At 54.2% G+C, this 57,536-nt stretch carries 55 protein-coding genes and 3 tRNA genes (1 of these 58 running past the window's edge); 29 read left to right on the top strand and 29 right to left on the bottom strand.

Annotated elements, in window-relative coordinates:
- The 7 genes from rpsF to hflX all read left to right on the top strand — a co-directional run.
- Positions 1-426: the 3' portion of a 30S ribosomal protein S6 gene (rpsF, locus tag WHS46_13070; GenBank protein ID MEJ5349606.1), read on the top strand. 9 nt of this gene lie to the left of the window's left edge; the window shows 426 of its 435 coding nt (coding positions 10-435); the start codon falls outside the window, past its left edge; it ends in the stop codon at positions 424-426.
- A gap of 57 nt (positions 427-483) precedes the next feature.
- Positions 484-735: a 30S ribosomal protein S18 gene (gene rpsR / locus WHS46_13065; protein MEJ5349605.1), complete on the top strand. Its 252-nt coding sequence runs from the start codon at positions 484-486 to the stop codon at positions 733-735.
- Positions 736-775: 40 nt separating this feature from the next.
- Positions 776-1,768, top strand: a complete 993-nt coding sequence (locus WHS46_13060) for a DUF2232 domain-containing protein (protein ID MEJ5349604.1) — start codon at positions 776-778, stop codon at positions 1,766-1,768.
- Positions 1,769-1,828: 60 nt separating this feature from the next.
- Entirely contained in the window at positions 1,829-2,275 is a 447-nt protein-coding gene (rplI, locus tag WHS46_13055) for a 50S ribosomal protein L9 (GenBank protein ID MEJ5349603.1), read from the top strand.
- Between the two features lie 3 nt (positions 2,276-2,278).
- On the top strand, positions 2,279-3,628 hold the full coding sequence (gene dnaB / locus WHS46_13050) for a replicative DNA helicase (GenBank protein MEJ5349602.1): 1,350 nt from the start codon (positions 2,279-2,281) through the stop codon (positions 3,626-3,628).
- 57 nt (positions 3,629-3,685) lie between these two features.
- Entirely contained in the window at positions 3,686-5,047 is a 1,362-nt protein-coding gene (locus WHS46_13045) for a phenylacetate--CoA ligase (GenBank protein ID MEJ5349601.1), read from the top strand.
- A gap of 90 nt (positions 5,048-5,137) precedes the next feature.
- Positions 5,138-6,964 (top strand): GTPase HflX, encoded by a 1,827-nt coding sequence (hflX, locus tag WHS46_13040; protein ID MEJ5349600.1) that lies wholly within the window; start codon positions 5,138-5,140, stop codon positions 6,962-6,964.
- Positions 6,965-7,199: 235 nt separating this feature from the next.
- On the opposite strand, the gene WHS46_13035 is transcribed toward hflX, so the two are convergent.
- Positions 7,200-8,180 carry a bifunctional riboflavin kinase/FAD synthetase gene (locus tag WHS46_13035; GenBank protein ID MEJ5349599.1) on the bottom strand — a complete coding sequence of 327 codons (981 nt, stop codon included), beginning with the start codon at positions 8,178-8,180 and terminating at the stop codon, positions 7,200-7,202.
- Positions 8,181-8,260: 80 nt separating this feature from the next.
- Here WHS46_13035 and WHS46_13030 point away from each other — a divergent pair.
- Positions 8,261-8,348, top strand: a tRNA-Leu gene (locus WHS46_13030).
- Between the two features lie 73 nt (positions 8,349-8,421).
- Here WHS46_13030 and WHS46_13025 read toward each other — a convergent pair.
- From WHS46_13025 to gabT, 3 genes are all read right to left on the bottom strand, one after another.
- A complete protein-coding gene (locus WHS46_13025) occupies positions 8,422-8,838 on the bottom strand; it encodes a universal stress protein (protein ID MEJ5349598.1) in 417 nt (138 codons plus the stop codon).
- 149 nt (positions 8,839-8,987) lie between these two features.
- Positions 8,988-10,742, bottom strand: a complete 1,755-nt coding sequence (locus WHS46_13020) for an aldehyde ferredoxin oxidoreductase family protein (protein MEJ5349597.1) — start codon at positions 10,740-10,742, stop codon at positions 8,988-8,990.
- A gap of 55 nt (positions 10,743-10,797) precedes the next feature.
- Positions 10,798-12,102: a 4-aminobutyrate--2-oxoglutarate transaminase gene (gene gabT / locus WHS46_13015; GenBank protein ID MEJ5349596.1), complete on the bottom strand. Its 1,305-nt coding sequence runs from the start codon at positions 12,100-12,102 to the stop codon at positions 10,798-10,800.
- Positions 12,103-12,655: 553 nt separating this feature from the next.
- On the opposite strand from gabT, the gene WHS46_13010 reads away from it, so the two are divergent.
- The 6 genes from WHS46_13010 (at position 12,656) to WHS46_12985 (ending at position 19,581) form a co-directional block, all read left to right on the top strand.
- The gene (locus WHS46_13010) at positions 12,656-14,518 is read left to right on the top strand and encodes a sigma 54-interacting transcriptional regulator (protein ID MEJ5349595.1); all 1,863 of its coding nucleotides are present in this window, start codon (positions 12,656-12,658) and stop codon (positions 14,516-14,518) included.
- 121 nt (positions 14,519-14,639) lie between these two features.
- Positions 14,640-15,878 (top strand): amino acid ABC transporter substrate-binding protein, encoded by a 1,239-nt coding sequence (locus WHS46_13005; GenBank protein MEJ5349594.1) that lies wholly within the window; start codon positions 14,640-14,642, stop codon positions 15,876-15,878.
- A 400-nt stretch (positions 15,879-16,278) separates the two neighbouring features.
- Positions 16,279-17,163 carry a branched-chain amino acid ABC transporter permease gene (locus tag WHS46_13000; GenBank protein MEJ5349593.1) on the top strand — a complete coding sequence of 295 codons (885 nt, stop codon included), beginning with the start codon at positions 16,279-16,281 and terminating at the stop codon, positions 17,161-17,163.
- Positions 17,164-17,166: 3 nt separating this feature from the next.
- Complete coding sequence (locus WHS46_12995) at positions 17,167-18,156, top strand: branched-chain amino acid ABC transporter permease (protein MEJ5349592.1); 990 nt, start codon at positions 17,167-17,169, stop codon at positions 18,154-18,156.
- Entirely contained in the window at positions 18,149-18,874 is a 726-nt protein-coding gene (locus tag WHS46_12990) for an ABC transporter ATP-binding protein (protein MEJ5349591.1), read from the top strand. Before WHS46_12995 ends, WHS46_12990 begins: the two co-directional genes overlap by 8 nt.
- Complete coding sequence (locus WHS46_12985) at positions 18,871-19,581, top strand: ABC transporter ATP-binding protein (protein ID MEJ5349590.1); 711 nt, start codon at positions 18,871-18,873, stop codon at positions 19,579-19,581. Before WHS46_12990 ends, WHS46_12985 begins: the two co-directional genes overlap by 4 nt.
- A 205-nt stretch (positions 19,582-19,786) precedes the next feature.
- Here WHS46_12985 and WHS46_12980 read toward each other — a convergent pair whose 3' ends face one another.
- The 24 genes from WHS46_12980 to WHS46_12865 all read right to left on the bottom strand — a co-directional run bounded on the left by WHS46_12980 (position 19,787) and on the right by WHS46_12865 (position 44,452).
- Positions 19,787-20,335: a hypothetical protein gene (locus tag WHS46_12980; protein MEJ5349589.1), complete on the bottom strand. Its 549-nt coding sequence runs from the start codon at positions 20,333-20,335 to the stop codon at positions 19,787-19,789.
- Entirely contained in the window at positions 20,336-20,560 is a 225-nt protein-coding gene (locus WHS46_12975; protein MEJ5349588.1) for a transcriptional coactivator p15/PC4 family protein, read from the bottom strand.
- Between the two features lie 101 nt (positions 20,561-20,661).
- The gene (locus WHS46_12970; protein ID MEJ5349587.1) at positions 20,662-21,666 is read right to left on the bottom strand and encodes an RluA family pseudouridine synthase; all 1,005 of its coding nucleotides are present in this window, start codon (positions 21,664-21,666) and stop codon (positions 20,662-20,664) included.
- Positions 21,667-21,673: 7 nt separating this feature from the next.
- Positions 21,674-22,702 carry a PIN domain-containing protein gene (locus WHS46_12965; GenBank protein ID MEJ5349586.1) on the bottom strand — a complete coding sequence of 343 codons (1,029 nt, stop codon included), beginning with the start codon at positions 22,700-22,702 and terminating at the stop codon, positions 21,674-21,676.
- Positions 22,703-22,877: 175 nt separating this feature from the next.
- Positions 22,878-23,357 carry a CarD family transcriptional regulator gene (locus WHS46_12960; GenBank protein MEJ5349585.1) on the bottom strand — a complete coding sequence of 160 codons (480 nt, stop codon included), beginning with the start codon at positions 23,355-23,357 and terminating at the stop codon, positions 22,878-22,880.
- 241 nt (positions 23,358-23,598) lie between these two features.
- Positions 23,599-25,593: a sodium-translocating pyrophosphatase gene (locus WHS46_12955; protein ID MEJ5349584.1), complete on the bottom strand. Its 1,995-nt coding sequence runs from the start codon at positions 25,591-25,593 to the stop codon at positions 23,599-23,601.
- Positions 25,594-25,646: 53 nt separating this feature from the next.
- On the bottom strand, positions 25,647-26,261 hold the full coding sequence (gene pth / locus WHS46_12950) for an aminoacyl-tRNA hydrolase (protein ID MEJ5349583.1): 615 nt from the start codon (positions 26,259-26,261) through the stop codon (positions 25,647-25,649).
- Between the two features lie 51 nt (positions 26,262-26,312).
- Complete coding sequence (locus tag WHS46_12945; protein ID MEJ5349582.1) at positions 26,313-26,942, bottom strand: 50S ribosomal protein L25/general stress protein Ctc; 630 nt, start codon at positions 26,940-26,942, stop codon at positions 26,313-26,315.
- A gap of 40 nt (positions 26,943-26,982) precedes the next feature.
- Positions 26,983-27,918 (bottom strand): ribose-phosphate pyrophosphokinase, encoded by a 936-nt coding sequence (locus WHS46_12940; GenBank protein MEJ5349581.1) that lies wholly within the window; start codon positions 27,916-27,918, stop codon positions 26,983-26,985.
- Positions 27,919-28,021: 103 nt separating this feature from the next.
- Positions 28,022-28,096, bottom strand: a tRNA-Gln gene (locus WHS46_12935).
- Positions 28,097-28,120: 24 nt separating this feature from the next.
- Complete coding sequence (gene ispE / locus WHS46_12930; GenBank protein MEJ5349580.1) at positions 28,121-28,975, bottom strand: 4-(cytidine 5'-diphospho)-2-C-methyl-D-erythritol kinase; 855 nt, start codon at positions 28,973-28,975, stop codon at positions 28,121-28,123.
- A gap of 207 nt (positions 28,976-29,182) precedes the next feature.
- The gene (locus WHS46_12925; GenBank protein ID MEJ5349579.1) at positions 29,183-29,635 is read right to left on the bottom strand and encodes a DUF1844 domain-containing protein; all 453 of its coding nucleotides are present in this window, start codon (positions 29,633-29,635) and stop codon (positions 29,183-29,185) included.
- Positions 29,636-29,653: 18 nt separating this feature from the next.
- Entirely contained in the window at positions 29,654-31,237 is a 1,584-nt protein-coding gene (gene serA / locus WHS46_12920; protein MEJ5349578.1) for a phosphoglycerate dehydrogenase, read from the bottom strand.
- Positions 31,238-31,872: 635 nt separating this feature from the next.
- On the bottom strand, positions 31,873-33,282 hold the full coding sequence (locus WHS46_12915; protein ID MEJ5349577.1) for a M48 family metalloprotease: 1,410 nt from the start codon (positions 33,280-33,282) through the stop codon (positions 31,873-31,875).
- Entirely contained in the window at positions 33,279-33,695 is a 417-nt protein-coding gene (gene rsfS / locus WHS46_12910; protein MEJ5349576.1) for a ribosome silencing factor, read from the bottom strand. Before rsfS ends, WHS46_12915 begins: the two co-directional genes overlap by 4 nt.
- 31 nt (positions 33,696-33,726) lie before the next feature.
- Positions 33,727-34,416, bottom strand: a complete 690-nt coding sequence (gene nadD / locus WHS46_12905; protein MEJ5349575.1) for a nicotinate-nucleotide adenylyltransferase — start codon at positions 34,414-34,416, stop codon at positions 33,727-33,729.
- Positions 34,417-34,518: 102 nt separating this feature from the next.
- On the bottom strand, positions 34,519-35,775 hold the full coding sequence (locus tag WHS46_12900; GenBank protein MEJ5349574.1) for a glutamate-5-semialdehyde dehydrogenase: 1,257 nt from the start codon (positions 35,773-35,775) through the stop codon (positions 34,519-34,521).
- A 35-nt stretch (positions 35,776-35,810) separates the two neighbouring features.
- Entirely contained in the window at positions 35,811-37,013 is a 1,203-nt protein-coding gene (gene proB, locus WHS46_12895; GenBank protein MEJ5349573.1) for a glutamate 5-kinase, read from the bottom strand.
- Positions 37,014-37,280: 267 nt separating this feature from the next.
- Positions 37,281-38,690 carry a YihY/virulence factor BrkB family protein gene (locus WHS46_12890; GenBank protein MEJ5349572.1) on the bottom strand — a complete coding sequence of 470 codons (1,410 nt, stop codon included), beginning with the start codon at positions 38,688-38,690 and terminating at the stop codon, positions 37,281-37,283.
- A 22-nt stretch (positions 38,691-38,712) separates the two neighbouring features.
- The gene (locus tag WHS46_12885) at positions 38,713-40,059 is read right to left on the bottom strand and encodes a protein kinase (protein ID MEJ5349571.1); all 1,347 of its coding nucleotides are present in this window, start codon (positions 40,057-40,059) and stop codon (positions 38,713-38,715) included.
- 35 nt (positions 40,060-40,094) lie between these two features.
- Entirely contained in the window at positions 40,095-40,820 is a 726-nt protein-coding gene (locus WHS46_12880; protein ID MEJ5349570.1) for a metallophosphoesterase family protein, read from the bottom strand.
- A 40-nt stretch (positions 40,821-40,860) separates the two neighbouring features.
- Positions 40,861-41,979 (bottom strand): glycosyltransferase family 4 protein, encoded by a 1,119-nt coding sequence (locus tag WHS46_12875; GenBank protein ID MEJ5349569.1) that lies wholly within the window; start codon positions 41,977-41,979, stop codon positions 40,861-40,863.
- Positions 41,976-43,265, bottom strand: a complete 1,290-nt coding sequence (locus tag WHS46_12870; protein MEJ5349568.1) for a glycosyltransferase — start codon at positions 43,263-43,265, stop codon at positions 41,976-41,978. Before WHS46_12870 ends, WHS46_12875 begins: the two co-directional genes overlap by 4 nt.
- A complete protein-coding gene (locus WHS46_12865; protein MEJ5349567.1) occupies positions 43,256-44,452 on the bottom strand; it encodes a glycosyltransferase in 1,197 nt (398 codons plus the stop codon). Before WHS46_12865 ends, WHS46_12870 begins: the two co-directional genes overlap by 10 nt.
- Before the next feature lie 255 nt (positions 44,453-44,707).
- Here WHS46_12865 and WHS46_12860 point away from each other — a divergent pair, with 255 nt between their 5' ends.
- The 14 genes from WHS46_12860 (at position 44,708) to WHS46_12795 (ending at position 56,063) form a co-directional block, all read left to right on the top strand.
- Positions 44,708-45,091 carry a RidA family protein gene (locus tag WHS46_12860; protein ID MEJ5349566.1) on the top strand — a complete coding sequence of 128 codons (384 nt, stop codon included), beginning with the start codon at positions 44,708-44,710 and terminating at the stop codon, positions 45,089-45,091.
- A 357-nt stretch (positions 45,092-45,448) separates the two neighbouring features.
- Positions 45,449-45,523 (top strand) — tRNA-Thr (locus WHS46_12855).
- 419 nt (positions 45,524-45,942) lie between these two features.
- Positions 45,943-46,455 (top strand): GNAT family N-acetyltransferase, encoded by a 513-nt coding sequence (locus tag WHS46_12850; GenBank protein ID MEJ5349565.1) that lies wholly within the window; start codon positions 45,943-45,945, stop codon positions 46,453-46,455.
- On the top strand, positions 46,452-47,708 hold the full coding sequence (locus tag WHS46_12845) for an alpha-D-ribose 1-methylphosphonate 5-triphosphate diphosphatase (protein MEJ5349564.1): 1,257 nt from the start codon (positions 46,452-46,454) through the stop codon (positions 47,706-47,708). Before WHS46_12850 ends, WHS46_12845 begins: the two co-directional genes overlap by 4 nt.
- Positions 47,684-48,514: a phosphonate ABC transporter ATP-binding protein gene (phnC, locus tag WHS46_12840; protein ID MEJ5349563.1), complete on the top strand. Its 831-nt coding sequence runs from the start codon at positions 47,684-47,686 to the stop codon at positions 48,512-48,514. The genes WHS46_12845 and phnC overlap by 25 nt, the downstream gene beginning before the upstream one ends.
- A gap of 40 nt (positions 48,515-48,554) precedes the next feature.
- A complete protein-coding gene (gene phnD / locus WHS46_12835) occupies positions 48,555-49,445 on the top strand; it encodes a phosphonate ABC transporter substrate-binding protein (protein ID MEJ5349562.1) in 891 nt (296 codons plus the stop codon).
- Between the two features lie 362 nt (positions 49,446-49,807).
- A complete protein-coding gene (gene phnE / locus WHS46_12830) occupies positions 49,808-50,779 on the top strand; it encodes a phosphonate ABC transporter, permease protein PhnE (protein MEJ5349561.1) in 972 nt (323 codons plus the stop codon).
- 11 nt (positions 50,780-50,790) lie between these two features.
- A complete protein-coding gene (phnG, locus tag WHS46_12825) occupies positions 50,791-51,261 on the top strand; it encodes a phosphonate C-P lyase system protein PhnG (protein ID MEJ5349560.1) in 471 nt (156 codons plus the stop codon).
- Positions 51,258-51,920 carry a phosphonate C-P lyase system protein PhnH gene (gene phnH, locus WHS46_12820; protein ID MEJ5349559.1) on the top strand — a complete coding sequence of 221 codons (663 nt, stop codon included), beginning with the start codon at positions 51,258-51,260 and terminating at the stop codon, positions 51,918-51,920. Before phnG ends, phnH begins: the two co-directional genes overlap by 4 nt.
- Complete coding sequence (locus WHS46_12815) at positions 51,905-53,026, top strand: carbon-phosphorus lyase complex subunit PhnI (GenBank protein ID MEJ5349558.1); 1,122 nt, start codon at positions 51,905-51,907, stop codon at positions 53,024-53,026. Before phnH ends, WHS46_12815 begins: the two co-directional genes overlap by 16 nt.
- Before the next feature lie 10 nt (positions 53,027-53,036).
- Positions 53,037-53,951 carry an alpha-D-ribose 1-methylphosphonate 5-phosphate C-P-lyase PhnJ gene (locus tag WHS46_12810; protein ID MEJ5349557.1) on the top strand — a complete coding sequence of 305 codons (915 nt, stop codon included), beginning with the start codon at positions 53,037-53,039 and terminating at the stop codon, positions 53,949-53,951.
- Positions 53,952-53,969: 18 nt separating this feature from the next.
- Positions 53,970-54,845 (top strand): phosphonate C-P lyase system protein PhnK, encoded by an 876-nt coding sequence (gene phnK, locus WHS46_12805; GenBank protein MEJ5349556.1) that lies wholly within the window; start codon positions 53,970-53,972, stop codon positions 54,843-54,845.
- Between the two features lie 17 nt (positions 54,846-54,862).
- Positions 54,863-55,618: a phosphonate C-P lyase system protein PhnL gene (gene phnL / locus WHS46_12800; protein ID MEJ5349555.1), complete on the top strand. Its 756-nt coding sequence runs from the start codon at positions 54,863-54,865 to the stop codon at positions 55,616-55,618.
- The gene (locus WHS46_12795; protein MEJ5349554.1) at positions 55,590-56,063 is read left to right on the top strand and encodes a TraR/DksA family transcriptional regulator; all 474 of its coding nucleotides are present in this window, start codon (positions 55,590-55,592) and stop codon (positions 56,061-56,063) included. Before phnL ends, WHS46_12795 begins: the two co-directional genes overlap by 29 nt.
- Before the next feature lie 122 nt (positions 56,064-56,185).
- Here the strand turns inward: WHS46_12795 and WHS46_12790 are convergent, their stop codons facing one another.
- Positions 56,186-56,578 carry a hypothetical protein gene (locus WHS46_12790; GenBank protein ID MEJ5349553.1) on the bottom strand — a complete coding sequence of 131 codons (393 nt, stop codon included), beginning with the start codon at positions 56,576-56,578 and terminating at the stop codon, positions 56,186-56,188.
- A gap of 120 nt (positions 56,579-56,698) precedes the next feature.
- Here WHS46_12790 and WHS46_12785 point away from each other — a divergent pair.
- Positions 56,699-57,536: IS1380 family transposase (locus tag WHS46_12785; GenBank protein ID MEJ5349552.1), on the top strand; the 838-nt coding region annotated here is incomplete at its 3' end.

Raw genomic sequence — 57,536 nt, 5'->3', positions numbered from 1 at the left:
CGCAAGTACGAGTCGTTTTTCATTGTGGACCCCGATCTTCCCGAAGACGCCTACCAAAGCGTGTCCCAAAAGTTTCGCGGGGTCGTGGAATCGGGAGGTGGCACCGTGCTCACCTACACGCCTTGGGGCAAAAAGAAGCTGGCCTATCCGGTCAAAAAGAAAACCTACGGCTATTACGTGCTCATGGAATTCGCCTCAGGGCCGGACCTGATCGCCGAGTTGGAACGCACCATGCGCATTGATGAACGGGTGCTCAAGTTCATCACGGTGAAGCTGGACGATGCGTTTGATCCTGAAAAGGAAAAGGATCGCCAGCGCCCTGTGCGGATGCCTCCGGCCGACGATGAAGATGAAACAGCGCCTCGGTTTGCCGCCTCGAGTGAGGAAGAAGAGGAAGACGAAGAAGAAGGCGAGGACGAAGACTAAGGATTGGTCTTGGGATCGTTTCGGATAATGAAGGTTTGGTGAAAAAAGGAGTACAAAGTGGTCGTTAAGAGAAAACGAAGGAGAAGGGTTTTTCGACGCCGTCGTGTGTGCCGGTTCTGCGCGGACGCCAGCCTGCATATCGATTACAAAGACGCGAAAATGCTTCGCTATTTTCTTACCGAGCGGGGCAAGATTATTCCACGGCGTATTTCGGACAACTGTGCTAAACATCAGCGAGAATTGACCCTGGCCATCAAGCGCGCTCGCCAGATGGCCCTTCTGCCGTACACGGTGGATCATTCCATCTAAAAGGCGGCGCTGACTCGTAGGACGGCGGAGGCCGCCGGACATGACGATGGACATGGAGCGGTCCCAGGGAACAGGGCACGGTGCCCTCACGACGGTCATGAGGGAACTCGCCGTCGGGATTGGTGTGAGCGTGGGGATGTTTGTGGTTTTGGTTCTGATCCCCATCAGCGGCATTGCGGCGACGATGATCGTTCCGGTGCCTTCCTTGATCGGTGTCTACCGGTGGGGAATCCCTCTAGGGTACTTGGTGCCCGGGGGATCCGCCCTGGTAGGAGGAACCTTGTCCCTGCTTCTCAAGGCGCCTCAAGCGTTCGTATATTTCCTGGAACTGCTTCTGCTGGGCACCTTTTTGGGACACGGTATGCGCAAAGGATGGTCCATGACGCGCACTGTGGCCGATGCCGTTATAAAGGTTTGTGCCTTTGGAGCTTTCATGTTCTGGTGGACGCACGGTCAGGCCGAAGGCGGTCTCTGGGAACATCTGGAAACCCAGCTGCGTACCCTTATGCTCTCGGTCTGGACGGAAACGGCTCCCGAAGGGTTAGAAGGCTCGGATTTACCTGTGGAATGGAACGTCTGGGTGACCGTTCTGGCCCGTCTCTTTCCGGGTGTGGCCGTGGCTACGACCATCATCTGCGCTTGGCTGATTCTGTCTGTGACACGTCGCATACTTTACCTTCGAGGTGTGCCGATGCCGCCTTGGCCTGCCTGGTTTGTATGGAGTGCTCCTGAACCCTTGGTCTGGGCGGTCATCGCCGCAGGGTTCCTCATGTTGGCCCCCCCATGGAATGCCAAGGTGGTGGGAGCGAATGTGGTCATCGCTGTGGGAGCGGTGTACTTTTTACAAGGTGTGGCCATCACCGCTTATTATTTCAGCCGATGGAAGGTGCCCAGCTTTTTACAGGCCTTCGGTTATGCCTTGATTTTTTTCCAGCAGTTTGTCGGCTTGGCTGTGGCTTTTATGGGGTTTTTTGACACCTGGTTTGATTTTCGGCGATTGAAAAAGAAAGCCGATGTTCTTTCACCGTCGTGACATGGGTTCGAACCTTTGCGGACTTGAGGATCGGCGGATCAGGGTATCAAGGAGTGGACAATGAAAGTGATTCTTACGGAAAACATTCCGAATTTGGGACAAATCGGAGACGTCGTCAAGGTGGCTCCGGGCTACGGTCGTAATTACCTGTTGCCTAAGGGCTTGGCCCTTGAAGCTTCCAGCTCGAAAATTCGCGAACTGGAACACCACAAACGCGTTTTGGCACAAAAGAAAGAAAAAGTTCGACGTCAGATGCTTTCTCTGGCGGAAAAACTCAATGAGACAACCCTTACTTTTGCGCGGAAAGTCATCGAAGAAGATAAGCTCTACGGATCCGTCAGCATCACGGACATTCAAAAAGCCTTGCAACAGAAAGGTATCGACCTGGACAAGCGCTTTATTCTTTTGGATCAGCCCATTAAACAGTTGGGCGAGTGTACCGTGCCCATCAAGGTGGACGCGGACATTACGGCGAACATCACGGTTGTGGTGACCAAGGAAGAATAATGCATGGAAGGGCTCTCCGACGAGCTCAAGAGAATCCCTCCTCATCAAATCGAAGCCGAACAGTCTTTGATAGGTGGGCTTCTGGTGGACAACAGCGGCGTACCGGCCGCTTTGGAAATTCTTCGTGGGGATGAGTTCTATCGGGACGCTCATCGGGTGATCTTTCAAGCCATTCAAGAACTGTTTGAGCGCAACGAACCCATCGATCTGGTTACCGTCGCCGATTTTCTTGAACAGAAAGACAAACTGGACGCCGTCGGTGGAGCCGCCTATCTGGCCTCCCTGACGGCCTTGGTCCCCTCAGCGGCCAATGTGGCCGCCTATGCCAAGATTGTTAGTGAAAAGGCCATTCTCCGGCGTCTTATTCAGGTCTCTGGGGAAATCATGTCCTGGTGCTACGGCGCGGGCAAAAATGCGGACGAAATCCTGGACCGTGCCGAAGCCGCCATCTTTGCCATCACGGAACGGCGTATTCGCAGCTCCTACGCCCTCATCAAAGACGTGGTCAAGCAAAGCATCGGAACCATCGAGGCGCTTCAGGAACGCCGGGACATGGTGACGGGAGTGCCCACGCACTTTACAGACCTCGACAAGATCACCTCAGGATTGCAACCATCGGATCTCATCATCATCGCGGCTCGACCCAGCATGGGAAAGACCGCTTTTGCGCTGAACATCGTCCGGAACGCCGCCATGAAAAGCGGTGTGCCGTGTGCGTTCTTTTCTTTAGAAATGAGCAAGGAACAGCTGGCGATGAGGTTGCTGTGCGCGGAGGCCCGTGTGGATTCGCAAAAGGTGCGCACGGGCTTTCTCAGCCAAAACGACATCGTCAAGCTGCTTTCCGCCGCCGGCTCCTTTATGGACGCTCCGATTTACGTCGACGACACACCGGCCATCTCCACTCTGGAACTTCGCGCTAAAGCTCGACGCCTCAAGACGGAACACAACATCGGCCTGGTGGTTGTGGATTACTTACAGTTGATGCGCAGTCGTGAACAGGCGGAGCGGCGTGAACTGGAAATTTCCGATATTTCTCGATCGCTTAAGGCTCTGGCCAAAGAATTGAACATTCCTGTTGTGGCTTTGTCCCAGCTGAACCGCAAGGTGGAAGAACGCCACGACAAGAGGCCGCAGTTGGCGGATTTGAGGGAATCCGGAGCCATAGAACAAGACGCCGACGTCATTGTCTTCATTTATCGGGACGAAGTCTACAATCCGGAAAGCAAGGACAAGGGCACGGCGGAAATTCACGTGAGCAAACAACGAAACGGTCCCACAGGCCGAGTCAGATTGGCCTTTATTAACAGTTACACTCGCTTTGAAGATTTGGCCGTTCAAGATATGCCCGTGTAGGAAGACCTCCAAAGAGAAAACCGAAATCTTTCCCTAGGCATCGAGATGGAAACGAACATGACCACGAAAGCAGAATCTTTATCAAAAGGGACAACCCATGGGGACGCCCCTTTTACGGATTGCTGGAACCCCAAAATGGAAACCCTTTCTCGAAAGGCTTTGGAAGAACTTCAGCTCAAACGCTTGAAAGAAACCCTGCGACGAGCCGTCAAAGCGCCTTTCTATGCCGAAGTGCTGGGCTCGGCGCCATGGCGCCGAGTGCGTTCGCTGGCCGACGTACGGCATCTGCCCATGACCACGAAGGACGATCTTCGCCGAGCCTATCCCTACGGTTTCTTGTGTGTTCCCAAGGATCGACTGGTGCGCTTGCACGTCTCTTCCGGGACCACAGGACAGGCCACGGCCGTTTTTTACACGCAGAAGGATGTGGACACTTGGGCTGAACTTATGGCCCGATGTCTTTTCATGACGGGAGCCCGCCCGGGTGACGTTTTTCAAAACCTTTCCGGGTACGGGCTTTTTACCGGTGGACTTGGTTTTCATTACGGGGCGGAGCGCCTGGGTCTTCTGACCATTCCTTCCGGTGCGGGTAACAGCAAACGCCAGATTCAGCTCATGCGCGATTTTTCCACCACCGTCATGCACATCATTCCCAGCTATGCCATGCGCCTCATGGACGTCATGACGGAAATGGGCGTGGATCCCAAAAGGGATCTCCAGCTTCGGATCGCCTATCTTGGAGCGGAACCTTATTCCCAAGAAGTGCGTCGCCGTGTCGAAGAATTTTATGGTGTGAAGGTTTTCAACAGCTACGGGCTGTCGGAAATGAACGGTCCCGGCGTCGCCTTTGAGTGTGTCTATCAAAACGGATTGCATATTTGGGAAGACGCTTACCTGGTGGAAGTCTTGGATCCCAAAACCCTGGATCCCGTTCCGGAGGGCCAATTGGGTGAGCTGGTCCTCACCACCCTTACCCGAGAAGGTATGCCCCTGATTCGATATCGTACCAAAGACCTGAGCCGTATCCTTCCGGAAGACTGTCCCTGCGGCCGAGTCCACAGGCGTTTGGACCGGATTCAGGGACGTTCGGACGACATGTTCATCCTCAAAGGGGTCAATATTTTCCCCGTGCAGGTGGAACAAGTACTCATGGGCATTCCTGAAGTGGGCAACAACTACCGCATCCTTCTGGATCGTCAGAACAATGTGGATGTCATGACCGTGGAAGTGGAAGTGACGGACAAAATCTTTGTGGAAGACATGCGACACCTGCAAAGGATTCAAAAGAAAATCACCAAGGAGCTTAAGAGCGAACTGCTGGTCACTCCCGAAGTGCGTCTGGTGGAACCCCACGGCCTGCCTCAGACTGACGGAAAAGCCGTGCGCTTGCTGGATCGCCGGAATCCGTACCAAGCCTGAGATGTCTCCGATCCACCCGTGCCGTCTCGCTCCCAAAATGTTTTTTCTTTTTCGCAGTCGGTTTATAATTTTTGTGGTTTAAAATCCCTCATGTTCACAGATTGGCTTCAAGAAATGAATCCTCGGCGGTTTCGGCCGCCGAGGGGGCACTCTTTCTATGGAGGTCTTGCCATCTCAAAGGTTTACGGAGATATCACAGGTCTGAAGAAACAGGTGCGCAAGCGCCTGGAAAATCTCACTCGCCGAAGATCCCTACCCCGAGACGTGGTTTCTCCCGACTTGGCTCGGGATTTGGCACGCCTTTCTTTTGAAAGCGGCCGTCAAATCGGTGTCATGCTCGGCCGAGACGGCGCCGTGGAAATGGTCCTAGTGGGAGGGTCTCGATCCCTTTTCATTCCTGACCTTCCCAAGTCTCGAGCCGGTCGATGGAGGCTTCGAGGGCTTCGATTCGTCCATACTCATTTGAAGGAAGAACCCCTCACCCAAGACGATCTCATGGACCTTATCTTTTTGCGCTTGGACTGCATCGGGGTCATTCGCGTGGACGTGCACGGGGGCGCCAAGGATTTGGAAATAGCCCATATTTTGCCCAATTCCAGCCGGATTCAAGGGGCATGGCGTGTCCTGCCGCCCGTTCCATGCTCGGAACCGGCTTTGGACTTTCTGGAATTCGTCCAGTCCCTGGAAGAGGAACTGGATCGGGGACGCCGGTCCCTAGCAGCGGAAGATGCCAAGGATCGGGCGATTCTCGTAAGTGTCACCACCGAAGAAAGGGAAGCCGCCGAAGCGTCTCTGGCGGAACTAAAGGAATTGGCACGCAGTGCCGGTATCAGTGTGGCCGACACGATCATTCAGCGGCAACGCCAAGCCAACCCCAAGTATCTTATCGGTAAGGGTAAACTCAGTGAGATCATCGTTCGTGCCTTGCAATGTGGTGTGGACCTGTTGATTTTCGATCAGGATCTCAACCCATCCCAGATTCGATCCATTACGGACACGACCGAGCTCCGTGTCATCGACCGAACCCAATTGATTCTGGATATCTTCGCACAGCGTGCTCAGAGCCGAGAAGGAAAGCTTCAGGTGGAAATCGCTCAACTGAAGTACCTGTTGCCTCGGTTAGGCGTGAAAGACGACGCCTTGTCGCGCCTCAGGGGCGGTATCGGCGTGCGAGGTCCCGGAGAAACGAAACTGGAAATCAACCGCCGTCGTATCAAGGACCGTATCGCCCATCTGGAACGGCAACTGCAACAAGTGCGTCAGGATCGGTCCCAACGCAGAGCCAAGCGGTTGCGGCAAACCCTTCCCATTCTCTCGATCGTGGGCTACACCAATGCGGGAAAATCCACCCTTCTCAACACTCTGACCCACAGCCGTGTCTGGGCTGAAGATCAACTGTTTGCCACCCTGGATCCGACGACTCGACGCCTTCGCTTTCCTCGGGACATGGAAGTTATCGTGACTGATACTGTGGGATTCATTCGCAACTTGCCCCAAAACCTTTTGGATGCCTTCGCCGCTACTTTGGAAGAACTCAACGACGCCGATCTTCTGCTGCACGTGGTGGATCTCAGCAATCCGCACTACGAAGAACAGATGGCATCCGTCGCCGTGATCTTGGAAAAACTGGGACTGGATCGCAAACCCACGGTACTGGTCTTTAACAAGATAGACAAAGTGGATTCCGAAACTGTGGCCAGGGCCCTGCGCCGTTATGATGCCGTCGCGGTTTCCGCCATCGACCGCAACACGCTCATGCCCCTGCTGGAAGTTCTTCAGGACAAGGTGGAAAACTTTTTCCTTCCCGAGAAGGCTGAAGCGCTCCAAGAGAGCTCTCTGGCTGAAACCGCTTTGGAAAAGACATCACCGGAGGATGTAAACGAGGACCTTCTCGGTACCCGCCTTGTCGTGTCTTGAGGCTCTGCAGGCTCACGTTTCCTTGCAAGACGGGCAGCAGCCCGCTCGTGACCGATTCTTTGCAGGGGCGGACCTGTGTGACCGCCCCAATGGATTGTCGTGCCTGAACGACCTAGGGGCGGACATATGGAGCCGCCCCGGCGGATCTCTGAACATGGTTGGTCTCGAAGGAAGGACAGATCCGGCTGCACGCGAGGGACAAAACACCGGGGTTTCCCACGGCGGAACAGCCTTCCTAGCATGAGGCGGCCAGGGCCATAGGTTTTTTGGAGGTAAGAATGCTGCGTACGGTTTCCACGTCCCTCTGAATCTGTGCGACGAGGGCTTCAGGACCGGGAAAACGCCTCTCGTCTCGAATCCTTTCCACAAAACGCACGGCAATATCTTTACCGTACAGATTTCCTTCAAAATCAAGGACATGAACTTCAAGAGAGGGTGTCGGATCACCAAAGGTGGGGTTCCAGCCGAAGTTAGCGGCACCTCCGTAAGTCTCCCCCTCGATTTCCACTTCCACGGCATACACCCCGGGCTTGGGTGCTACCTGCTTTTGTATATCCACGTTGGCTGTGGGAAATCCCAAAAGCCGCCCTCGTTCTCGACCTTTGACGACGCGCCCGACAATTTCATAGGGCCGCCCCAAAAGCCTTTCCGCTTCTTCCATCTGCCCATCTCGAATGAGCTGACGGATGGCGGTGCTGCTGACCAGAGTGCCCTCAAGTTCGATGCCGGATACCATCTCTACCTGAAATCCGTAACGATTCCCCAACTCCCGCAACAGGCGAATGTCGCCCTCTCGATTCCTGCCAAACCGATAATCGTAGCCGACCACAATGCCGCGGACGCCGATACGATCCACCAACAGGTCTTTGACGAAATCATGGGCGGAAATTTGGGCGAAGTCCTTGCTGAAGGGAACCACGATGGTCACATCGATTCCTTCAGCTTCAATAAGCTGGAGCTTCTTGCCGGGAGATGTGATGAAATCGGGCCCTCCTGACGGCGCCAACACCTGCAGAGGATGGGGGTCAAAGGTCATGACCACCGATTGGCCTCCAAGTTTCTTCGCCCAGTCCACCACCCGGTGAAACAAGACCTTATGACCGCGATGCACTCCATCGAAATTGCCGATGGTCATCACGGGATTCTGAAGGGGTTTTTGAATGTCTTCCAACCGACGAATCACCCTCATTGCGACTCTGAGAACCTCCGCTTTCATCACAAATTACCCTTGACACCTGAAGGCTTTTACCATAGTTTATCGCCGCTTCCAAGGCAATGCCTTTTTTGTTAAATAATGCCGAAGTGGCGGAATTGGTAGACGCGCTAGATTCAGGATCTAGTGGGCAATAGGCCTGTCGGGGTTCGAGTCCCCGCTTCGGCACCAGGAAAAACGTAACGGCCGCAGATCCCTTTGGGATTGCGGCTTTTCTTTTGAAGGCGTCTTCACGACGGGACGCTTATTTCACACTGACCACGGGGCAGGGGGCGTTCAAGATAACATATCGTGCCGTGGACCCGAAAAGGAGCTTCCCCACATGGGAACGACGCCGCACGCCCACGATCACCTCCTGCACGCCCTGTTCCTCGGAAAACCGAACCAGATCTTCGCCGGCAGAAAGCCCACGTATGAGCAAATGAGTTTGGCAGGGAATCTGCGCTTCCCGAAAAACATTTTCCGCGTGCTGCAGTCCGTCGCGAGCGGCATCGATCTCTTGCGCCGATGTGGACGTCCCACCCTCGAGAGACCAGACCACATGGACTTCCGCCTGAAAATACCGAGCGTGAAACAAGGCCACGTGCAAAGCTTCCTTGGCCGTGCGCGTGCCGTCATAACCCACAACGATTTTGAAACTTTTGCCGTCTTGTTCAGGCATGCTCGATTCCTCGCCGGTTTGACTCCTTAACATCAAGGTCTCTCAGCCATCCAACCCTTTAAGGGACCATGAGCCAACGTGACAACCTCCCGTTGTTTCCCGATCTACGTCAAGCTGGAAATCAACCGAAATGAAGCTTTGACACTCTGTCAAACTGCCGGTGGAACCCCCTCCGGGCTCCAACCTCTCAAACGATAGTAGTCCTGGACCATATGGCGCATTTCTTCTTCGGTCAGACAGCGTCCGTCTTCCAAGGGTTCCTTGAGAAGCCTTTGAGGGAGCCGGTCGTCTGCCGCCGTGAGCCCTTCTCGAAGGTTGAAACGCCGCGTGCTGTCCACCACCATTGACGCAATCTTTTGCAGGTTTTCCTTGTCCCATTCTTCTCCCGTCGTCAGAGCGATGATCTTGGAAAGCTCTTCCCACGGGTAAAAATCCCTGTAAAACCGACAGAGAATAAGGCAGTCAAAGAGGGTGCAGCGATCTTCAAAATCCAAAAACAGCTGAGCTTTGCCCTCGATCTGCTTGGGATCGATCAAACCGGCCAACTCGGCCTTGTAAAAGGTGGCCCGCAAATGGCACGCTCCACGGTCGCTCACCGCATAAGCCAACCCCATGCCTTTAAGCGCTCGCGGGTCATAGCCCGCGGGTTCAAGACCCTTGACGTGCACGGCCAGATCTTCCAAACCCAATTGGGCTGCCGCCGGTCGAATCCCCTGGGCCAAAAGATCACCCAATCCCTTTCGTGTGGCAATGCTTACGAGAAGTTCCGCTATGGCATCCACCTCACCATAATCAAGCCGCTCCTGAATCTTTCCACGCCGGGAGGCCTCAATGGCAAAAGCCGCCATATTTCCCGCCGTGATGGTATCCAGGCCCAATCGGTCACAGAGATCGTTTAGGTGAGCGATTTCATCCAAGGCATCGATTTCACACAGGCCGCCAAAAGCGTAGATGGTTTCGTATTCTGGACCTTCCAACTTTAGACCCTTATGGCGGCCTTCCTGAATCTCCATGTATTTTCCACATCCCATAAAGCAGGTTCGGCACGCTTTAGGCCTTGCCCCGAAGCGGTCCACAAGGATTTCGGCGCTGATTTTCTTCCACGCTTCAAATGTTCCCTTAGCCCAATACCGCGTGGGAAAACCGCCGACGGTGTTCAACAGAGCCACCATCATGGGAGTGCCATGGGTACGGTAGGCGTGTACGGCTTTGTGATCTTTGAGTTCCTTGACGATTCGGCGGGCATAGGCCTTTATGCCATCTTTATCGGCCACCGGCCTTGCGAGGGATCCATGAAAAACCACGGCCTTGATCTTCTTGGACCCTAGAACGGCACCCATGCCACAACGGCCGGCGGAACGCCAATAATCGTTTTCCACCACGGCGTAGCGCACCAGGTTTTCCCCCGCAGGCCCGATGACCACGGCCGCGGCGTCATCCACGCCGCATTGCTTGAGCACGGCATCTTCCGTTTCAAAAGTGTCTTTGCCCCAGAGATCCGCCGCCTCATGGAACTGCACTTGAGAATCGGAAATTTCAAGCCACACGGGCGTCGGCGATGCCCCTGTGATGACGATGGCATCATAGCCCGTGCGGCTCATGGGAATAGCCGCGCGTCCTCCCGAATAAGATTCTCCGTAAAATCCCGTCAAAGGAGATTTTGAAAAGATACCGTGTCGGCAGGATCCGTAAATCGCCGTATCACTGACAGGGCCTAGAGCAAAAATGAGATGGTTTTCCGCAGAGAGAGGATCCACACCCGCAGGGTTTTTTTCCAAAAGCAGCTGCGTAGCCAATCCCTTTCCTCCCAAAGTGCGGCGAAGTCGCTCCCGCTCAAGAGGCACCGCCTCCCAGCGACGAGCTCCCACGTCGACCATCAAGTATCGCCCGAAAAAGCCCTGCATACGTTCTCCTTTTTATCTTTGTGAAATAAAGGTTTTCAACCGCCGTCGCCTTCGGCTACCGCGTCAACTCCCTCAAGGACTCCTCCAGAATGTCCATGCCTCGCTCAAGTTGCTCATCGGTTATGACCAAAGGCATCAGGGTACGAATCACATTACCGAAATTACCGCATGAAAGCAAAACCAGTCCCTTCTGGTAGCAGAGACTGACCAACTTCTTGGCCTCGTCGGTGGCCGGTTCTTTGGTTTCTCGGTCCCGCACCAGTTCAATGGCCAGCATGGGGCCTTTGCCGCGCACCTCCCCGATGATTTCATAAGAATCCTGAAGACGCCTCAAGGCCTCGTGAACCTTTTTTCCGAGGACTTCCGCAGTGTTGAGCAAACCGTCTTCCAGAAGAATCTCTAAAACAGCCAAACCCGCTCGACACCCCAAGGGATTGCCGCCGTAGGTGCCCCCTAAGCCTCCCACATGGGGTTTGTTCATAAGCTCGGCCCGCCCCACCACAGCACTCAAGGGCATTCCTGCCGCCAGACTCTTGGCAAGCGTTATCACATCAGGGCTGATCCCCCAATGCTCAATGGCAAAAAGTTTTCCGGTTCGACCCATGGCCGATTGCACTTCATCAATAATAAGCACGATCCCGTATTTTTGACAGATAGCTTGAAGTTTCTTGAAATACTCCGGTGGCGGCGTGACAAAGCCTCCTTCCCCTTGAATGGGTTCAGCGATGACCGCCGCCGTGCTTTCCGCCGCCACATGGGAAATGAAAAATTCTTCAAGGTAATCGGCACAGGCCACATCACAGCTAGGATACTTTAAATGAAACGGGCACCTGTAACAGTACGCGAACGGCATGCGATAAACTTCAGGAGCAAAAGGGCCAAAGCCCAATTTGTAAGGCTTTATTTTGCTGGTGAGTGTCATGGTCAGAAGGGTTCGGCCATGAAAACCGTTTTCAAAACAGATGATGGCCGGCCTTTGCGTGGCATATCGGGCGATCTTAACCGCGTTTTCAACGGCTTCCGCACCACTGTTGGCAAAGAGCGTCATCTTAGGAAAATCGCCTGGAGCTAAAGCGTTCAATTTTTCGGCCAAGGCCACGTACGGCTCGTACATGGCCACGTGAAAACAGGTGTGGGTAAATTTTTCCGCCTGGTCTTGCAAAGCGGCCACCACTTTGGGGTGGGAGTGGCCCACATTCATCACCCCGATACCCCCTGCAAAATCAATAAGCTCCCTGCCGTCCACATCGATCAACACGGCTCCTCGAGCTTCTTTGATAAAGGCCGACGTCACGTGAAAGGGCCCTTGAGGCACATTTCGATTTCTTCGCTCCAACAAACCACTACTCGAGACTGTCATTTGCAAACTCCTTTCTTCGTGAAGGATCGGACCAAGGTCACGCGCACCGGACTTGTGTAATAACAAGGAACATACCAAACCAGATCAATAACTCATTCCCACTGTTGTCAATGAAGCACTAGGAGCGGGTGCGAAAACTTAGAATGAGCCATTGCAGGCAAAGACGTAAGGGCACGGCGCGCCGTGCCCTTACGCCTCAAACCCTTTGTTTTCCTGGGACAACGGGCCTTTGGCCGCCATCTGTGTGAGCGGGACGCCCTCGCTCCCAAGGACAAATGCTTTCTCGGACAGGCTCCTGGAAAGGAAGATTCTCACACAAGCCACTTTGCGGCCTTTTTGCCAATAAGGGTTGGTCACCTCCTGAAGGCACAAAGCAGGAGGTCTGATAACGAGCCGTCTGCTGGGTTCCCGGTTTTTCCGCATGAACGACTGAGACAAGCCCATTTTTGGAAAGGAGCGCTCTTGACCATGCGCCATGGCATAAGCTATGCGTTACCGCATACGCGAGGAGGATTCCAAAGGGCACATTCTATCTTGAACGATGGAGGCCGACGTGAAACATACATCGAGGAAAACCCAAACCCCAGATTCTTTGCCTGAAAAGGATGGGATACTTATCCAAAAAGATCCGGCACCTTGGCTTCTGGATATCATGCAACCACTCTTTCTCATGCAACCTACAGGCATTATCACCTTCGTCAACCGAGCCGGCCGTAAACTTTTGAACCTTATGCCAGGAGATGATCTCAAAAAGGCTTTTCCTCATCTGTGGAGTCAAGTTTTTTTGGCTATCAAGGATGGTTCCGTACGGTACGGTTTCTTTCAAGAAAACCTGACCCGTCGTTACTTGGTGCATCTGCAATACTTCACAGAAAGTCCTCTAGGACCCGTTGTGCTCTGTCAGTTCAAAGACGACGTCGAATTGGACGAAATCACTCGATCTCTTCTGGCATTTCCAACGCTTTCGCGGGAACTGGACGCCATCATCGACTCCTCCGCCGACGGCCTATGGATCTCGGACGCTCAAGGCACCGTGCTTCGCATCAACCGTGCCTCAGAACGCCTCAACGGCCTTAAGGCGCAGGATGTGGTGGGTCGAAATATGCGCGAACTCGTGGAAGAGGGGTTGGTGGACTGTTCCGCCACATTGGAAGTCATCCGCACGGGCCAAATCGTCAACCTTTTGCAAAATACTCGAAGCGGCCGAAAGCTGATGCTCACGGGAAACCCGGTCTTAGATCCTCAAGGCCGCTTGTCCCTTATCGTGGTCAACGAACGAGACATCACCGAAATTGACGCCCTCTATCAATCCCTCGAACGGGAAAAGGCTCTCAAAGACCAGTACAAAAACCAAATTCTGGACATGCAGCTGGAACATCTTCAAGACCAACAAATCATCGCCCGCAGTCCCTCCATGGTGAATGTCTTGCATCAAGCCTTTAAGGTCAGCGCCGTGGATTCTACGGTCCTTCTTCACGGGGAATCGGGTGTGGGCAAAGGCTTGATCGCCGAACTGATTCACAAGTTTTCTCCACGATCCCAGCATCCCATGATCCGCATCAATTGCGGCGCCATTCCGGAAACCCTCATTGAAGCGGAATTGTTCGGCTATGAACGGGGCGCCTTTACCGGCGCTCGGCACAGTGGAAAGCCAGGTTATTTTGAAGCGGCGGACGGCGGGACCTTACTACTCGATGAAGTCTCGGAATTACCCTTGAATTCTCAAGTTAAACTTTTGCGGTTCTTGGAAGACGGCCGCATCACGCGTATTGGAGGAACCACAAGCCGCAAATTGGATGTGCGCATTCTGGCCGCAACAAACCGAGATTTGGCCACCATGGTACAACGCGGTGAATTCCGGAAGGATCTTTATTACCGACTCAACGTCATCCCCCTATGGATCCCCCCTCTGAGGGATCGTAAGGAATGCATCTTTCCCATGCTTCAGCATTACCTGGAACGTTTTTGTACCAAGCTGCAAAAACCGACCTTGCGCTTAAGCCGAACGGCGGCCGATGCGCTCATCTCTTACGATTTTCCGGGAAACGTTCGGGAATTGGTTAACCTGTGCGAGCGCTTGGCCGTGATGTGCGATCATAACCCCATTCGTCTGGAAGACTTACCCAGAAACGTTACGGCCCATTCCGACCCCAAACAGGTCACCCCCATGGTCCCCTTGGAGGGAGCCACTCTATCTGAGCTGATGGCCTCCGCAGAGCGGTGCATTCTCAGGCAAGCTCTCGAAAGCTACGGAAGCCAGTGGGCCGTGGCGCGAAAATTGGGCGTCAATCAGTCCACCGTCTCTCGAAAAATCAAAAAGTACGGTCTTCACACAGACCCGGTTCTCTCCATGAACAATTCTATGCATAAACGCATCGACTCTCAACCTGCCAAAGAAAGGGCGGCAAACCCGTGAAGAGAAAAAATGCTTGAAGCACCGGTCCTTCAAACACCGGTACGAATGTTGCATAATCTGTCGAGGTTTCCCGTGGTGGCATGGCAGAAAAGGTATAACGTTCAAGGCTTGGGAGGCACACATGAAAAGATTTTTGTTACTGTGTTTGGTCGTGGTTTCGGTATGGGTCGGCTTGGCGGGTGCCGAGGAAGCCCGTGATCATTACAAAGTAGGCGTTATCACTTCCCTTTCGGGAGACCTCGCCACTGGCGGTAATGTGACCAAAAGGGGCTATGATCTTTGGGCTCAAGCCGTCAATGAGCAAGGCGGTATTGAAATCGGCGGAAAGAAATACGCCGTAAAGCTCTTTTATGCTGATGATCAGTCGGAACCCTCTGTAGGTGCCTCTGCAGCAGAACGCTTGGCGACCCAGGAAAAAGTGGACTTTGTGCTCGGTCCGTACGCTTCCGGCGTCACTTTGGCCTGTGCCCCGGTATTGGAAAAGTACCGTATTCCCATGATCACCGGCTCTGCGGAATCGCCGCTCATTTGGCGTCAGAAATTCCGCTACACTTTTGGGACCATTCCCCCCGTTAATTACACGGGTTCCATGCCCATCGAAACACTTATGGCTTTAAACCCAGCGCCGAAAACGGCCTTCATCTTGGGATCTAACGACGCCTTTTCCAAAGCAACGGCGGAAGCCTTCAAGGCAGCGGCGGAAGCATACGGCATGAAGGTTTTAAAATTCGATATCGTCCCGGCAGGGCAGGACCTCACGCCTTACATGTCTGTAGCTAAAGCCACACGTCCGGACCTTATCGCTTTTGGCGGCCATGACGAGGAGCTTATCAACTTGGTCAAAGCTCTGCGCCAAATCAACTACACGCCAAAGGCGCTTCTGATGCATTACGGAGTCACAGAACCAGCCTTTGTAGAGGCGTTGGGAAAGGACGCGGAAGGAGTTTTCGGTGGCTCGGTCTGGACAGGAAGCCTCAAGACCCATGGGTCTTTGCTATGGCCTGATGCCCCCACCTATGCTCAGGCAGCCTTGAAAGCGTTCAATGTGCCCGCCGACTACACGCAGGCAGGCTGCTCTGCAGCAGGCATAGCGTTTCAGGCGGCACTTCAAAAGATTCAGGCGGCTCCGCCGCTTTCTGAAGAAAAACGTGAAGCTCTGGTCAAGGCCTTGGAGGAGCTCGATATCGATACCTTCTACGGCAAGATCAATTTTGCTGAGGAGGGGGAATTCTACCACGCCAACATCGGACTCTCGCCTCTTACCGTGCAAATTCAGCAAGGGCATGCGAGGATCGTGGGACCTAAGCAACACATGGAAACCCCGGCCATATACCCTCTAAAGCCCTGGAAAGAACGCTAGCACGTTCGCCGAACCGAGGTGTGGGACGCACGGAGACATAGGCTAGACTTTGTGCGTCCCCAACGCCCTCAAAGAGGCATGCCTTTTGACACTGAAAAGCATGCTACGCCTTCGGCCCTGCCATGCACTTTCAGTCAACTTTTTCGTGCCAAAGCATGGCATATCCGACGGCCCTGTTTGCTCACACGGGCGAAGGTCCTGCACGCCGGTGAAGATAGTTTTTCTTAATGGATCATCTCGATGGTCCGAGCTCATCGGCACCAGGGAACGGAAATGTGTCGGTTTTTTTGAAGTTAGTTAAGCCAACAAAAATTAGTTCTCCATGGCTCTCGTTGGCTGAAAATTTTTGAGCAACTGAAGCTGAGGCAGCTCAAAACTATTGACTCGGAGTGAACACTTTATGCTGCTTTTACCCCAAGCCATTGTGGATGGCCTTCTCATCGGGGGCATCTACATCACCATCGCCATCGGCTTTTCCCTTGCCTACGGGGTTATGCACATCATCGATTTTGCGGTGGGGGAATGGATCATGCTGGGAGCCTTTCTGGGTTATTACTTGAACCAGTGGTTCGGATGGGAGCCCTTTCTGGCCTTGCCGTTGATTTTTCTGGTCTTCTACGGCATCGGCTTCTGGCTGCAGCCGCTGATTCACCGCGTGCTTAGTGGACGCCGCGGGAACCCGGTCCTGATGGGCCTTGTGTTCACCTTCGGCCTGGCGCTCATGTTTCGCGGGCTGGCGCTGACCACTTTCGGCTTCTTCTCTCGATCCATTACGTCCGCTCTTGCCGAAGGTTCCTTCTTTCTTCAGCATGGTGACTTTTTTGTAACTATTCCGGTTATTCGGCTGGCCGGATTGTGTTACGCCTTGGCCATCACCCTCGGTCTCCATTACCTGTTGAATAAGACGGATTTTGGGCTGGCCGTTCAAGCGTTGGCCCAGCACAAGGAATCGGCGGGACTCATGGGAATCAACGCCAAGAAGGTCAGCTCCCATGTGTACGGCTTGTACGTGGCCATTAGTGCGATGACGGGAACCATCATCGGATGCATTTTTTCCATCAGTGCGCAAATGGGCCCGGATTTAACGGTCTTCGCTTTTTTCGTTGTGGTCTTGGCCGGCATGGGCTACCTGGCCGGGGTGCCGTGGGCCGCTTTTCTTTTGGGTTTCGTTCAATCCTTTTTCCTTATTTATCTCAGTCCCGCTTACACCCTGTTGGCCGTTTTTGCCATCCTTTACATTATCCTACTCATCTCGCCCAAAGGGCTATTTAGAAAGGGGGTTTGACCCATGCCCCGCAAGCCCGTCTTTTGGGCCTTCGGGCTCACCCTTTGTCTCACGGCAGTTCCTTCGGTGGTGCGTGACACGTTTTACCTGCGTATCTTGACCGAAGCCGTCATGTGGATCGGACTGGCCATCACGTGGGATGTGCTGGCCGGGTATACGGGCTATTTGAATTTCGGACATGGAGCCTTTTTCGGTCTCGGCGCTTACACGACCGCCATTCTCATGATGAAAGCAGGATGGCCTTTCGCTGCCGCAGTAGCAGCCGGAGGAGTGCTGGCCGCCTTCGCCGCTTTGTTGGCAGGAATTCCTACGCTGCGCCTCAAGGGAGCTTACTTTGCCATCGCCACCTGGGCTTTGGCTCGAGCCGTCCAGCAAATCGCCTTGATTTTGGACATCACTGGAGGGCCCGACGGCATGAGGCTTCCACCTTTTCTTCACCCACAGTTTTTCTATTACGTCATGCTAGGGATCACGGCCGGGGTTTTCTTTATTCTGTGGTTCCTTCTGGAATCGGCGCCCTTTGGACTCAAGGTGAAAGCTATTCGAGAAAACGAGGAAGGTGCCATGGCCTCAGGCCTCAACCCTACCCGCATCAAGATTCAGGCTTTCATTTTGTCGGCCTGTCCTGCGGGAATCCTTGGCGGAGTCTACGCCTACTGGATTACCTACATCGACCCAGCGTCCACGTTGGGAGACCTCGTCACGGACCAGGCTGTGGTCATGGCTGTCTTTGGAGGCTTGGGCACGTTGATCGGACCCGCCTTGGGAGCCGTTGTCCTTTTCTCCTTCAAGACCTATTTCTGGGCCTATCTCTCAGACTACCAGGTGCTATACCTCATCATTTTAGGAGCTCTTATCGCTTTCAGTGTGGTCTTTCTTCCTGACGGTCTTTGGGGATCGATCCTGAGTCTTACGTCCGCAAGGTCTGCTTCACTGCTGAAATGGCCCAAGAGGGGAAGTGAACCAAAGAGCCAGGAGAACACCCATGCCTGAGACGATTCTTCATGTGGATTCGGTTTCCAAGGTCTTTGGGGGGCTGCATGCCGTCAATGGTGTCAGTTTCCACATCGCCCGTCAAGAAATCGTAGGGCTCATCGGACCAAACGGGGCCGGAAAGACGACCCTTTTCAATATCATTAGTGGTTATTACCGGCCAACTCGAGGACGCGTAGAGTTCGCCGGTAGAGACGTTACTGGAATGGCACCTTACGAGCTTGCAAAACTGGGGATCGGGCGAACTTTTCAAATCGTCAGACCTTTTGCCGGCTTGTCGGTCCTCGACAATGTGGTGGTCGCTTCTTTGTTAAAACATCCACGACGAAAAGACGCGGAAAGTCACGCCTGGAAGATCTTGGAATTGACGGGACTGGCCGACAGGGGGCACCATCCTGCATCCAGTCTCACGCTTCCGGGCAGAAAGCGATTAGAAATCAGTAAAGCCTTAGCTCTGGAGCCAACCTTGCTTTTGCTGGACGAAGTCATCGCCGGTCTCAATCCCACGGAGGCGGACAGGACCGTGCAGTTGATTCTCCGGCTCAGGGAACGAGGCCTGACCATTTTGATTGTCGAACATATCATGAGGGTCATCATGAACCTCAGTGATCGTGTGGTGGTGTTGAATTACGGACAAAAGATCGCCGAAGGCAGCCCCAAAGAAGTGGCTGAAAATCCCGCGGTGATCGAAGCCTATCTTGGAGAGTCGGTCGCATGAACGCCCTTCACGTCCACGCCGTTTCCGCCCATTACGGGGATGTTCAGGCCCTTTGGGAGATCAGCTTCAATGTCCAAGAACGCCAGATTGTGGCGCTTATCGGAGCCAACGGGGCCGGAAAGACCACGACCCTCAAGACCCTTTGCGGCCTTGTGGCCGTCAGCAGAGGGGAAATTCGCTACGAGAATCGGCGTATCGATGGGTTGCCGGTTCATGAAGTGGTAGCTCAGGGGATCACCCTTATTCCAGAGGGTCGACAGCTGTTTCCCAAGATGACAGTAGAAGAAAATCTGATTTTGGGAGCATATTTAAAACGGGCTAAAGAAAAACGCACTCGAAACCTGAAGCGGGTTTACGAGCTGTTTCCAAGACTTGCCGAACGACGAAATCAAATCGCGGAAACCCTCTCGGGTGGGGAACAGCAGATGCTGGCCATCGGCCGCGGTCTCATGCAAGACCCCACTCTCATTATGCTCGACGAACCAAGCCTTGGATTGGCACCCATTCTTGTGCATGAAATCTTTCGGGTGGTAAAGGAACTGAACCACATGGGATTGACCATCCTCATCGTGGAACAAAACGTCCATCAGACCCTTCGTCTCGCCCATTACTGTTACGTTCTCGAAGGGGGGCGCATCGTCCAACATGGATCCAGCCAAGATTTGGAGAAAGATCCGAAGGTGCGCGAAGCCTATTTGGGGTTTTGAACCCTCTCAGGGCACGTGGTCGGTTATGGACGCACACGGAGCTCCGCCCCTACAGTCCCTCAATGGCAGGGGCACTGTTGGCCCCGTCAAGGATCTTGTCCGAGAACTCGAGATAAGCTGTTCCAAGCGATGCCTTTTCAAGAAGGATAAGTGTCACGCGCACGGGCGCTCCATTTCATGATTCGACAGGTTCGTAGGGTTTGGGTTAGTCCCAGAGCGGTTTGAGAACAAAGACTTGTTTGACGGCCCTGGCAACGCGCACTTCTTTGACTTCCATGAGGCTTTCCGGGTGGGTCTCCAGATCCTTCCATGATTCAAGCACCGTCGCGGTGCCGTTGTTTGAGACGAGCACAGGGACGGTCTGCTGAGGTGGTTTCTTTCCTTCGTAGACGATGTCCACCTTTCCTTCGGGTTTGACGAACCGCCGTTCCACGGCGTAGCTCCCCACGGTTTCATACACTGGGGCTCGGCTGTATTCCTGCGGCTCCAAATCCCGAACCGTTCCATTTTCCACAATGAAGAAACGTGATGAACTTTGTTCCTGAACCGCCTGAGGTCGAGCCTTGGCTTTCATGGTATAGGCCTCCTTGATTTTTCCAGCCGCCACCCACTGAGCTGCATGCAGATCCGCGGCTTTGGAAAAGGAAACGTCACAGGACAGTCGGCATGTCAGACATCGCAGCAGAGGAACGTAGCGCTCCTCCTTGAGGCACCAGACAAAATGGCTGCGATGCGTGCTGGAGTCCGCGGGCATTTAGACCTCGAGGGCTTCCTCCAACTTCTTCACGGCCTCTTGAAGATCAGGAAGAAGTTCCGGGGAAAGGGTTACACCCTTTTTGGAAGGATGATACTCGCCGTCGTCGCCTTTATAAAAAACGCGAATATCAATGTACTCCTTGCCGCGAAAAACATTAAGGGACACTCGAATCTCTTCAAGAGCGTTTTTTTGAAAGGCATGAATGAGTCGATTTTCCGCCATGAACCTCTTGTCTCCTTTTCTTGGGCTTTTCTGTCCCCCTAAAAAATCTTTTTCCGGCAGTCTTGTCAACGAAAACGACAGCACTCCACCATTTCACGCCTTCACGACGACGCACCCGATTTCGACGCCACGGCTTCCTGCAGCGCGTTCCAGAGATCCTGAAAATCTTTCGGGACCGGCGCTTCGAACTCCATGGAGGTTCCCTGTCGCGGGTGGGTGAGGGTCAAACGCCAGGCATGAAGCATGGTGCGATGCGCATGGGCATAAACAGCCGCTCGAATCTCAACGCTGGGGACCTGTTGCGCTCGTCTTCGTCCGCCCCCATAGGTTCCATCCCCCAGCACAGGATGGCCCATCGCTTGACAGTGCACTCGAATCTGATGGGTTCGTCCTGTGAGGATACGTACTTCCAGAAGAGAAACGGCATCTTGCCAACTTCGGCGCACCTGGTAGAGGGTGATGGCTTCCTTACCCAGGCGATCCACCACGGCCATCTTTTTCCTGTAGACCTCATGGCGGCCGATAAGGGTGTGCAATCGTCCCGAAGAGGGACTGGGTTTCCCGTACACATAGGCGAGATAAGCCTTTTGTACTTCATGCCTCTTGAACTGTTCAATGAGACGGAGATACGCCGTGTCACTTTTGGCCACCACCAGAACCCCGGACGTTTCCTGGTCTAATCGGTGCACAATTCCAGGACGCAACGGCGCCCCCTGGGTCGTCAGTCGAGGGCAATGCGCGAGAAGTCCATGCACGAGGGTCCCCGTCCGATGACCGGCTCCGGGATGCACCACCAGGCCCGCGGGCTTGTTCACGACGATCAAATCGTCGTCTTCAAAGAGCACGTCCAAGGGCATGGATTCCGCAATGATCTCTGAAGCATCGTCGAAATCGAAGCTGTCGACGGAAACCTTATCGTTTTCTTGCAACACATAAGCGGGCTTGACCTTTTGTCCGTTGACCAAAACAAGGCCTGCTTCAATCCATTTCTTGTACTGAGACCGAGAACGTTCAGGGTCCTGAGCGCTCAAAAAAACATCCAGGCGCCGTCCCTTGTCCGGCGCCTGAATGTGAAAGAATCTCTTTTCTGTTTTCGATCTGGTCATGAGGCAACTAGTGACGCCTTCCCGATTCGGACGGCTTTAACGTGGTAAAGATCATTCGACCTCCGGTGGTCTGCAGAATGCTTGTCACGGAAGCTTCCACTTCCTGCCCCAAAAGCTTGGCAGCATTTTCCACCACCACCATGGTGCCGTCTTCCAAGTAAGCAATCCCCTGGCCTTCTTCTTTACCCTCCTTAAGAATCTGAAGACGTAACACCTCGCCAGGAAGCACCACAGGTCGCAACGCACTGGCCAGGCGATTAATGTTAAGCACTCTGATTCCCTGCACTTCGGCGACTTTGGACAAGTTATAGTCATTGGTCACAATGCAGGCATTCAGGCGCACGGCCAGCGCCGTCAGTTTGGTGTCCACTTCGGTGAGGTGAGGAAAATCCTGCCTTTCAATGCGAATCTCCGCCAATTCCTCTTCCTGCAATTTTTTCAGCATGTCCAAGCCCCTTCGACCCCGAAGTTTTCGGGATGGGTCGGTGCTGTCGGCGATATGTTGAAGTTCTTGAAGCACGAATTCCGGAATGACTAAGGTTCCTTCTAAAAAGCCGGCTTGAAGAATGTCGACGATGCGCCCATCAATAATGGCGCTGGTGTCCAAAATCTTGAGCGAAGTGCCTCGCCCCGCCACGGACCTTTGAAAAAACTGCCAACTGGGCCAACCCAGTTCTTCAATCTTGATACTTCCTACCACGATGCCCACATAACCAAAGATGCATACCAAAACCACAGAACTGGCAACACGAATGGTGGTATTCTCGATGCCAATGAAAGCGAAGCTCAGCAGCTTGACAATGAGCAATCCCGTCACCAGCCCTAGGGTTCCCCCCACAAGCACCTTTATGGGCAAACGCCGAACGGTCTTAACCAACCAGATAGCAAAGAGGGCGAAACAAAATCCTACACCGACGCCGGCCCACGGGGCCCATCCATAGGCGGCGAGCCGTTCAATCTGACCGGCAATGAGATAACCTCCCACACTGCACACCACAATCAGGGCAATCTTGGTCATCAGACTGGCCCAAGCCACATGTCTCACCCCCTTTCCTGATAAAAGGCCTAAGACTTCAGGACCTCCCCATTGCTGCGCTTCACGTCTCGAGAATCAAAAGACGTCCTCATCTCCCCCTTCCCCGATGAGCGCACAAATCATTGGCCATGGCAGTTCATGATCTCAGGCTGCCCGAAAAAACCCAGGCAATCATCTATCGAAGAATCTCATCGATTTCACAGGCAATCTGGCTTTCCTGAGCCCCTCTCGCCATGGCCACTTCCGTCACCAGAAGCGCTCGAGCTGTTTCCAGCATCTTGCGTTCCCCAAAGCTCAATTCCTTGTCGCTTTGAAGCACGGTCAGATCCCGAAGCACCTCCGCCAGTTCGTAAATGGAGCCTGTTTTGATTTTTTCCATGTATTCTCGATAGCGCCTGTTCCAAGTGGTGGAATTGACCGAGATCTCTCGGCGGCGTAGAATTTCGTAGACTTGGTGGACCTCATCCACACTGATGAGCCGGCGCAGTCCGACCACCTGCGCGTTCTGGACCGGAATCATGATCTTCATGTCGTTTTCCAGGATGCGCATGATGTAGAAGTCTTGGGAATGACCGCCGATGGACTTGGTTTCAATGGCTTCAATTTTGCCGACGCCATGCGCCGGATACACGGCAAGATCCCCGACCTTAAACATCCTGACCTCCCTGTCTCTTTCCAACGTGGAGCGCTCTGTAAGAGACGGTCTGAGCAAAGGGGCCCTTTCGGCGGGCCTAAGCACCCATAAGTTTTAAAATAATAACACCTTGAGATGGCACTGCAAAGGGCAAACCGAGGTCGGAACGCAGGTTGGAGTCGATGGCGCCGAAGGTTTCAAAACCTTGAAAAGGGCCCCCAAAAATTCGGGGGCCCTTTCGTTCACAAGGCCTGATCGGCTCTTAGCGGATGAGCAAAGGAGCGATGACCAGCGAAATGACCGACACAAGCTTGATAAGAATGTTCATGGTCGGGCCGGAAGTATCCTTGAACGGGTCGCCGACGGTATCGCCCACGACAGCCGCTTTGTGATTGTCGGAACCTTTGCCGCCGAAATGGCCCTTTTCAATGTACTTCTTGGCATTGTCCCAAGCACCGCCGCCGTTGGCCATGAACAGAGCCAGCATCACACCGCTTATGGTGCAGCCGAGAAGGGTGCCACCCAGAGCCTCCGGGCCAATGAGGAAGCCCACGACCACGGGAACCGTAACACCCACAAGACCCGGTGCCATCATGCGGCGAATGGCGCCTTTGGTGGCAATGGCCACGCAGCGTGCCGGATCGGGCTTGCCCTTGCCTTCCATCAGGCCCGGAATTTCACGGAACTGACGACGAATTTCTTCCACCATGTCAAACGCGGCATCACCCACGGCCGTCATGGTCAAAGCAGCCACGATGAAGGGCACAATGCCGCCGATCAAAGCGCCGATGGTCACGTAGGGATTTGTGATGTCGATGCTGGTCAGCTTGGCCGCCTGAGCGAAAGCCTGGAACAGAGCCACGGCGGTCAGGGCCGCGGCGCCGATGGCAAAACCTTTACCGATGGCCGCTGTGGTGTTTCCAAGAGCATCCAGACTGTCGGTGATGGCGCGGGTTTCAGGACCCAGTTCCGCCATTTCCGAGATGCCGCCGGCGTTGTCGGCGATAGGTCCATAGGCGTCCACAGTCATGGTGGCACCAACCGTGGCCAGCATACCCACCGCCGAAATACCGATGCCGTAGATCCCGCCCGTCACATAGGCAATGTAGGTCGCCGCACAGATACCGATAACCGGCAAAGCCACACTTTCCATACCCACGGCCAGACCCGCAATGATCACCGTGGCCGGACCCGTTTCAGACTGCGCCGCAATCTTTCTGACCGGTGCCATGGAGGTATAGTATTCCGCCAAAAGCCCGATGATGATACCCACCACGAGACCGCTCACCACGGCATAGAAAACACCCATGGGCAATCCAAGCGCTTTGTCGATGTAATAGGTGATGCCTACAAAAGCAATGGCCGCCACAAAGGTCGTATAACGCAGGGCGCTCTGGGGGTTCATGCCGCTCATGGCCTTCAAGCTGAAAACACCCAGCGCCGAAGCAATCAATCCGCCCATGACCACCAAAAGGGGCATGGCCATATAAGCCGCCCGGTCCGCACCCTGGAGCATTTCCTGTGGCATGGTGGCGGCAATGGCGATGGTCGCGATGATGGAGCCCACATAGGACTCAAAAATATCAGCGCCCATGCCTGCGATGTCGCCCACGTTGTCGCCGACGTTATCCGCAATGACACCGGGGTTACGCGGGTCATCTTCCGGAATACCGGCTTCCACTTTGCCCACCAGGTCGGCGCCCACGTCGGCCGCTTTGGTGTAGATACCGCCTCCCATACGAGCAAACAGAGCGATGGAGCTGGCACCCATGGCAAAACCGTTGATGTAGTTGGCCGTCTCAGGATCTCCACCAAAGAAATAGTACGCCACGCCGACACCCAAAAGCCCAAGGCCGGCCACGGAAAGCCCCATAACCGAACCCGAGAAATAGGATACGGTCAAGGCCTTGGCCTGACCCCACTGATTGGCCGCCCAAGCGGTCCTGGAATTGCCGCGAGTCGCCGCGGTCATGCCCGTAAAACCGGCAATGATCGAGCAGGTCGCACCACCCAGGAAGCAGTAGGCCGTCTGCGGATTCACACCGAAATAGAGAAGACCGGCCACCACGGCGATAAAGATGAGCAGGACCGAGTATTCGGTCTTAAGAAAGGCCATGGCTCCCACGTGAATCATTTCCTCAAGTTCCTGCATCTTTTCCGTGCCGGGGGGCTGCTTCTTGACCCAGAGGAAGATCATAAAAGCCAACAAGAATCCAACCACGCCAAAGATCGGTGCATAGATCGTGTAGTTGAGCATGCTCCCATCCTCCTTTACCTTGTGCAAAATTTAACTTGACAGGCCAAAAAAATTTACTGCTGCGTTTCCGCCCGCGTGAGCGTCATATCCGCTGCCTTCCTCTGATTGTAGAGGTTCATGGCCGCATCCACGCCCTCTTCCAAGACGGCTCGAGCCGCCTCGGCGCCGTAGGCCACCATGCGATCGAATCGGTCCCGCTCATCTTCATATGGGGAGCTTAAAACAAAATCCTCGACCGTTTCTCCGTATCGAGGACGCCCGATGCCCAATTTGAGACGAGGAAAATCGCCGCCGCCCACCCATTCCATAATGGACGCCACCCCTCGATGACCTCCCGCACCCCCCTGGCGCACGATCTTCAGACGCCCCAAGGGCAGGTCCAGATCGTCGTGAACCACAAGCATCTGAGAATGCGGAATCTTAAAATACTGAAGCATGGTCTCGACGGCTTCTCCGCTTCGATTCATGTACGTTGTCGGCTTGATGAAAAGGACCCTCTGTCCCGCCACCAAGCCTTCCGCCCACTGCGCCGAAAACTTCCGCTCCTGAAGACTAACGCCGTAGCCTGAAGCCAAAGCGTCCACCACGGCGAACCCCGCATTGTGCCGCGTGCCCTCGTAGCGACGGCCGGGATTGCCCAGCCCGACCACGACGCGAATCTGTGCCACGGTGGAAGTCTTTCGGCCCTCGGTCTTCGGGCAGAAACCCCCTTCAACCACCTACGCCTTTGTCACCTCCTCTCCCCCTTCTGTTGATGATTCCAGTTCTTCAGGCGCTTCTTCCGATTCTGGAGCTGCCACGGTCAGCACAGTATAACTGTCCTCGTCCAAGATCTCAAAGGGATACTTTCCCCGAAGATCCGAAACATGCAACGATTCCCCTTTGCCAAGATGGCTCACATCCAGCGTGATTTTCTCTGGAATTTCCGTAGGAAGGCAACGTACCGAAAGGCTGTAGCGAATCTGGTTGAGCATACCCCCTTCCGTGACACCTACAGGGGTGCCCACGATTTCCAAAGGCACATCGGCGGTTATGGGCATATCGAGCGCCACTTCATGAAAGTCCACATGAATCACCCGCCGCTTGTACGGATGCCTCTGAACTTCGCGAATAATGACCTTTTTGGTGGTCTGCTTACCCCCCTCATCCACCACCAAAGGGATCAACCGGGTTTCTTCACCCATATCCTGCAAGCACTTGAGCAACTGGTTCAAGGGAACAGATAGGGGAAGGGGAGGGGTTTTCGGTCCGTAGCACACGGCCGGAACCCATTCTCTTTGACGCAGCCGCCTGGCAGGACCTTTTCCTGTTTGTGTTCGAACCTTCGCCGACAACTCCAACATCGCCATTTATCGCCTCCACATGAAAGATGCATCGAGGATCGCACCGCTAAGGAAAGAGGCGGCTTACCGATTCATCTCGATGAATATGATCCATCACCTGAGCCAAAAGGGGCGCCACACTGACCGTTTCGATTTTCGAGGATGCCGCCGTTTTTTTTTCCAAAGGGATGGTGTCGGTCACCACCAATCGCCGAAGCGGCGACGCCTCGATGCGCTCTACAGCTCCCGAGGACAGCACCCCATGAACACAGAAAGCCGACGCTTCCCGGGCCCCGAAGGCCTTAACGGCCTGTGCCGCCGCACAGACCTTTGTTCCCGTGTCCACCATGTCATCGTAGATGATGACGGATCGGTCCTTGACATCGCCCACCACCACGGGGTCTCTTTGTCCCGTTTCATTCTCCTGATGAATGATGGCCAAGGGCAGTCCCAGTTTTTCAGCCAAAACGCGTGCCCGCGCCACCCCTGCGGCGTCAGGGGCTACCACTACGCTGTTCTGGGTCACTTCCCTTTGAATCTTATCCATAACGAAACAATGCCCTGGAATATCGTCCACGGGCAGGCGAAAAAAACCTTGAATCTGCCCGGCATGCAACGAACAGGACACCACTCGATCCACACCGGCGGCACTCAAAAGATTGGCCACCATTTTGGCGGTAATAGGCACTCGAGGCTTGTCCTTTTGATCTCTTCGCCCATACCCGTAATAGGGAATGACCGCATTGATCCGCTGCGCCGACGCCCTTCTAAGGGCATCCACCATGAGCAGAAGCTCCATCAGGTGGTCATGGACCGGTCGGCACGTGGACTGGATGATGAATGCGTCTACCCCTCGAACATTTTCTCCGATTTCGACACGAATCTCCCCGTCGGAGAACCGCGTCACCAAGGCTTTGCCCAAGGACAGGCCCAAATGGCGGCAGACACTTTCTGCCAGTGTCGGGTTGGACGACCCGGCAAACACCTTCATCCGACTGCGCATGCTCCTCCGACCCGTCCCCCATAGCGCCGATCCTTCGTCCGCCGCCTGACCTCTCCCCGCACCAGGCCCTGGGCATCTTCGGCCTTCCTTTTCACCACATTGTTGGCTGGGGTGGGAGGATTCGAACCTCCGAATGCGGGTTCCAAAGACCCGTGCCTTACCCCTTGGCGACACCCCAACAGGCGGAGGCGTGACCCTCGCCTTAAGACGGCGGACCCTGAAGCGTGGTGGTGACCGCCCACCAGTATCGACGCCACGAATCCGGCATCCGCTTGGCGGCGACCATGGCTTGATCCATGGTTTCAAAGATGCCAAAAACCGTAGGACCGCTCCCCGTCATGAGCGCCCCTACGGCCCCGTTGCGCAGCAACCACCCTTTGATGGCGGCAACGTCCGGATAGGCTTGCGTGACCACGCTTTCCAAATCATTCTCCAGACATGACGCCGGGTTGAGAGGGCAGGCCAACAGCGTGTCGATCTTAATGCGACTGCACCCCCTTGTCAACTTCAAACTCCCGTAAGCCCAGGCGGTAGACACGGCATAGGAAGGCTTCACCAAAAGCAGAGGATACTGAGGCACGCCGAAGACAGGCTGCAATTGATCCCCGACGCCCATGGCCAAAGCCGGACGACCCAGCAGAAAAAACGGCACATCCGCCCCAAGCCCTCGGGCAAGCTCATGGAGGTCTTGGTCGCTTAGGGGACTCGGGGCGAGAGTGTTGAGAAAGGTAAGCAAAGCCGCCGCATCGGCACTGCCTCCCCCCAAGCCGGCTCCTACAGGAATTTCTTTCACCAGATGCACGTGCAATCCAATAGACCATCCAGATCGATCAAAAAAGGCATCGGCCGCACGCCATACCAGATTTCGATCATCTGTAGGAACGTCGGGATGCGTGCAGGACAAGTGAAACCCTTTCGAACCCGTCTCGATCATTAGGCGATCATGTATGCCTATCGGAAGCATGAGGCTGGAAAGGTCATGGTAGCCGTCAGGCCGTTTTCGAATCACTTCAAGCCATAAATTGATCTTTGCGCACGCCGTCACCGTCACCTTCATGAAACTGTTCCTTGTGGTAAACGCCCTCTGAGCACCGGGCCAAGGCCCGTGGCTTGAAAGGAAAGCATGAAAAGGTAGAGATTTTTTAGGGTAAGGATGTTCGCATGGCTTGCCGGTATGGCCTAGGGGGTGAAACCGGCGTCGAGGGGGCGCAGCCTGTACGCCCGATCCACGACGCCGCTTAAGGATCTTTCTTCAATCCGGTGGCTACGAGCCGCATTGCTTGACGAAGCGCAGCCGTAGATCATAGAGCACCGTCTGAAGCAATTGCTCCTCGTCCTTGTCCAGGTTGCCCTTGGTTTTTTCCTGGAGCATCGCCAGAGTGTCAATGATCTGCTTGGCTAAGGGAAGGTCCTTTTCCACTTTCTGGGTACTCGGATCGGGAACCTCCCCCAAATGCACCAATGCCGAGGAACTCAGCGAAAAAACAAAGGTGGAAAAGGTCACCTGAGGATAGGTGCCGATGCTTTCAGTCTTGCGCCCGGCTTGGTCCGCCTCCGTCTTCGCCTTTTCCTGGGAGGAAGGCTCCTGCGGTTTCTGCGGTTCCGTTTCTTCAGCCGTTTTCTTGGCGGAAGCCTCCGTTTCTTTGGACTCTATGTCATCCAGGACGATTTTTCGCCGGTCCCGAACGACAAAGCCTTTCTTTTGCTGCTCTTCCATAGGTCCTCCGTCACTCGGCTAAAGTTCCAAAATCTGCACGATGTTGACGTTCTCCAATGAGAGCAGTTCCTTGACCACTTCCGGTGGCACGGGGGTATCGGTTCGCAACAAAATAATGTTTTGACCTCGCTCCAACACCTGCCCCACATCCATCATAGAAATATTGATATTGTGCCGCCCCAGACATGTGCCGATGGCACCGATGGTACCTGGCGTATCGATGTTGTAGATGAGCACCAGGTGCCCTTCCATGGCGGCTTCTAGGCGAAAATCGTTGATGCGTACCAACCGCACATCTTTCTTGCCGAAAATGGTTCCCGCCACCAGGTTTTCGTCTTGGGACGTCTTCATGTAGATGCTGATAAGGTTTGTAAAATCTTCGGCCTCCGCGCGCAGACTCTCTGTGACACGAATGCCCCGCTCTTTGGCATGGATCGGAGCGTTGACGAAATTGACCTGTTCGCCCAACATGGGTGTCAGAATCCCTTTGAGCACCGAAATGGTGAGCGGTTTGGTGTCTTTCAACTGGCACACATCGCCCACGTATTCGATGGAAATCTCCTGCGGCGCTCCCCGTGTGATCTGCTGCACGAGGCACCCCAGTTTTTCGGAAAGCTCGAGGTACGGCCGCATGGTGGCCAAAACCTCTCCGTCAATGGCCGGGGCGTTGACCGCGTTTCGAATGGTTCCGTTGAGCAAGTAATCAATAACCTGGTCGGCCACGGCCAAGGCCACGTTTTCCTGAGCTTCATCCGTGGATGCTCCCAAATGCGGTGTGGCGATCACCTTGTCCAGTTCCAACAAAGGATTGTTCTTCGGGGGTTCTTCCACAAACACATCTAAGGCCGCACCGGCCACAATTCCTTCCTGAATCGCTTCATAAAGATCCTGCTCGTTGACGATACCTCCACGGGCACAGTTAATGATGAAGACACCTGGCTTCATTTTCTTGAAGGCTTCTTTGTTGATGAGGTTCCGGGTCTCCTGGGTCATGGGCGTGTGCACCGTAATGTAATCAGCTCGAGCGAGCAGATCATCGAAACTGACAGCCTCCACCCCCAACTTTCGAATGGTTTCTTCGTTGATGTAAGGGTCAAAGGCAATCACGTTCATCTTCAGTCCCTTGGCCCGATCCGCCACGACACGGCCGATACGCCCAATCCCCACCACGCCCAGAGTCTTATTGAAGACTTCCTTGCCTCGAAATTTTTTCTTTTCCCATTTGCCTTCCTTCATGGATTTGTTGGCCTGAGGAATATTACGGGACAAGGCCATAAGCATGGCGATGGTGTGTTCGGCGGTCGTGATCACGTTCCCCTCCGGCGTGTTCATGACCACGATGCCGCGCTTGGTCGCCGCAGGAATGTCCACGTTATCCAACCCGATACCGGCTCTTCCGATGACCTTCAAGTTGTCGGCGGCTTCAATCACGTCCCGCGTCACCTTGGTGGCACTGCGAATAATTAAGGCATCGTATTCTTTAATAATGCTGACCAGCTCTTCATGGGTCAGGCTCGTGTTCACTTCCACCTCAAAACCGGGAACAGCCTTGAGCTTTTCAATGCCCGACTCCGACAGGTTGTCACTGACCAAAATTTTCATGGGTCCCTCCTTCACGCCCAAGACCCTTTGGTTGGGTCGAGGCTCGATGCCATGTCACACTTCCCCCTAAGATGTAGGGTGCATGTGTAGCACTGCTTTTCCAAGATCGTCAAGAAGTTGCTCGTGAAGGGAAAGGTCGAAGTCGTCGCAGGAAACCCAAAGCCCACCGAACTTTTCCGGGATCGTGTCCGAGAACTCGCGACACCATGGTTTTTAATGCCATTTCAAGATAGGAGCGAGGTCGCGCCTGGCCCCTACAAGCCCGAAACTGTGTTTTTTCTTGGAATGCGACCTCTCGCCCGTCATTTGTGCGGGCGGGACGCCCGCGCTCCCTCGGAGTCATTCGTTCTCAAACATACCCCTAGGTCCACCCGCAGGGTTGGCTCAAAACCCTCCCTCTTGATTGACCCCTATAGGTCCGGACCCATGGGTCCGCCCCCGGGCCGTTCAGGCACGACAATCCTTTGGGGCGGACACTCGGGTCCGTCCCGACAACCCGCAGGGACGTCACACCCAACACTCAAAATCACCACACAAGGCCGAGTGTCTCGACCCTTCCACAGCTCCGCCGCCCACGAAGCCATCCTTCAAACCATCACCTCGTCCCAGCCCTCCACAATGCGGATCCAAGGCACTTAGGAACCACGGGGGGATTTCTTCGCCTCTTTAAGCCACCGTTCCAGTTCTCGAAGACGCTCATCAGAGGCCGGCAGGTAACTCTTGGCTTTTTCCAAGTGAAACGCCACCAGTTTCACCTCCCCACGCCTCATGGCATAACGGGCTAAATAATAATGTGCCGGCCCCAAGTCCTGCATGCGCCCGTAAACCACCCCCAGTTGATAATCCAGCTCGCTACTAAGCGGTGACAGCTCTTCCGCCCTTTTCAAGTGTTGCAAAGCTTCCTTCCATTTCCCCTGTTCCTGATACAGGAGACCTAAGCGCAAGTGCACCATGGGTGATTCATAGTCAAGAGCAAGAGCTGAACGCAGGAATCTCTCCGCTTCTTCCAGCTGACCCAGCCGATGATAAGCTTCCCCAAGGCTGGTGAGCACCAGAGCGCTTGAAGGTTTGAAAAGGGCCGCTTGGCGAAGAAAATTCAAAGCCTCGTTCAGGCGCCCCTTGTCCAGATTCAAGCGTCCAAGCCCATAGAGGGCTGCCGGTTTGCGGCTTGAATCTTCCAACCAACCCTGAAAGCGGCTTTGAGCCGCCTCAAACTCAGCATGGCGACTGAGCAAAATGGCTTGCACCAAGGGATAGTCCCCCACAGGGTCTCGAACCCTTTGGGTCGACGGTCGAGATCCCTTGCGCTCCACGAGCTGCTCCAAATAACCCACCCGTTCCCCCAAGGCCGGATGGGTCATCAGATAAGAAGGCACGCGGGAATCGCTCTGCCAATTCATGCGCCGCATCTTTTGCATAACGGTCACCATGGCTCGAGCATCGTAGCCTGCCGACACCAAGTACTCAAAGCCCAACCGGTCGGCTTCTTCTTCGTTCTCGCGGCTGTACTTCAATTGCAACGTTTGCACACCCGCCATGGTTCCCACGGCAAGGGCTTGGGCCGCATTGCTTTCCAGACCCAGAAAAGCTCCCGCCAGAACGCCCGCAATGGCGGCGATACTAAGCATACGACCTTTTTCCAGTTTCTTGTGAATGTGGCGGGACTGCACGTGAGCGAGCTCATGTGCCAGAATACTCGCCAGTTCGGCTTCGGATTCCATGAGTTCCATGAGGCCTCGAAAGATGAAGACATAGCCTCCAGGAATGGCGAATGCGTTAGGGGTGTTGTCGTCAATGACGAAAAAGGCGTAATCGTAATGGGTAGGCCCTATCGCACGCTCCACTCGCTTACCCACCGCTTGCACATATCCGGCCACTTCAGGATCTTCAACAAGGCGAAAATGTTCTCGAACCGTCTGCAAAAGCTTACGGCCCAATTCCTTTTCTTCGCCCAAATCCAAAGCCCAGCAGCGCCATGGTCCCACTCCGTGAAGCAGGCACACCATAAGGCTCACACATAAGGCTCTTCGCCATCGACGTGTCATCCTCGTTCCCCGTTTGGAACCACCAGGTGCTCATCCAAAGGCACCACGGCCCCTTCTGACCACAAGCTCTCCAAATCGTAAACCTCTCGAATGGGTTGATAGAAAATGTGCATAATCACATCTCCATAGTCCAAAAGGACCCAGTGTCCTTCCCTTTCCCCTTCCACCCCCAACGGGCGTACCCCCAATTCCCGAAGTCGGGTCTGCACCGCTTCCGCAATCCCTTGCACCTGACGGCTGGAGCGACCGCTGCAGATGAGAAAATAATCCGCCAGGGTGGTGATCTTGGAAACATCCAAAAGAACAATATCCAAAGCCTTACGATTGTCGGCTTCCTTGGCGCAGGAAAGCGCCTTGAACAAAGGGTCCATGCGGGTGCGTGTGTTCTTGGAATGTTTTATTTGTTCGGCCATTCTTCCTCCCTTTAGGGCTCTTTGGGATCTTTCAACGATACAATCCTTTTTCCATAATATAATCCATCACCGCGTCAGGGACCAGAAATCGAATGGATTTTCCTCGAGCCCTCAAGGCTCGAATGCGGGATGAGGCGATATCCAGCCGTGTGGTGTTTAGGCTCACCACCGAAAGCAAAGTCGGCGATCGGTAGGTCGTCCCCTCCACCATGGGCTCTCCTTTGATCACCGCTGGATCCTGTTCATAGTCCGTAGACACGTGCGTGCGAAGGAATTGCAGAGGATCTTTTTGCACGGTCCCTGGTCTTTGCAGGACCGCCACGAAAGCTAACCGGAAGATTTCACGGTAACGCCACCAGGTGGCCATTTCAAAAAAAGCGTCGGTACCCACCAGAAGAAACAGTTGGGTTTGAGGTGGCAGTTCGGCACACAAGGCACGTAAAGTGCGCACCGTGTAGGATGTTCCCTCCAAGCGTTTTTCCACGTCCGAGATGCGAAAGCGTGGATGCCCGGCCAGAGCCAGTTCCAGCATATGCCATCGGTGTTCGTAAGAAACCAGGTCTGGATCGGGTTTGTGAGGGGGCACCCACGCCGGAATGAACAGGCACAGGTCCAGGGCCAAAGCTTCCAAGGCCTCTTCGGCCATGCGTAAATGACCCACATGCACCGGATTGAAGGTGCCTCCCAGAATACCGACGCGTTCCGGACCATGCCGGCTCATGACCCCTGCAAGATCCTTCCCTTGCTAGCTTTCACAAAAAGGCTGGTGACGATTTCTTGGAAAGGAGCGCGTTTCCTCCGTTCCCAACCCCTCTTCATGTTGTTACTCCCGAAGCTGTCCAGTTCCAAAAGCAATGAACTTCGTGGTCGTCAGTTCTTCGACGCCCATAGGCCCAAAGGCGTGTAATCGTGAGGTAGAAATGCCGATCTCCGCTCCCAGCCCCAACTGGTACCCGTCGTTGAATCTTGTGGAAGCGTTCACCAAAACCAGACTGGATTGAACTTCCTGCACGAAACGCATGGCTCGGTCAAAATCTTCCGTGAGGATCGCTTCCGTGTGGTTAGACCCGTAGTGGGTAATATGTTCGATGGCTTCATCCATGGATTCCACCACTTTGACGGCCAGCACCAAGTCCAGATATTCCATGCCCCAATCCTCTTCGGTAGCTGGCCTACATTCAGGCACAAGCCGACAGGTTTCCGGGCATCCTCGCAGTTCAACGCCATGGCGACGAAAGGTTTCGGCCATGCGTGGCAAGAACGTGGGAGCCACCTTGCGATGCACCAAAAGGGTTTCCATGGCATTGCACACTCCAGGCCGTTGCACCTTGGCGTTCAGGCACACCCGCTCGGCCATCTCTAAATCCACCCTTTCATCCACGTAAATATGGCAAACTCCTTTATAATGCTTCAAAACAGGCATGCGCGCGTTTTCCGCTACGAAACGAATCAGATCTTCACCTCCTCGAGGAATCATCACATCGATGTACTCTTCCAAGCGTAAAAGCTCGAGCACCGCCTCACGGTCGGTAGTCCCCACCACTTGAACGGCCGTCTCAGGCAAGCCCACGTGCGCAAGGGTTTCCTGAAGAATTTGAGCCAGACATCGGTTGGAATGAAAAGCTTCGGATCCTCCACGCAAAATGACGGCATTTCCGGCCTTGATGCACAATCCAGCCGCATCCACCGTGACGTTGGGTCGTGATTCATAGATGATGCCCACCACTCCCAAGGGTATGCGCATTCGGCCCACGCGTAACCCATTGGGTCGAGTCCATAGGCTTGTGACCTGGCCAACCGGGTCGGGAAGTTGCGCCACCTGGCGCAAACCGTCCGTCATTTCCTTGATGACCTTCTCGGTCAGGCGCAGTCGATCCACCTTGGCTTTAGGCAGCCCTTTTTCTTCCGCCTCCGCAATATCCAAAGCGTTGGCTTCGGCGATACGCTCCCGCTCGGCAAGGATACGATCCGCTGTCTTTTCCAGAAAAAGCTGCTTGACGGTCATGCCCGCCTTGGCCATGAGGTGCGCCGCCTCCCGTGCCCGCCTTCCCATTTCCGTCATTTCTTCCCTGTAACCCATACCGTGCTCCCTCTTTGTCGGTGCGAGTTTGAAGGCTATGGTTCATTGAGAACGAAATTGTTTCGATGGATGACTTCATCCGAGTGCTTATAGCCCAGCAGACGCTCAATGTCTTCCGTGTGATGCCCCTTGATGCGTTCGATTTCTCCGGACCGATAGTTGGTCAAGCCCACGCCCACCAGGGCTCCCTTTTCGTCTACGCAGCGTACGGCGGCTCCCACACCAAAAGTGCCGCGCACTTCACGAATCCCAATAGGCAAAAGGGATTTACCCGCCTTCTGTAAAGCCCGCACAGCACCTTGATCCAGCACTAATTCCCCGGCAGGCTTGGGCAAATTGGCCAACCAAATCTTCTTGCCGTGATACAGACGCCGCTTGGGCAAAAAGAGCGTGCCTAGGGGTTCTCCATCAAAGAGGCGAACCAGAACATCTTTTTCTCGACCCGGCCCGATGACCATGGGAATACCCGATGCCAGACATTTCTTGGCAGCTTGCAACTTGCTTAACATGCCTCCCGTTCCCACGGCTCCAGGCTCCGGGGTGGCACAAGCCGTCAGTTTCGGGCTGAATCCGTGGACCACGCGTATCAATCGAGCGTCGGTATGGGTTCGAGGATCGCAGTCGTACAAGCCTTCCGTATCGGTCAGAATGACCACTAGGTCAGCGGCCACCAAGCCAGCAATCAGTGCCGAAAGCTGGTCGTTGTCTCCGAACTTGATTTCTTCCACTACGACCGTGTCGTTTTCGTTCACCACCGGAACAATGTTCCAGTCCAAGAGGGTTTCCAGTGTGTTGCGCGCGTTGAGGTACCGGTGCCGATGGGCAAGGTCTTCGTTGGTCAAAAGGATTTGGGCCGTAAGAAGTTCAAATTTGTCAAAGGCCTCTTCCCAGGCGTTCATGAGAAAGGTCTGGCCGATGGCGGCGGTCGCCTGTTTTTGTGGAATGGTTCGAGGTTTTTCCTTGAGGCCCACTTTGCGCATGCCGGAAGCCACCGCTCCCGAGGAAACGATGAGCACCTCATGGCCACGGTTTTTGAGCTCCACAATTTGATCGGTCAGCCGATGAATGATCACGCGATCGAGGCCTCGAGGCGTCGTCAGAACGGCACTCCCCACCTTCACCACCACCCGACGGCAGCGTCGAAACCAGGACGATCGATCCGGAATGTCTTGCTGTATCTGATCGAAAACGTCCCCGTCCAACGCCACCCCTTCCAGCGTCTCACCGAAAGTCGACATCAAGGACCCTACCTCCATGTGTGTCGTGAAATCGTAAATCGTGAAGTCGTGATTCATGAAATCGTAGATCGTGAAGCGTGAAGTCGTAAAGGGGGAAACTTGAAGTCCTGAAATGGCCAGTCGCAAAATCATAAAGTGTGTGAATGGTCAGGCTCCAAGTGCTGAAGGCTCCGTGCCAGATCGGAAGGCCGAGGTGACAACTCCTCTCTACTAAAGCCATCAGGCCTTGTCGTCTCACCAGCCTTTCCACTTCCCGCCTTCCCGCCTTCACGATTTCACGGCCTCAAGGCTCGGCCGCCCGATATCTTGCCGAAGATCCTCAAGGGTCTTCCCCGAAAAAGGCAAAAAGTAGCCGCTCAGGGCTGTCCTGAGTAGTTCTTGTGTTCCATGGAGAACTGCATCCGTGTCACCGAGGGTCTTTGAACGATCCCTTGCGTCAAGGTTCAGCAAGAAGACCTCACCGGGAAACTCTTTTTCATGAAGGCGTCGAGCCAGATCATCCAACAGGATGTGGGACGGATGCTTCGCCAGGGCATACCGCCCCTCCAGCCGAGCGTCCTCCAGCAGGATGCGGTGTTCCACAAAAAACTCAGCGATTTCCAGAAGCGTCTCTTGAGGAACCCCGACCTCGTCGGCCAGCGTTTCCAGTTTGAAAGGTTCACGGCCTTTCAAAAAGCTCTCATAGGTGCGAAATAGAACAAAAAATCCTAAGAATACCTTGGAATACCGATGAGGTGCATCCCCTTGTTCTTGTTCCATGCTGAGGGCTTTTGTGTTTTGCATGGCGTAGTTCAACTGCCCTCCCCACAAAATGATGATCCATGTGAGAAAAAGCCAAACGAAAAACAAGGGAACCGCTGCCAAGTTGCGATAAAAGTTGGTCATGCCTCCGGCTTGGCCCACGTAGAGATAAAAACCCTTTTTGGATAATTCCCACAAAACGGCGGCACAGAACCCGGCAATCACCGCGTTTCGAAACCGCACGCGCGCCGAGGGCAGGTACAAATAGATCAGGGCAAAACAAATGGTTTCCACCAGAACAGGAGCGCACACACTGTAGAGGCTACGGGCTAGGATATGCCTTTGCAAAAAAGAGTCGACGGCCCCGCCGTGGGGGACCAGAACATTGCCGATCCACATGGAGGCCAAGATAACAAAGGGACTGGAGGTCAACAGGACCCAAAAGGCCGTCACCTTTTGAAAGTAATGGCGGGATCCTTTAACCCTCCAGATGTTGTTGAAAACCCTTTCTGCGGTGATCAAAATGTTGAGGGCTCCCATGATCAAGCCCAGCAGTGCCGCCAAGTTGATGAGGCCGGCCGGACCCGCCTTAAACACGGTAGGCGAGATGTAACTTTCCAACCACTCTACGACCTGCTCTTGGAATTCGGGAACAACGGCGGGAAGGATCTTTTCTTGCACAAAGTGCATGATCCGCTCCCCACCCCCCAGAAGTCCCACAAAGCTCAAGAAAAGAACGGCAAAAGGGATCAAAGACAGAATGGTGGCAAAGGCCAAGCTTGCCGCTCGATCAAAGCAAAAATCCCGATTGAACTTCCAGAGGCTCAGGTACAACACACGGCTTGCAGAGCGAACCTTTTCTCTTAATGAGGTTTCGGAAGGACGCTCGGTGGCAAAAAGATAAGCTCTGAGCCTATCTCTCCAGCCGAAGGACATGGCCTTCTCCTCTTTTCAAACATTACACGGGCCCCGTCGCCGGCCCGGCCACGGCACGCACATGCATGCGGCAGGAAAAATCCTGCACTCCAACATAGCCCAATTCAGAACTTGCATGCCAGGCCGATCGATAGGAACACCGGTCCGCGGTCCAGAAACGCTGCACGCGCCGAGAAAAAACCGGTTCCAGGCAAAATGTTTCCGGGTAGCGAGGTCTTTTGAGAATGCTGGCGGCTTCGGAAACCGTGGGAAGACGCCAATCCGAGCGACCGCAAAAGCTCGCACGGCACAGGTCCTGCGTGTAAAGCTTGGCTTCAGGCCACGACATCCTTTGTCCGGAACCATCGCGTTGCCACCATAATCCTGTTGTGGCGTCATAAAGACAATCTTCAAAGATGGTCCAGGTATTGACCGTTTCGCGACGCGGGCGCCACAAGACATCCAGATCGAAAACATCCCGGGCGTTTTTTCTGCGCACCTTGACGGGCTCACGACGACACCGAACTTTGTCCGACCTTTGCGGCGCTTCTTCGTGCCAGAGCCGACAAGCTCGATCCAGGGAAGTGTCAAAGTTTTTCTGAAGGGCTTTGAGGGCTTGCCTCATGCCACGAACACTTTGGTAGCGTCGTGCGGGCGCGGCCGCCAAGGCTTTGCGAAAAAACTCTTTCCAAGCCGTTTCATTAAAGGGATGGGTCAAGACCAAAAACGACGGCTCGGAAGGAAGCCATCCCGTAAGAAGCCGAAAAAAGAGAACCGCGGCACTGTATAGGTCCGAAGCCGGTGTCGCTTCATCAGGGTTTCGTTCTTGCTCGGGTGCGGCATAGTAAGGTGTTCCCACAACGAGTTGCTTTGGTCTTGGAAAGGATGCGCCAGGTATTTTGGACAAGCCGAAATCGATGATCTTGACCGAACCTTCCTCCGTGAGCAGCACGTTGGCCGGTTTCAAATCCCGATGCACCACTCCCATGCGATGCATGGCTTCAAGGCCCGCAAGGATCTCTTCCATGAACCTAAAAGCATCTCGAGCGGGCAGGGGACGAGTGGGCTGTTCCAGCACGGCGTCTTCCCCAATAAGGTCCGCCAAGAGACGGCAATGGTATTCCATGACAAAAAAAGGCCGACCGTTGTGCACGCCCTGGTCCAGGATACGCGCCACATGAGGATCGTGTATCCTTTCCATGACCGATGCTTCCAAGACAAAGAGATGTCGTACTTGGTTTTCCCCCAGAAGCGTTAGCAGATGGGGATGAGGATCCATGATTTTCAGCGCGAAGATTTGTGACGTTTCAAAATCGCACACACGATACACTCGTCCCATGCCCCCTCGGCCCAACAGCCCCAAAATCTGATACCGACCGATGGTCCGCACGAAAACCCCTTGTCTGTTCAACACGTCGAAAAAAATCACCAAAGCCGATCAGCGTTGAAACGTGGAAACCCCAAGGAGAGAATCTTTTGCACTGTCTTGGAAATTTCGTAGGAGACCCGACGTACGAAAACCGTCTCAGTCGCGGTGTCCCATAGGACGTACTTGGCCCGGTTGTCTCCGTCACGAGGTTGCCCCACACTGCCCACATTGATGATGTAGCGCGCCGACGGGTCCAACTTCAGCTCATCGTTTTGAAACCGGCCGAAAACCGCCCGGGTTCCATCCCATCGCACCCAATGCAATAGGTGCGTATGCCCAACGAAACATACGGGATCTTCATAGAGGGAAAAAAGCACAGGAATTTCTTCAGTCGACACCTCAAAGAGGTATCGAGTGACCGAATCCGGAGGACACCCATGAACACACAAGGCATCATGCACACGTCGCGTCGTCGGCCACGATGTCACAGTTCGAAGCGCTTCTAAGCTGAGCAGTTCCCGGGTCAATTCCAAGGACCTTCGAGCCGATGAATTAAACCAGTCCAGGTGCGCCGGATGCAAAAGGGCCCATTCGTGATTTCCTAAAACACTGGGAATATGGTGAGACTGAAGAAGGCGTACAACGGCTTCCGGATCGGGACCATAGCCTACGGCGTCTCCGAGACATACGACCCGATCGGGCTGAGTGTCTTCAAAGTCCCGCAGCACTTCCTCAAAAGCTTCCAAATTTCCGTGAATGTCCGAAAGAACGGCGACTTTCATAGCCCTTCCTAGATAGACCCTCTAACCCACCTTCACGACTTCACGACTTCACGGCCACGGATTCCAGAAGGCCGGACAGATACCGAACCTGCCGATGCAAGTTCCGATGCGCGTTGACGAAGTGAGTGGCTTCTCGCCCCAAAGAGAGGCGTCGCTTTTCATCTTCAAGAAGATCTCTAACAGCTTCGGCATAGGCCTTGGTGTCTTTGTGGGCAATCAGGAGGCCCGTGAGGCCGTCGAGCATCACCTGGTCCACTCCGCCTTCATGCAAAGCCACGATCGGAAGACCGCACGCCTGAGCTTCCAAGTAAACCATGCCCAGGGATTCTTTGATTCCTGGAAACACAAAGAGGTCTGCCGAACTGTAGTAAGCATAAAGTTCGCGGCGCGCCACACGGCCCGCAAAAATGACTCGTCGTCCCAGACGATTGGTGGCCGTTCGGCGCATCTCCGCTTCCAAAGGACCATCCCCCACCACCAGAAGACACCAAGGCAGAGCGCTATTCCCAATTCGGGACAAGGCATGAAAAAGAAAGTGAAGACTCTTCCTCTTGGCTCCGGGCCGAAATCTAGCCACCGTAAGCATCACGGGCTGACGGTCGGCGAAACCATAGCGAGTCCGAAGGGATCTACGCGCCTCATCGCAGTGACGAAACATTTCCGGGAAAATACCCGGCGCCAAATACACAAGAAGGTTTGAAGGAACAATCCGCTCCAGAGCAGCACGATCCATTCGATTGTTGATCACAGCCAGATGAGCCCGTCTTAAAGCCCATCGGTTTAAATAAAACCCCGTTCGAGTTTTTGGATTCCTTCGGTGTTTCGTACTGTACATGGGCTGAAAAAGAACATAGGGAATCCGGAGAAGCCGCGAAAGCCACGGGCCGATGACATCCGGAGCCTTGTAGTAGGTATGGTAGGTCAGCCAGAGTTGGGGACGCCATGCCATGGCGCGACGAAACGCCTGCACAACCCCTTGGGCGGCCCGAACCCAGCCATTCCTTTGCCTCCAAAACCAGCGGGCTCGAAACGTGCTCATTTCCCGGCACGCATGACCGGAAAGCTCCAATGCCCGCACAAGCCCCTGGGCGATGGTCTGATCGCCGGAAGGGTCCGGATGTTCCAAAGGCTTGTTAGGGCAATAGAAAGCGATTCTCAAGGATTTCCGACGGCCTTCCGTAACAATTCATGAAGCTGGTGAATGCATCGCCGACTGTCAAAGCGGGTTTCCACGGTCCTTCGAGCGGCCTGTCTTAGGGAATCCAGAGATGCACCGGCTTCCAGCACACTCTTGAGGGCCGCGGCCAGAGCTGCGGGAGATGCCGGGGGCACGAGAATGCCGCTCACACCATCTTCCACCAGTTCTGGAACAGCCGCATGCCGAGTGCTCACCACAGGCAGTCCCACAGCCATGGCTTCCACCAAGACGTTGGGAATGCCGTCCCGATCGCCGTTAGGGGCGGTTTTACAAGCCAGGACAAAGACATGGGAGCGACGATAGAACCCGATGACCTTTTCGTGCGGCAATGTACCATGAAAGGTAACACGAGGCCCAAGGCCTAAACGGCGGGCCAGGGCATGAATTTTGTCTTTTTCCTCTCCCGAACCGATGTGATCGAAATGAAAATCCACCCCAAGGGTTTCCAGGATTTTCAGAGCCTGTAGAAGATCATCGTAGCCTTTCTTTGGCACCAGTCTGCCGACGGATAGAATGCGATACGGAGGGGCCGGCCAAGGCTCTGTGCCGTAGGTGAAGAATTGAAGATCGATCCCGTGGTAAACGGTGTGAATGGGAATCAAGGAAAACGACCTAGGGTCCTCGGGTTCACCCGCTTCCAAAAGGGATTTTAGATAACGGGCATTGAACGCCGTACAGGTGACCACGAACCGAGCTCGTTCCATCTTACGGCGCAGTTGGTCTGGGTCCGACGTGTAAATGTCCTTGGCGTGAGCCGTAAAACTATAAGGCAGCCCAGTCAAACGGGAAGCAAAAAAGGCTACCGATGTGGGCGTATGGCAAAAATGGGCATGCAGATGCCGGACGGGACGTTCCATCAATCGATGCCATGCCAGGTAGCCGGCTTGAAAAAAGTGGCGAAGGGTGGCGGTGGTGCGTCGGTCCACGGCACGCCGCAGAGCCTCTCGAAAGGCTCCAACGTAACGTGTACCCAAACGTACCCATAGGCGCAGATTCGGCTCAAAAACAGCTCGAAGGTGAGGTAACACGTATTCTGGAAGATAGGTCACCGAAGCACGTATGCGGCGTACACTTTCATGGGTGAAGGCCTCTCGAGGCCGGCGCAGAGAATAGATTTCAATGGGCAGGCCCATGGATTCCAAGAGGGCGATTTCCTGGCTGATAAAGGATTCGGAAATGCGAGGATATCCCTTGAGCACCATGCCCAAAACCGGGGCTTTCATTTTCCCCGTAACCTTCATGCCCATTGGACTCGAGCCCCTTTGTCGCATTCCGAAACCCGTGCCCGAATAACTTCCAGAGCCGTAAAGGGAAATTCCGAAGCTTTGGCGGAAATGCCCGTGCCGTTGGTCAGGAGCTGGATCACCTTTTGGTAAACAGCTGTAGGGCTTAGATGTTCCGGATGTAAATATTCACAAAAACCGCGACGACATAAAACTTCTGCTCGAATAAGCTGCTCTTGTCTCGGAACGGTTCGAGGAATAATGAGAAACGGTTTTTTTTGGCTGATGATTTCACAGACCGTATTGTAACCGCCCATACTCACGACCACGTCAGCGGCGCCGATGAGGCTTTCCATGAACCGATGAAACCGAAAGAGCTTAAATCCGAGGCTTTCACAGCGTCTGGCCACTTCCTTGAAATGGGTAGGGCAAAGAAAAGGCCCGGTGACCATCACGGCTTTCATGGTTTGAGGCGGCTCATGCTCCTCAAAGGCTCTCAGAAAGGTGTTCACGACTGGATAGCCGTCGCCGCCGCCTCCCGTGGTCATAAGCACCATTTGGTGGTTCTCGTTTAGGCCCAATTCACGCCGCATCTGTTTCACTTCCAAAGCCGACGGAACGTGCCGGGGAATGTAGCCGGTAAAGATAACCTTGCGGGCCGTGAGCTCTGGAATGCGGTATTCCCTGACGGCATCGTAAAGGGATCGATCACCGTAGACCCAGATTTCATCGTAGAGGGCTTCCATGGCTTCATAGATGCCCTTGCTTTGCCAGTCTTCGATGGTCGCCTGGGCCTCATCCATGATGTCACGCAAGCCTAAGATGGTGGTACAGAAAGGGAGAGCGTCTCGTATCCAGTGCAAAGTGTCCACGACTTCGCGTTTCAAGCCCAGAGGCGCCTTGTCCACAATGAAAAAATCGGGGCGAAAAGCCTGGGCGGCACTTAAGATGATGTTTTTTCGAATCTCCAGAACTTCCGTGGCCTCGAGTTTCATGGAAAGAGGAAGATACTCTTCGTTGGTCACCTTGATCATTCCGGGAATACGCACAAAATCGACTCTGCGAGGAATTTTGAAACGTCCCACGAGAGGCGAGCCGGTCAGAATCAGGACAGTGGCGGGAACTTTGCGCAGGCTTCGTGCGATGGCCAGGGTCCGACGAATATGGCCCAAACCGAAGGTGTCATGGCTGTACATGAGGATTTTTTTCACAGGCAAGGAAGCCACTCGTCCCTCGTCATGCTCCTTTGGCTTTGGTTCCCAAGATTTCGACGTCTTTCCAAATCCCTGGAAGACATCTTAAAGGCACGAAACCACCTTGGCAACCGTCTTTTCAGATGTTACAAGGGCTGCCGACTGGATGAAGCCGGTACCGATTCAAGTCTAAAGAATCTCAAAGTGTGCCGGGGCCCGTGGGCCCTAAGACCTTTTTTGCGGCTCTTCTCAAGAATGCGGGGAGAACAAACCATGTCTTTGCATTTCGTGCACACAGAAAAAGCCCCTGCGGCCATCGGCCCTTACAGTCAAGCCGTCCAAGCCGGCCCCTGGCTTTTTGTAAGCGGCCAAATTCCGTTAGATCCCGAAACGGGGCGGCTGGTGGAAGGCGCCTTTGACCTTCAGGCTCGCCAAGTGCTGCACAATGTGGAAAAGGTTCTGGAAGCCGCAGGGTATGTCATGAACAATGTGGTGGCGGTGGATGTCTTCTTGACCGATCTCGCCAACTTTCAAACCTTTAACACCATCTACGAACAAGCTTTTGGAAACCACAAGCCGGCTCGCGCCGTAGTGCAAGTGAGCGCTCTGCCTCGAGGCGCCCATATTGAAATGAAATGTGTGGCTTTCAAAACCTGAGGGGACCATCAGCCTGACGCTTCTGTCGCCTCAAAAGCAACGTCCGTTTTGGAGCGGACCCCCGCGAGGCTTTTCGGAAATCCTCAGGGAGCCATTCCAGCCAGTGTCATGTCAAAAGGCAGGGACAGGACGCGCCGAGTCCTTACGTCTCAATACGACGGTTTTATTTTGAAGCGGCGGCCTTCGGGCCGCTTTTTGGGCACCCACGACGCGTGCGCTTCAAAGGAAAGGGCCTTTTCCGAAAACTTTTTTGGGGTTCCACGCTTTTGTCTTGAAGCATGGCAAGTCCTTTGGACTCCTTGAGATTGACCTTGACCGTCCAAAAACCCGCGTGCTATAAGGCTTGCCGCTTCTCAGGCCGGCGTAGCTCAGGGGTAGAGCAGCTGATTCGTAATCAGCAGGTCGCGGGTTCGAATCCCATCGCCGGCTCCAGAAAATCAAGGGGTTAGGTCTTACGGCCTAACCCCTTTTTGTTTAGTGTCTCAGCCAGGGCCCAAAACGTCCCGGGTTAGGCCCCAATTTGAGGCACGGGTTCGTTGGAGCTCTGGTTGTCGGGGGTCAAAGAGGCCCCAAGTGATCCTTCGACCTCTGGCCAAATTTCGCCCGCGGCCACCCGGGGATCCACCGGTTCATGTTCCGCCCAAGGTATCGCCGCCGGTGACCCCGAAAGACCTCGAGATTTCCGCGAATCAGGACATTCCGCTTTTATCGCCGATCCTGTCATCAATTCTTAACACCAGGGTCATGTTCGTGTCACACAAAGGGTTTTTTAATGGCCGCGGTTTTCAGAAGCGAACGATGGAGTGAACACCAACCGACGTACAAACGAGTAGAAACCGGGAAACAAAACCGTGAGCAACATTATGGTTCGACAGGCCGAATCGACCGATTTTCCCTTTATCCATGAGCTTCTCTCTCATTTGGGATATTCGACGCCCTTGGAAAAAGTGCGCCAGGCTCTGCCTTCTCTTCTCCAGAATTCAGAATACCGCTGTCTTCTCGCCGTTTGGAAGCCTAACGGCCAGGTGGTGGGTATGATGACCCTTCGCACCACCACCTGCCTGCGCCTTGGGGGACTGCAGGTCTCCATCGAGGAACTTGTCGTGCACCAGGATTGGCGCGGCCAAGGTATCGGTCACACTCTCATTGCCCATGCCCTGGAACACGCTCGCACCTGTGGGTCGGTCCGACTTGAAGTGCTCACCAGCCAAAACCGTCTCAGTGCCCAACGCGGGTTTTACGAAAAAGCGGGGTTTCGCAAGGCTGACTCGTGGGTCTACCGCCTGGATTTTTTTCAAGGGGCAAGCGAAGCCCCGAAAGAGACTCGACAGTCGACCTTGAAGAGTTCAGGAGACAGCCTATGAAAATCTGTCTCTTCGGTGGTCCCGTGTTCGACGGTGAACGGCTTCATGAACAAGGGGCCGTAATCTTTGATGAAACCGGCATTCTGGAAGTAAGGTCCTCGGGGACCATTCCTACCGAGAAAGTCCATTCCATCGACGTCCGCGGAGCCCTTATTCTCCCAGGCTTGGTGGATCTTCATTCGGATGTCTTGGAAAAATGCATCGAGATGCGTCCCGGCGTGGATTTTGATCCGGGATTTGCTATGGAAGCCCTGGATCGAAGACTGGCGGCCTGCGGGATCAGCACTTTCTGTCATGCCGTAAGCTTTGCCGACAATGAGTTGGGGCTTCGGTCTCCGCACAAGGCCGCCGAAACGGTCCGAAGGATCAAGGCCTTCAGCGCATCCGGCGAAGCCTCCGTCCGACATCTTGTGCACGCTCGGTTTGAGGTGGGTTCCGAGAAGGCTCGAGCCATTTTCGAAGAGCTTTTGGAATGCGGTTACGTGGATGTGGCTTCCATCATGGACCACACACCGGGCCAAGGACAATTCCGCACTTATGAGGCCTACCACCGGTATTATGCCGGCACGTACAAACTCACCTCTTCGCAGACCGCGGCCATGGCTGCTTCAAAAATCCACAGAAGGGATCGGGCCTGGCATGACGTTCTGCAACTGACCGAAACGATACGTCGTTGCGGTGTGCCGCTTCTAAGCCATGACGATGACAACCGCGAAAAGGTATCTCTTGTTCACAGCCTGGGAGCCGTCGGCTGTGAATTTCCCATTTCCTTGGATGCGGCCGAGGAGGCTCGTCGTCGAAACATGGCCGTGCTTATGGGAGCCCCGAACGTTGTGCGAGGATCCTCGTCGAACAACAATCTGAGCGCCCGCAAAGCCGTCTCTCAAGGACTGACGGATATTCTCGTCAGCGATTACTATCCGGAATGTCTGATCCAAGCCCCCTTTATCCTGGCTCACCTGGGTTGCATTCCACTAGAGTCGGCTCTGACTCACGTGACCTCAAACCCAGCACGGTTGTTAAAACATTTCGATGTCTTCGGAGCCCTTAAGCCGGGTTTTTCCGCCGATCTCGCCGTCGTGAACATTGCATCTCCATGGGTGCGTCCCTCCCAACTTTGGGTCGGCGGAAGGCTTGTTTATGAAAGCCGCCCATCTTCTCATGGATGCCTTTGGCGTCAAGATACGAGCCAAAAAAACGTCATCATTCAAGACAAGGAGTCATCATCATGGAGAATGCAGCCTCTCTTTTAGGGCCTCTCAGAGCGGAACCTGTGCTTCGCGTTCAGGATTTAGTCAAACGATACCCTTCAGGAACCCTCGCGGTCGACGGGGTCTCTTTTGATCTGCGCGACGACGATTTTCTCGTGATTATCGGCTGTTCCGGGGCGGGAAAATCCACTCTGCTGCGATGCCTCAACAGACTGCTGAAACCCACATCCGGGCGCATCATGCTTCTGGGAGAAGATATTACCGACGTCTCCGGTGGTGCCTTGCAGAGGGTTCGGCAAAAAGTCGGCATGATTTTTCAGCAGTTTCATCTGGTTCCTCGTCTTTCCGTTTTGGAAAACGTGCTTGCCGGCCGCTTGCGTTTTCAAACCTCACCGGTCCTTCACACTCTTTCCTTGGGACGATTCTTTTCGAAGAAAGAAAAAGAATACGCGCTTCATTGCTTGGCCGAAGTGGGCATCGCGGATTTGGCTTTTCAAAGAGCCAGCCACCTCTCCGGAGGTCAACAGCAACGTGTGGCCATCGCCCGTGTGCTGGCTCAGGAACCGGATGTCATTCTGGCCGACGAACCCATCGCCAGTCTGGACCCTAAAAGCGCCGCGCTGGTCATGGGTCTTCTTCGAGAAATCCACGAAAAAAGAGGCATTCCCGTCGTCGTGAACCTCCATCATCTGGAATTTGTAAAACGCTACGCCAAAAGGGTCTTGGGCATGAGGCAAGGACGCGTCGTGTTCGATGGACCCGCAACCCTCTTGACCAATGAAACGGTGACTGAGGTGTACCACGGAAAATCCGCTCTTACCAATGAAGGCGCCGTAGCCTGTGCCTGAAAAGCTTTTTATCAACATATCAAAACTAGGGAGGAAACACATGAAAACTTTCAGAAAATTGTGGCTTCTGAGCATTGCGTTCATGGCTTTCGTGGGGTCTTTGTATGCCGGTCAGGCAGCCGCCGATCCTGGAACGTGGCCGAAAACAATCAAGATCGGCCTGATACCGACAGAAGGCGGTGCCGACATCGTCAAGCGTTTCGAACCGTTGATCACCCATTTGGAAAAAACCCTTGGTGTTAAGGTGGAAGCCCAAAGCGCCTCTGATTATGCCGGCGTGATTACAGCCATGGCCCATAAACACATCGACTTCGCTTATCTCGGCCCTAAGAGTTACGTGGAAGCTTCCGAAAAAGCCGGAGCCGTCGCTCTAGCCATGGAAAAAGACACATCCGGCGAACCCGGTTATTATGGGGTTATTATAGCTAAAAGGGGCTCCGGCATCGAAAAACTTGAAGATGCCAAGGGAAAAGTCTTCGCCTTCACCGATCCCAACTCCACCTCGGGATACCTCGTTCCAAACCTTCTTTTTTATCGAGACCTCAAAGTCGATCCCAAGCAATACTTTAAAGAAGTAAAGTTCTCGGGATCCCACGGAGCAAGCATTCTTGCAGTGAAGACCGGGAGCATTGACGTCGCCGCCACCAATACCATCGATCTCAACCGAATGAGCGAAAAAGGCCAAGTTTCTTGGGACGACTTTACCGTATTGTGGAAATCCGAACTCATTCCCGGATCCCCCATGTGTGCCAGAAAGGATCTCCCTGAAAGTCTGAAAGCCGCCTTTACCGGGGCTCTGATGATGTTTAACGCCGACAAAGCCGGCTTGGAAAAGCTTCAGATAGGAGGCTACGCCCCCTCTGACGATACGGTCTACGACGTCATTCGATATTTGAACCAGCTCAAAAAGCAGTTGGCGCAGGCTTCCTAGACATAGGCGCCGAAAACCATTTCTCCTCGGACGGCGCGGGCGTCTTCTCCACCTGAACGGCGTGGATGCCCGCGCTTCCAAGATAAGGGTTTCTTTGAGCATTGCAGAGCCACGGTAGCCAGAGAGCCGTGCGTACTCAGATCGCCCGGACCCGCTTTACCAGAGCTTTCGAACAAACTTCTAGCTCTTCAGCGTCGAGGAAGAAAAACCCGGAGACCAATTCCATCATGGATGTCAAAAACCCGTCGTTTTCCTCCGCTTCGTTATTCTTTTTCTCGTGGAAAGGATTCAAGCGGAGCGCAGCGATCCTTTTAACCCTGGTCGTGCTGGGAACCACCTATGTGTGGACAGGCATAAGTCCGATGAAACTTTGGGAAAAACGGCACAATGCTTGGAAATACCTCTTCGGGCGCACATTGACCGAAGAGGAGCTGCAGGCGGCAAGGACTCAGGCCGAGCGCATGCTTCGAATTACGATGATTCAGGAAACCCTTCAAGACCTAAAGGAAGACAGTCAAAAAACCGGCATGACCAGGTCTCCTGAGGCCTTGCAACAAGAAGCTCTCATGCTGGCGGAAAAACGGTTGGCCTCGCTTCCTGAGCAGGAACGCCTAGCCAGGGTGGAGAAAGAGTTCCGGCGCATTCTCGAAGAAAAAAGGGGCGGTTTTTTTCCGCCTCAGACAAACCTTTCCAACATCAAAGACTATTTCAAATCTCTTGTGGAAACAGTGGCCATTGCCATTTGGGGAACTTTGCTTGCGGTTCTTTGGGCTATTCCCGCTTCCTTTCTGGCGGCTCGAAACGGCCTGGAAATCCTCTTTCCCGGAGACGGCCTTTTGTACAGAACACTTCGTTTCCTATGCCTTTTTTTGACCCGCCGCCTTTTGGACTTCTGTCGGGGATTCAACGAGTTCGTCATGGCCCTGGTCTTTGTCGCCGTGATCGGTCTCGGGCCCTTTGCCGGGATTATGGCTCTTGCCATTCATACTTTTGGAATCATAGGTAAAGTCATCAGTGAGGGCATTGAAGCAGTGGACCCGGGTCAAGTGGAAGCGGTGTCGGCAACAGGAGCGGGCCCGTTGCAGGTGATGTCCTTTGCCATTTTGCCTCAGGTGATGCCCTTGATCGTAAGCTACAGTCTTTTGCGATTCGAATCCAACGTGCGCAGTGCCACCATCCTTGGTTTCTGTGGCGCTGGAGGCATCGGCTTTCTCATGTTCGACAAGATCAACAGCTACCAGTACAGAGACGTCGCCACCATGATGATTATGGTGATTGTGAGCGTTACGGTCTTGGATACTCTCTGTTCTAAAATACGAGCTCGATTTATCTAAAAGGAAGATTCATGGGTCCAACGCCTTTGGTACCCCCCAAAGATAGAATCGAAAAACGCCGTCGATGGATGAGCGTCCTGGCTCAAGCGGACTCGGAAGACGTCCTTGCTTTTTGGGAACGCTACCCTAACAAGCCCGATTACACGATCCTTCAGGGTCCGGATACCGGTCTGGTCATGGTGCAAGCTTGCACGGAAAATCGCAACGGCCGATTTTTCTTAGGCGAAGTCACCGTGACCAAATGTGTCGTGGCCCTTAGACAAGGCACGGTGGGCGTCTCCATGATTCTCGGACGACGTCCCCGTCATGCGGAAATCGCCGCTGTGCTTGATGCAGAGCTTCAAGATTCCTCGAAGAATTCCCATCTTATGGAAACCCTGGTGGAACCGCTCGCAAAACGCCGGCACGAAGCCGAACGACGTGAGGCCGTTCGTGTGGCATCCACACGAGTGGATTTCATGACCATGGTGCGAGGGGAATGATGTCGACACCGTCTTTTGAATGGAAGGCTCAAACGTGGGCTGCGATGGGTTTTGCCGATCCCGTTTTCGAAAGCCAAGAGGCCTTTCGAACCATTCTCCATGCCATGGCCTATCCCGGACGACGCACATCCTTGAAAGCACCGCCCACGGTTCCTCATGGAATAAATCCGGCCGCCTGGGTCATCCTGCTCACCTTGGGAGACTCCTCGGTCCGCCTATGGATGGATCTCCCCAGGAATCACGAGGCTTGTCGGGCAGCTCAACAATTTTGCCACGTTTCCATGGTACCCGATCCCGAATCGGCCGACTTTATCCTTGTCACGCAACCCTCGCAGTTGAAGCCTCCTTACCGCTTTTGCATCGGAACCGAGCTGGAACCCGAACGTGGTGCATCCATCATTATGCAGGTTTCTTCTATGAGCATTTCCGAACCGAGTTCAGCTGAATCTGTGTTTATGCTTTCGGGTCCTGGCATTCCTGAGACATCGAAAGTCACGCTTCAAGGGTGTCCTTTCCATTTTTGGGAATGGAGATTGGGGTTGGAGCACGTTTATCCTCGAGGAGTGGACCTCTTCTTGACCGAGGGAAACTCCTTGGTGTGCATTCCTCGTTCTGTCTGTCTAACACCGGCGAAAGGAGTCTCATGTACGTTGCGGTAAAAGGAGGCGAACGAGCCATCGCCAACGCCCATCGCCTTCTTGCAGAAAAACGGCGAGGGGATATTCGCATCCCTGAAATAGAGGTCAAGCAGATTCAGGAACAACTGAGTCTGGCCGTGGACAGAGTGATTGCGGAAGGATCCTTGTATGATCGAGAACTTGCCGCTTTGGCCATCAAACAGGCTCAAGGGGACCTTACGGAAGCGGTTTTCCTGCTTCGAGCCTATCGTACCACCTTGCCTCGGCTAGGCACGTCCGAGCCGGTGGAAACGAACACCATGCGATTTGTTCGACGCATCTCCGCTGCTTTCAAAGATTTGCCGGGCGGACAGGTTCTCGGCTCCACGTTCGACTACACCCATCGACTTTTGGATTTCTCTTTGCTGGAACCCAAGGCCGTTCCTGAAAATGTCGTGTATTTGGCAAAACATTGTCAGCCGCCGGACTCGCATACTCCTAAAGTTACCGACCTTCTTAGAAAAGAGGGGCTCGTCGAAGAAAGCTCAAACACCGAGGAGGCCCCTAGAGACATCACGCAAGAAACCTTGAGTTTTCCAGCCCCGCGAAGCGCCCGTCTGCAAAGCCTTGCCAGAGCCGACGAAGGCTTTCTCGTGGGTATCGCCTACTCGGCTCAGAGGGGGTTCGGCTTTCAAAACCATCCATTCGTGGGAGAAATCCGCATGGGCTATGTGCTCATCGAAGTCGAGCTACCTGAGGTGGGTTTTTGTGTTCAAGTGGGGCAGATTTTGGTCACGGAATGTGTCATGCTCAACCGTTGCGATCACCTTCCTAATGGTTCTCCCGGTTTCGTCCAAGGCTATGGGCTGGTTTTTGGTGCCAATGAAAGAAAGGCCATGGCCATGGCCCTGGTGGATCGAGCGCTTCGAGCTAGGGAACTGGGCGAGGAAGTGCGCTACCCGGCGCAAGATGAAGAATTCGTTCTAAGACATGGAGACAACGTGGAAGCTTCAGGGTTTGTGCAACACTTGAAATTACCTCATTACGTGGATTTTCAGGCTGAACTGTGCCACGTGCGGGGTTTCCCTGCAACGAACCGCCACGCCTCGAAGGTCTCACAGCCACAGCCAAAGCTTCCCAAAACTTAGGATTGTCGCCATGGAAACTCCAGCCGTACTTCCCGAATCTACAACCTTCGAAGGCTCTCGCTCCAAAAGGCCGTGGAAGGGGCTTCTTGGGTACAATTATGCTTTTTTGGATGAAATGACAAAACGAATGATTCGAAGGACCATGTTGAAGGCCGTAGCCATTCCCGGCCATCAGATTCCTTTTGCCAGCCGTGAAATGCCCTTGCCCTACGGCTGGGGCACGGGAGGCATCCAAATCACGGCGTCCCTCATCGGCCCAAAAGATATCCTGAAAGTGATTGATCAAGGCGCGGACGATACCACCAACGCCGTGAGTATTCGGCGGTTTTTTGAAAAAACGACCGGTATCAGCACCACCACCGTGACAGAAGAAGCGACGATTATTCAGACGCGGCATCGAATTCCAGAAACACCACTGCGAGAAGGACAAATTCTCGTGTATCAGGTGCCCATTCCGGAACCTTTTCGGTTTTTGGAGCCACGCGAAGAAGAATGCCGAATCTTGCATGCTCTCGAAGACTACGGCCTCATGTACGTCAAACTTTACGAGGATGTGGCTCGCACAGGCCGCATCGGCGTGGCTTTTGACTACCCTGTCCTCGTCCGGGGCCGGTATGTCATGAGTCCGTCGCCCATCCCCAAATTTGACACACCCAAGATGCATCGAATGCCGGCTTTGCAATTGTTCGGAGCCGGCCGAGAAAAAAGGATTTATGCCGTACCCCCTTACACGGACGTGCAACCTTTAGAGTTCGATGATGTGCCTTTTCAGCTGGAACGATGGACCGAGCGATGCGCCGTTTGTGGAGCCACGAACCATTATCTTGATGAAATCATTGTGGATGATGCAGGGAGCCGCATCTTGGTTTGTTCGGACACGGACGCGTGCCAAAAACGTAGCGCACGGTTAACCAAAGGAAATTGAATGACCAGGGACGGGCTCATGGCATCTGAAGCAAAAAAATCACGTGTCCCCTTTGAAGCTTCCATGAGGTTTTCAGAAGAGAAAGAAAAACCCATAAACGGAGACGGCCGTCCCGAGATTCACGACTTCGAACCGATTCTTCAAGCTCGGAATCTTACACACCTTTATGGGGGTCGAGTTGGATGTCAAGACGTGGATGTGGAAGTCATGCCCGGAGAGGTGTTAGCCGTGGTGGGGGAGTCGGGTTCGGGGAAAAGCACGCTACTTCGATGCCTGTGCGGGCTCCAGGTTCCCACCAAGGGACAGGTTCTTTATCGGCATCACCAAGAATGGTTGGATCTCTACCAAATCGACAATAGTTTACGCCGACGGTTGCTTCGAACCGCCATCGGCGTAGTGTTCCAAAATCCTCAAGAAGGTCTTCGCATGCACGTAAGCGCCGGTGGAAACATCTCGGAGCGGCTTTTGGCGGAAGGAGAGCGCCGTTATTCCCAGTTACGCCGAACAGCCTGCTGGTGGATGGAACGGGTCGAGTTGGACGTCGATCGTGTGGACGACCCTCCAGGGACCTATTCAGGCGGCATGTTACAGCGTCTCCAAATTGCGAAAAATTTGGCCTCGAACCCACGAATTGTGTTCCTCGACGAGCCCACAAGTGGCTTGGATGTGTCCGTTCAAGCCCGTTTTCTCGATGTGATGCGACGTCTTGTTCGGGAGTTGAAGTTGTCCGTGGTTATGGTCACCCACGACTTGGCGGTGGCTCGTGTCCTGGCCCACCGCCTCATGGTCATGGTGCGTGGACAGGTCGTGGAACAAGGACTCATGGACCGCATCTTGGACGACCCGCAACATCCTTACACCCAACTGCTGGTAGCTTCGCGCCTTACAGCGTGATGGGAGCCCGGAATTCCATGTCACGTCCGTGGATGATCCGTTTAGAAAAAGCCACAAAATCCTTTACGCTGCATACCCAGGGCGGTGTTCGCCTTTCAGTTTTGTCCGACGTGGATCTGCAGGTTTTCCAGGGAGAAAGCGTGGCCGTCAACGGCCCTTCAGGTGTCGGAAAGAGCACCCTTTTGCGCATGGTTTACGGAAACTACGCCGTGCAAAAAGGTCGAGTCTTTATTCGATATGGAAACGAGGTCATCGACATGGCCGAAGCCGATCCCTGGACCGTTTTGCATCTTCGTCGCCATGCCATCGGGTATGTGAGCCAATTTCTTCGCGTTATTCCAAGAGTATCCACGCTCGATGTGGTGATGGAGCCTCTGCTCAGCCAAGGTGTTCCGGAAAAGGAGGCTCTGGAGCGTGCCGCGATGCTTCTAGACCGACTGGGTATTGCCCGCAAACTCTGGAAACTTTCTCCCACCACCTTTTCGGGAGGGGAGCAGCAGCGTGTGAATATCGCTCGTGTCTTTGTCTGCGGCTACCCCATTCTGCTTTTGGATGAACCAACGGCGTCTTTGGACCCAAGAAACCGAGAAATCGTCCTTTCGCTCATTCATGAGGCTCGGGACAAAGGCGCGGCCATCCTTGGCGTTTATCACGACCCGCTGGTTCAAAGGGAAGCAGCGAATCGTGTTGTCCCCCTAGACTCCATAACTTTACCCCAAAAGGAAGAAAACAAAGGAGGTTTCCATGGATCTGTTCACCAAGAAACGTTTTGAAGCCTTGCTCCACAGTGCTCGAGAGAATTTGATCCGGTCTTTGGAGTCCCTGAGAGGTGCTGAAGAGGAGCACACATGCCACGGCGAACCCATGGACGAAGCTGATGTGGCTCTTCTGGAACACCAAAGGGAAACCCTGCAACGAGTACGTAATCGATACCGGCAGCTGTACTGGGAAGTGGAAAACGCTCTCAAACGGCTTCGAGACGGCGACTACGGTTTCTGCGACAACTGTGGTGATCCCATCAACCCGGAGCGCCTGGTCGTTCAGCCTACAGCACGGCTTTGCATCGACTGCCAAAAAATGTTGGAAAAGCGCCACCGATCCCGCCGGCAAACTGAAAGCACAACGCCGTGTGCTTCGACGTGCCTTGGCTTCTACCCCTTGGATTCAACAGCAAATCCCGTATCCACTCAGTGGCGTTACCCTGAGTGCATCCGTTGAAAACGGTTTCCTTCCCGGAAGAACGGGTCTGGAGCTTGCTCAATGAGCAAGCGCAAACCCTATCCTTCCAGGGAGAACAGCCAGTTCGACCTCATGGGAGCGAACCATGTCTCCCCCTGCCACTAGGCGCACCGTGACAAGAGCTGTCGGTTTTCACTTTGGTAACGGGACAGTAAACGACGGGCGTTATCCCGTCCCATAGCTTTTTCAAGAAGGGCAGGTTCCGCTTGGGCCAAGTCCACCACAATCAAGGCATCGAGAACATTGGAAAAACTCGGGTCTAGATTAAAGCCTAAAACCTTGCCCCCGAGCTTAAGGTATTGGCGTAAAAGAATAGGCACCGATCGCTCATTTTTTTCGATGGCCGCAATGATTTCCGAAAAGACGCCCAGATCGCCCACTTCGCGACACAATAACTGAACATTCCACGGAACCGACTGCATGACCCTCCACGGTCGACGCGCTCGAACCCATCTTCCCCATTCCTCACTGTAACAGTGTTCTCGTAAGTACATACCTTAATCCGTGAGATTGTTTCTATACATAAAAGTATCATACCTCATGTATCGTATTGAATGTCATTCGCTTTTGTGCTATAGGGTCTCCTGTCACAATTTCACCTGGCAGGTGCGCTGATGAAAAAAATCGAGATTGAACAATCTTCCAAGGCCTTTTACAGCGGGCACTCGGGCCTGGTTCTTGTGGGCCATTTGATTAACGGCAGCACAGACCTCTGCCAACGATTGGAAAAGGAAGTTCCGGGACGGCCGGCGATCTCTCATGCGGACGTGGTCAAGACCTATGTGGGGCTTTTGTGTCTGGGGAAAAGCGACTTTGAGGCCGCCGAGGGGGTTTCCGGCGATGACTGGTTTAAAGAGGCTCTGGACATCCAAAAGGTCCCTTCTCAGGAAACCCTGCGACAGCGCTTCGACAAGCACGCGAGAGTTTTCGAACGTCTTGCTGGCGCCGCTAGCGTTGAACTGCTTGAGAGGGCCAAGGTTCCCGTAACGCCTCTTCCCACAGGGGATGTGGCTTTGGACCTGGATGTTTTTTGCCTGGACAATTCCGACACAAAGAAAGAAGGGGTGTCGCGGACGTACCAGAACTATGAGGGATACGCGCCGATTGCGGCCTATCTCGGCCAGGAGGGATGGTGTCTGGGCATAGAGCTTCGCCCGGGGTCTCAGCATTCCCAGAACGGATTTGTGGGGTTTCTGTGCAAGATGGTGGTGCGTGCTCGTAAGGTTACTCGAAGGCCTCTTCTGGTGCGAACGGATTCGGCTCACGATGCTGTGGAAACGCTTGTGGAGCTTCGCCGACACCCTGATGTGAACTTCATCATCCAATGGAATCCACGCGGGGCGGACCGCCTTTCTTGGCGTGATCGGGCCTTCAGGGAGGGCCGTGTGACGGAGCCTCGGCCCGGCAAGAAAGTGGCGATCCTCAGCACATGGGTGACACGACACTATGGAG

Origin of the sequence: Desulfosoma sp., assembly GCA_037481875.1 — a bacterium.
In the GTDB taxonomy this organism is placed as follows: Bacteria; Desulfobacterota; Syntrophobacteria; order Syntrophobacterales; family DSM-9756; genus Desulfosoma.
Note: the sequence above shows the minus strand (reverse complement) of the source record. Positions and strands in the feature narration are given on the sequence as shown.

Excerpts from the sequence above, each read along its gene's own strand:
- WHS46_13060 (MEJ5349604.1), top strand. The coding sequence starts at position 776 with ATGACGATGGACATGGAGCGGTCCCAGGGAACAGGGCACGGTGCCCTC.
- rplI (MEJ5349603.1), top strand. The coding sequence starts at position 1,829 with ATGAAAGTGATTCTTACGGAAAACATTCCGAATTTGGGACAAATCGGA.
- dnaB (MEJ5349602.1), top strand. The coding sequence starts at position 2,279 with ATGGAAGGGCTCTCCGACGAGCTCAAGAGAATCCCTCCTCATCAAATC.
- WHS46_13045 (MEJ5349601.1), top strand. The coding sequence starts at position 3,686 with ATGACCACGAAAGCAGAATCTTTATCAAAAGGGACAACCCATGGGGAC.
- hflX (MEJ5349600.1), top strand. The coding sequence starts at position 5,138 with ATGTTCACAGATTGGCTTCAAGAAATGAATCCTCGGCGGTTTCGGCCG.
- WHS46_13035 (MEJ5349599.1), bottom strand. The coding sequence starts at position 8,180 with ATGAAAGCGGAGGTTCTCAGAGTCGCAATGAGGGTGATTCGTCGGTTG.
- WHS46_13025 (MEJ5349598.1), bottom strand. The coding sequence starts at position 8,838 with ATGCCTGAACAAGACGGCAAAAGTTTCAAAATCGTTGTGGGTTATGAC.
- WHS46_13020 (MEJ5349597.1), bottom strand. The coding sequence starts at position 10,742 with ATGCAGGGCTTTTTCGGGCGATACTTGATGGTCGACGTGGGAGCTCGT.
- gabT (MEJ5349596.1), bottom strand. The coding sequence starts at position 12,102 with ATGACAGTCTCGAGTAGTGGTTTGTTGGAGCGAAGAAATCGAAATGTG.
- WHS46_13005 (MEJ5349594.1), top strand. The coding sequence starts at position 14,640 with ATGAAAAGATTTTTGTTACTGTGTTTGGTCGTGGTTTCGGTATGGGTC.
- WHS46_13000 (MEJ5349593.1), top strand. The coding sequence starts at position 16,279 with ATGCTGCTTTTACCCCAAGCCATTGTGGATGGCCTTCTCATCGGGGGC.
- WHS46_12995 (MEJ5349592.1), top strand. The coding sequence starts at position 17,167 with ATGCCCCGCAAGCCCGTCTTTTGGGCCTTCGGGCTCACCCTTTGTCTC.
- WHS46_12990 (MEJ5349591.1), top strand. The coding sequence starts at position 18,149 with ATGCCTGAGACGATTCTTCATGTGGATTCGGTTTCCAAGGTCTTTGGG.
- WHS46_12985 (MEJ5349590.1), top strand. The coding sequence starts at position 18,871 with ATGAACGCCCTTCACGTCCACGCCGTTTCCGCCCATTACGGGGATGTT.
- WHS46_12980 (MEJ5349589.1), bottom strand. The coding sequence starts at position 20,335 with ATGCCCGCGGACTCCAGCACGCATCGCAGCCATTTTGTCTGGTGCCTC.
- WHS46_12975 (MEJ5349588.1), bottom strand. The coding sequence starts at position 20,560 with ATGGCGGAAAATCGACTCATTCATGCCTTTCAAAAAAACGCTCTTGAA.
- WHS46_12970 (MEJ5349587.1), bottom strand. The coding sequence starts at position 21,666 with ATGACCAGATCGAAAACAGAAAAGAGATTCTTTCACATTCAGGCGCCG.
- WHS46_12960 (MEJ5349585.1), bottom strand. The coding sequence starts at position 23,357 with ATGTTTAAGGTCGGGGATCTTGCCGTGTATCCGGCGCATGGCGTCGGC.
- WHS46_12955 (MEJ5349584.1), bottom strand. The coding sequence starts at position 25,593 with ATGCTCAACTACACGATCTATGCACCGATCTTTGGCGTGGTTGGATTC.
- WHS46_12945 (MEJ5349582.1), bottom strand. The coding sequence starts at position 26,942 with ATGGCGATGTTGGAGTTGTCGGCGAAGGTTCGAACACAAACAGGAAAA.
- WHS46_12940 (MEJ5349581.1), bottom strand. The coding sequence starts at position 27,918 with ATGCGCAGTCGGATGAAGGTGTTTGCCGGGTCGTCCAACCCGACACTG.
- ispE (MEJ5349580.1), bottom strand. The coding sequence starts at position 28,975 with ATGAAGGTGACGGTGACGGCGTGCGCAAAGATCAATTTATGGCTTGAA.
- WHS46_12925 (MEJ5349579.1), bottom strand. The coding sequence starts at position 29,635 with ATGGAAGAGCAGCAAAAGAAAGGCTTTGTCGTTCGGGACCGGCGAAAA.
- serA (MEJ5349578.1), bottom strand. The coding sequence starts at position 31,237 with ATGAAAATTTTGGTCAGTGACAACCTGTCGGAGTCGGGCATTGAAAAG.
- WHS46_12915 (MEJ5349577.1), bottom strand. The coding sequence starts at position 33,282 with ATGACACGTCGATGGCGAAGAGCCTTATGTGTGAGCCTTATGGTGTGC.
- rsfS (MEJ5349576.1), bottom strand. The coding sequence starts at position 33,695 with ATGGCCGAACAAATAAAACATTCCAAGAACACACGCACCCGCATGGAC.
- nadD (MEJ5349575.1), bottom strand. The coding sequence starts at position 34,416 with ATGAGCCGGCATGGTCCGGAACGCGTCGGTATTCTGGGAGGCACCTTC.
- WHS46_12900 (MEJ5349574.1), bottom strand. The coding sequence starts at position 35,775 with ATGGGTTACAGGGAAGAAATGACGGAAATGGGAAGGCGGGCACGGGAG.
- proB (MEJ5349573.1), bottom strand. The coding sequence starts at position 37,013 with ATGTCGACTTTCGGTGAGACGCTGGAAGGGGTGGCGTTGGACGGGGAC.
- WHS46_12890 (MEJ5349572.1), bottom strand. The coding sequence starts at position 38,690 with ATGTCCTTCGGCTGGAGAGATAGGCTCAGAGCTTATCTTTTTGCCACC.
- WHS46_12880 (MEJ5349570.1), bottom strand. The coding sequence starts at position 40,820 with ATGAAAGTCGCCGTTCTTTCGGACATTCACGGAAATTTGGAAGCTTTT.
- WHS46_12870 (MEJ5349568.1), bottom strand. The coding sequence starts at position 43,265 with ATGGGCATGAAGGTTACGGGGAAAATGAAAGCCCCGGTTTTGGGCATG.
- WHS46_12860 (MEJ5349566.1), top strand. The coding sequence starts at position 44,708 with ATGTCTTTGCATTTCGTGCACACAGAAAAAGCCCCTGCGGCCATCGGC.
- WHS46_12845 (MEJ5349564.1), top strand. The coding sequence starts at position 46,452 with ATGAAAATCTGTCTCTTCGGTGGTCCCGTGTTCGACGGTGAACGGCTT.
- phnC (MEJ5349563.1), top strand. The coding sequence starts at position 47,684 with ATGGAGAATGCAGCCTCTCTTTTAGGGCCTCTCAGAGCGGAACCTGTG.
- phnD (MEJ5349562.1), top strand. The coding sequence starts at position 48,555 with ATGAAAACTTTCAGAAAATTGTGGCTTCTGAGCATTGCGTTCATGGCT.
- phnE (MEJ5349561.1), top strand. The coding sequence starts at position 49,808 with ATGAAACTTTGGGAAAAACGGCACAATGCTTGGAAATACCTCTTCGGG.
- phnG (MEJ5349560.1), top strand. The coding sequence starts at position 50,791 with ATGGGTCCAACGCCTTTGGTACCCCCCAAAGATAGAATCGAAAAACGC.
- phnH (MEJ5349559.1), top strand. The coding sequence starts at position 51,258 with ATGATGTCGACACCGTCTTTTGAATGGAAGGCTCAAACGTGGGCTGCG.
- WHS46_12815 (MEJ5349558.1), top strand. The coding sequence starts at position 51,905 with ATGTACGTTGCGGTAAAAGGAGGCGAACGAGCCATCGCCAACGCCCAT.
- WHS46_12810 (MEJ5349557.1), top strand. The coding sequence starts at position 53,037 with ATGGAAACTCCAGCCGTACTTCCCGAATCTACAACCTTCGAAGGCTCT.
- phnK (MEJ5349556.1), top strand. The coding sequence starts at position 53,970 with ATGGCATCTGAAGCAAAAAAATCACGTGTCCCCTTTGAAGCTTCCATG.
- phnL (MEJ5349555.1), top strand. The coding sequence starts at position 54,863 with ATGTCACGTCCGTGGATGATCCGTTTAGAAAAAGCCACAAAATCCTTT.
- WHS46_12795 (MEJ5349554.1), top strand. The coding sequence starts at position 55,590 with ATGGATCTGTTCACCAAGAAACGTTTTGAAGCCTTGCTCCACAGTGCT.
- WHS46_12790 (MEJ5349553.1), bottom strand. The coding sequence starts at position 56,578 with ATGTACTTACGAGAACACTGTTACAGTGAGGAATGGGGAAGATGGGTT.